General features: G+C 45.7%; 49 protein-coding genes and 1 pseudogene (2 of these 50 cut by a window edge). 34 read left to right on the top strand and 16 right to left on the bottom strand.

Features of this window, described 5'->3' with window-relative positions:
• Both ACX5J7_RS00620 and ACX5J7_RS00615 read right to left on the bottom strand, forming a co-directional pair.
• Nucleotides 1-711 carry the 5' portion of an MJ1255/VC2487 family glycosyltransferase gene (locus ACX5J7_RS00620; RefSeq protein ID WP_333971994.1) on the bottom strand. 357 nt of this gene lie to the left of the window's left edge, so 711 of the gene's 1,068 nt are visible here — the first part of the coding sequence; its start codon is at nt 709-711; its stop codon lies beyond the left edge, outside the window.
• A gap of 1 nt (nt 712) precedes the next feature.
• On the bottom strand, nt 713-1,225 hold the full coding sequence (locus ACX5J7_RS00615) for a phosphatase PAP2 family protein (protein ID WP_012516729.1): 513 nt from the start codon (nt 1,223-1,225) through the stop codon (nt 713-715).
• 353 nt (nt 1,226-1,578) lie between these two features.
• On the opposite strand from ACX5J7_RS00615, the gene rraA reads away from it, so the two are divergent.
• Nucleotides 1,579-2,064: a ribonuclease E activity regulator RraA gene (gene rraA / locus ACX5J7_RS00610; protein WP_012516730.1), complete on the top strand. Its 486-nt coding sequence runs from the start codon at nt 1,579-1,581 to the stop codon at nt 2,062-2,064.
• 132 nt (nt 2,065-2,196) lie between these two features.
• Here the strand turns inward: rraA and ACX5J7_RS00605 are convergent, their stop codons facing one another.
• The 3 genes from ACX5J7_RS00605 to mpl form a co-directional block, all read right to left on the bottom strand.
• A complete protein-coding gene (locus ACX5J7_RS00605) occupies nt 2,197-3,003 on the bottom strand; it encodes a S1/P1 nuclease (RefSeq protein ID WP_474375777.1) in 807 nt (268 codons plus the stop codon).
• 2 nt (nt 3,004-3,005) lie between these two features.
• On the bottom strand, nt 3,006-3,638 hold the full coding sequence (locus tag ACX5J7_RS00600; RefSeq protein WP_012516732.1) for a flavin prenyltransferase UbiX: 633 nt from the start codon (nt 3,636-3,638) through the stop codon (nt 3,006-3,008).
• Between the two features lie 73 nt (nt 3,639-3,711).
• Entirely contained in the window at nt 3,712-5,070 is a 1,359-nt protein-coding gene (gene mpl / locus ACX5J7_RS00595) for a UDP-N-acetylmuramate:L-alanyl-gamma-D-glutamyl-meso-diaminopimelate ligase (RefSeq protein WP_474375778.1), read from the bottom strand.
• A gap of 313 nt (nt 5,071-5,383) precedes the next feature.
• On the opposite strand from mpl, the gene ACX5J7_RS00590 reads away from it, so the two are divergent.
• The 3 genes from ACX5J7_RS00590 (at nt 5,384) to ACX5J7_RS00580 (ending at nt 7,675) form a co-directional block, all read left to right on the top strand.
• A complete protein-coding gene (locus ACX5J7_RS00590; protein WP_020742662.1) occupies nt 5,384-6,361 on the top strand; it encodes a class 1 fructose-bisphosphatase in 978 nt (325 codons plus the stop codon).
• 164 nt (nt 6,362-6,525) lie between these two features.
• Complete coding sequence (gene ppa, locus ACX5J7_RS00585; RefSeq protein ID WP_012516736.1) at nt 6,526-7,056, top strand: inorganic diphosphatase; 531 nt, start codon at nt 6,526-6,528, stop codon at nt 7,054-7,056.
• Between the two features lie 133 nt (nt 7,057-7,189).
• A complete protein-coding gene (locus ACX5J7_RS00580; protein ID WP_020745185.1) occupies nt 7,190-7,675 on the top strand; it encodes a DUF3299 domain-containing protein in 486 nt (161 codons plus the stop codon).
• A gap of 18 nt (nt 7,676-7,693) precedes the next feature.
• Here ACX5J7_RS00580 and ACX5J7_RS00575 read toward each other — a convergent pair whose 3' ends face one another.
• Both ACX5J7_RS00575 and ACX5J7_RS00570 read right to left on the bottom strand, forming a co-directional pair.
• A complete protein-coding gene (locus ACX5J7_RS00575) occupies nt 7,694-8,392 on the bottom strand; it encodes a 2OG-Fe(II) oxygenase (RefSeq protein WP_015065954.1) in 699 nt (232 codons plus the stop codon).
• A gap of 22 nt (nt 8,393-8,414) precedes the next feature.
• Nucleotides 8,415-8,834 (bottom strand): acyl-CoA thioesterase, encoded by a 420-nt coding sequence (locus ACX5J7_RS00570; RefSeq protein ID WP_020742664.1) that lies wholly within the window; start codon nt 8,832-8,834, stop codon nt 8,415-8,417.
• A gap of 184 nt (nt 8,835-9,018) precedes the next feature.
• On the opposite strand from ACX5J7_RS00570, the gene ACX5J7_RS00565 reads away from it, so the two are divergent.
• On the top strand, nt 9,019-10,521 hold the full coding sequence (locus ACX5J7_RS00565) for an Hsp70 family protein (RefSeq protein ID WP_474116177.1): 1,503 nt from the start codon (nt 9,019-9,021) through the stop codon (nt 10,519-10,521).
• Between the two features lie 64 nt (nt 10,522-10,585).
• On the opposite strand, the gene ACX5J7_RS00560 is transcribed toward ACX5J7_RS00565, so the two are convergent.
• Nucleotides 10,586-10,753, bottom strand: coding sequence for a hypothetical protein (locus ACX5J7_RS00560; protein WP_015065957.1), 168 nt, complete (start codon nt 10,751-10,753; stop codon nt 10,586-10,588).
• Between the two features lie 203 nt (nt 10,754-10,956).
• Nucleotides 10,957-13,788, bottom strand: coding sequence for an excinuclease ABC subunit UvrA (gene uvrA, locus ACX5J7_RS00555; protein ID WP_474116178.1), 2,832 nt, complete (start codon nt 13,786-13,788; stop codon nt 10,957-10,959).
• A gap of 596 nt (nt 13,789-14,384) precedes the next feature.
• Here uvrA and ACX5J7_RS00550 point away from each other — a divergent pair.
• Together ACX5J7_RS00550 and ACX5J7_RS00545 are read left to right on the top strand one after the other, a co-directional pair.
• Nucleotides 14,385-15,722 carry an MFS transporter gene (locus tag ACX5J7_RS00550; protein ID WP_348681057.1) on the top strand — a complete coding sequence of 446 codons (1,338 nt, stop codon included), beginning with the start codon at nt 14,385-14,387 and terminating at the stop codon, nt 15,720-15,722.
• A gap of 68 nt (nt 15,723-15,790) precedes the next feature.
• Nucleotides 15,791-16,375 carry an HAD family hydrolase gene (locus ACX5J7_RS00545; protein ID WP_012516744.1) on the top strand — a complete coding sequence of 195 codons (585 nt, stop codon included), beginning with the start codon at nt 15,791-15,793 and terminating at the stop codon, nt 16,373-16,375.
• Between the two features lie 74 nt (nt 16,376-16,449).
• Here the strand turns inward: ACX5J7_RS00545 and ACX5J7_RS00540 are convergent, their stop codons facing one another.
• On the bottom strand, nt 16,450-17,064 hold the full coding sequence (locus ACX5J7_RS00540; RefSeq protein WP_498705714.1) for a hypothetical protein: 615 nt from the start codon (nt 17,062-17,064) through the stop codon (nt 16,450-16,452).
• A gap of 211 nt (nt 17,065-17,275) precedes the next feature.
• Between ACX5J7_RS00540 and ACX5J7_RS00535 the strand changes: the two genes are divergently transcribed.
• Nucleotides 17,276-18,139 carry an alpha/beta hydrolase family protein gene (locus tag ACX5J7_RS00535; protein ID WP_020742669.1) on the top strand — a complete coding sequence of 288 codons (864 nt, stop codon included), beginning with the start codon at nt 17,276-17,278 and terminating at the stop codon, nt 18,137-18,139.
• 431 nt (nt 18,140-18,570) lie between these two features.
• Here ACX5J7_RS00535 and ACX5J7_RS00530 read toward each other — a convergent pair whose 3' ends face one another.
• Nucleotides 18,571-19,572 carry a LacI family DNA-binding transcriptional regulator gene (locus ACX5J7_RS00530; protein WP_278385435.1) on the bottom strand — a complete coding sequence of 334 codons (1,002 nt, stop codon included), beginning with the start codon at nt 19,570-19,572 and terminating at the stop codon, nt 18,571-18,573.
• A 326-nt stretch (nt 19,573-19,898) separates the two neighbouring features.
• Between ACX5J7_RS00530 and ACX5J7_RS00525 the strand changes: the two genes are divergently transcribed.
• The 6 genes and pseudogenes from ACX5J7_RS00525 to ACX5J7_RS00500 all read left to right on the top strand — a co-directional run bounded on the left by ACX5J7_RS00525 (nt 19,899) and on the right by ACX5J7_RS00500 (nt 27,218).
• The gene (locus tag ACX5J7_RS00525; RefSeq protein WP_474376726.1) at nt 19,899-20,921 is read left to right on the top strand and encodes an aldose epimerase family protein; all 1,023 of its coding nucleotides are present in this window, start codon (nt 19,899-19,901) and stop codon (nt 20,919-20,921) included.
• Between the two features lie 169 nt (nt 20,922-21,090).
• On the top strand, nt 21,091-22,146 hold the full coding sequence (locus ACX5J7_RS00520; protein ID WP_024015513.1) for a UDP-glucose--hexose-1-phosphate uridylyltransferase: 1,056 nt from the start codon (nt 21,091-21,093) through the stop codon (nt 22,144-22,146).
• On the top strand, nt 22,139-23,287 hold the full coding sequence (gene galK, locus ACX5J7_RS00515; protein ID WP_348681056.1) for a galactokinase: 1,149 nt from the start codon (nt 22,139-22,141) through the stop codon (nt 23,285-23,287). The genes ACX5J7_RS00520 and galK overlap by 8 nt, the downstream gene beginning before the upstream one ends.
• A gap of 340 nt (nt 23,288-23,627) precedes the next feature.
• Nucleotides 23,628-25,191: pseudogene (locus ACX5J7_RS00510) on the top strand (sodium/sugar symporter).
• A 264-nt stretch (nt 25,192-25,455) separates the two neighbouring features.
• Nucleotides 25,456-26,046: a single-stranded DNA-binding protein gene (locus tag ACX5J7_RS00505; protein ID WP_012516753.1), complete on the top strand. Its 591-nt coding sequence runs from the start codon at nt 25,456-25,458 to the stop codon at nt 26,044-26,046.
• Between the two features lie 218 nt (nt 26,047-26,264).
• Nucleotides 26,265-27,218: a hypothetical protein gene (locus ACX5J7_RS00500; RefSeq protein ID WP_474375970.1), complete on the top strand. Its 954-nt coding sequence runs from the start codon at nt 26,265-26,267 to the stop codon at nt 27,216-27,218.
• A gap of 216 nt (nt 27,219-27,434) precedes the next feature.
• Here the strand turns inward: ACX5J7_RS00500 and ACX5J7_RS00495 are convergent, their stop codons facing one another.
• The 5 genes from ACX5J7_RS00495 to glpK form a co-directional block, all read right to left on the bottom strand.
• On the bottom strand, nt 27,435-30,011 hold the full coding sequence (locus ACX5J7_RS00495) for a hypothetical protein (protein ID WP_474375969.1): 2,577 nt from the start codon (nt 30,009-30,011) through the stop codon (nt 27,435-27,437).
• Nucleotides 30,012-30,034: 23 nt separating this feature from the next.
• On the bottom strand, nt 30,035-31,045 hold the full coding sequence (galE, locus tag ACX5J7_RS00490) for a UDP-glucose 4-epimerase GalE (protein ID WP_474375968.1): 1,011 nt from the start codon (nt 31,043-31,045) through the stop codon (nt 30,035-30,037).
• Nucleotides 31,046-31,055: 10 nt separating this feature from the next.
• Nucleotides 31,056-33,347, bottom strand: coding sequence for a glycoside hydrolase family 2 TIM barrel-domain containing protein (locus tag ACX5J7_RS00485; RefSeq protein WP_348681053.1), 2,292 nt, complete (start codon nt 33,345-33,347; stop codon nt 31,056-31,058).
• A 168-nt stretch (nt 33,348-33,515) separates the two neighbouring features.
• Nucleotides 33,516-36,173 carry a TonB-dependent receptor gene (locus ACX5J7_RS00480; protein WP_012516758.1) on the bottom strand — a complete coding sequence of 886 codons (2,658 nt, stop codon included), beginning with the start codon at nt 36,171-36,173 and terminating at the stop codon, nt 33,516-33,518.
• Between the two features lie 445 nt (nt 36,174-36,618).
• Nucleotides 36,619-38,103, bottom strand: coding sequence for a glycerol kinase GlpK (gene glpK, locus ACX5J7_RS00475; RefSeq protein WP_474116456.1), 1,485 nt, complete (start codon nt 38,101-38,103; stop codon nt 36,619-36,621).
• Between the two features lie 161 nt (nt 38,104-38,264).
• On the opposite strand from glpK, the gene ACX5J7_RS00470 reads away from it, so the two are divergent.
• From ACX5J7_RS00470 to ACX5J7_RS00375, 20 genes are all read left to right on the top strand, one after another.
• The gene (locus ACX5J7_RS00470; protein WP_015065969.1) at nt 38,265-39,023 is read left to right on the top strand and encodes a DeoR/GlpR family transcriptional regulator; all 759 of its coding nucleotides are present in this window, start codon (nt 38,265-38,267) and stop codon (nt 39,021-39,023) included.
• 263 nt (nt 39,024-39,286) lie between these two features.
• Entirely contained in the window at nt 39,287-40,825 is a 1,539-nt protein-coding gene (gene glpD, locus ACX5J7_RS00465) for a glycerol-3-phosphate dehydrogenase (protein ID WP_498705711.1), read from the top strand.
• Between the two features lie 253 nt (nt 40,826-41,078).
• Nucleotides 41,079-41,582 (top strand): hypothetical protein, encoded by a 504-nt coding sequence (locus tag ACX5J7_RS00460; RefSeq protein ID WP_012516764.1) that lies wholly within the window; start codon nt 41,079-41,081, stop codon nt 41,580-41,582.
• A 166-nt stretch (nt 41,583-41,748) separates the two neighbouring features.
• The gene (locus ACX5J7_RS00455) at nt 41,749-42,663 is read left to right on the top strand and encodes a hypothetical protein (RefSeq protein ID WP_012516765.1); all 915 of its coding nucleotides are present in this window, start codon (nt 41,749-41,751) and stop codon (nt 42,661-42,663) included.
• On the top strand, nt 42,660-43,286 hold the full coding sequence (locus ACX5J7_RS00450; RefSeq protein ID WP_020742677.1) for a PilN domain-containing protein: 627 nt from the start codon (nt 42,660-42,662) through the stop codon (nt 43,284-43,286). The genes ACX5J7_RS00455 and ACX5J7_RS00450 overlap by 4 nt, the downstream gene beginning before the upstream one ends.
• Nucleotides 43,261-43,908, top strand: coding sequence for a type II secretion system protein M (locus ACX5J7_RS00445; RefSeq protein WP_015065974.1), 648 nt, complete (start codon nt 43,261-43,263; stop codon nt 43,906-43,908). Before ACX5J7_RS00450 ends, ACX5J7_RS00445 begins: the two co-directional genes overlap by 26 nt.
• Before the next feature lie 6 nt (nt 43,909-43,914).
• Entirely contained in the window at nt 43,915-44,244 is a 330-nt protein-coding gene (locus ACX5J7_RS00440; RefSeq protein WP_012516768.1) for an agglutinin biogenesis protein MshK, read from the top strand.
• Nucleotides 44,228-45,976: a pilus (MSHA type) biogenesis protein MshL gene (gene mshL, locus ACX5J7_RS00435; protein WP_020742678.1), complete on the top strand. Its 1,749-nt coding sequence runs from the start codon at nt 44,228-44,230 to the stop codon at nt 45,974-45,976. Before ACX5J7_RS00440 ends, mshL begins: the two co-directional genes overlap by 17 nt.
• 2 nt (nt 45,977-45,978) lie before the next feature.
• Entirely contained in the window at nt 45,979-46,881 is a 903-nt protein-coding gene (locus tag ACX5J7_RS00430; RefSeq protein ID WP_012516770.1) for an ExeA family protein, read from the top strand.
• Nucleotides 46,878-48,134, top strand: a complete 1,257-nt coding sequence (locus tag ACX5J7_RS00425; protein WP_498705706.1) for a tetratricopeptide repeat protein — start codon at nt 46,878-46,880, stop codon at nt 48,132-48,134. Before ACX5J7_RS00430 ends, ACX5J7_RS00425 begins: the two co-directional genes overlap by 4 nt.
• Nucleotides 48,134-49,846 carry a GspE/PulE family protein gene (locus tag ACX5J7_RS00420; RefSeq protein ID WP_015065978.1) on the top strand — a complete coding sequence of 571 codons (1,713 nt, stop codon included), beginning with the start codon at nt 48,134-48,136 and terminating at the stop codon, nt 49,844-49,846. Before ACX5J7_RS00425 ends, ACX5J7_RS00420 begins: the two co-directional genes overlap by 1 nt.
• On the top strand, nt 49,846-51,081 hold the full coding sequence (locus ACX5J7_RS00415; RefSeq protein WP_015065979.1) for a type II secretion system F family protein: 1,236 nt from the start codon (nt 49,846-49,848) through the stop codon (nt 51,079-51,081). Before ACX5J7_RS00420 ends, ACX5J7_RS00415 begins: the two co-directional genes overlap by 1 nt.
• 28 nt (nt 51,082-51,109) lie before the next feature.
• The gene (locus tag ACX5J7_RS00410; RefSeq protein WP_015065980.1) at nt 51,110-51,604 is read left to right on the top strand and encodes a hypothetical protein; all 495 of its coding nucleotides are present in this window, start codon (nt 51,110-51,112) and stop codon (nt 51,602-51,604) included.
• Between the two features lie 45 nt (nt 51,605-51,649).
• Complete coding sequence (locus tag ACX5J7_RS00405; protein ID WP_012516775.1) at nt 51,650-52,237, top strand: prepilin-type N-terminal cleavage/methylation domain-containing protein; 588 nt, start codon at nt 51,650-51,652, stop codon at nt 52,235-52,237.
• A 22-nt stretch (nt 52,238-52,259) separates the two neighbouring features.
• Nucleotides 52,260-52,772, top strand: a complete 513-nt coding sequence (locus ACX5J7_RS00400; protein ID WP_015065981.1) for a prepilin-type N-terminal cleavage/methylation domain-containing protein — start codon at nt 52,260-52,262, stop codon at nt 52,770-52,772.
• A 1-nt stretch (nt 52,773) separates the two neighbouring features.
• Nucleotides 52,774-53,235 (top strand): type II secretion system protein, encoded by a 462-nt coding sequence (locus ACX5J7_RS00395; RefSeq protein ID WP_498705701.1) that lies wholly within the window; start codon nt 52,774-52,776, stop codon nt 53,233-53,235.
• Nucleotides 53,225-53,731: a prepilin-type N-terminal cleavage/methylation domain-containing protein gene (locus ACX5J7_RS00390; protein WP_474115272.1), complete on the top strand. Its 507-nt coding sequence runs from the start codon at nt 53,225-53,227 to the stop codon at nt 53,729-53,731. Before ACX5J7_RS00395 ends, ACX5J7_RS00390 begins: the two co-directional genes overlap by 11 nt.
• Entirely contained in the window at nt 53,731-54,474 is a 744-nt protein-coding gene (locus ACX5J7_RS00385; protein WP_157315405.1) for a prepilin-type N-terminal cleavage/methylation domain-containing protein, read from the top strand. The genes ACX5J7_RS00390 and ACX5J7_RS00385 overlap by 1 nt, the downstream gene beginning before the upstream one ends.
• The gene (locus ACX5J7_RS00380) at nt 54,464-54,952 is read left to right on the top strand and encodes a pilus assembly PilX family protein (protein ID WP_333971018.1); all 489 of its coding nucleotides are present in this window, start codon (nt 54,464-54,466) and stop codon (nt 54,950-54,952) included. Before ACX5J7_RS00385 ends, ACX5J7_RS00380 begins: the two co-directional genes overlap by 11 nt.
• Nucleotides 54,952-57,671: the 5' portion of a DUF6701 domain-containing protein gene (locus ACX5J7_RS00375; protein WP_474115271.1), read on the top strand. 1,006 nt of this gene lie beyond the right edge of the window; 2,720 of the gene's 3,726 nt are visible here — the first part of the coding sequence; it begins with the start codon at nt 54,952-54,954; its stop codon lies beyond the right edge, outside the window. Before ACX5J7_RS00380 ends, ACX5J7_RS00375 begins: the two co-directional genes overlap by 1 nt.

The following is a 57,671-nucleotide window of genomic DNA, read 5'->3' as shown; positions in this document are numbered from 1 at the left end:
TTGCAAGGCCTTCTGAAAATGTTTCTTCGACGTGGGGTGCCAGTGAATGTGACCTGCCTCTTTAACGTCTTCGATATTAGGATGGAAGCACTCAAACACTTGGTCGCTCAATGGCTCAAGCATTTGCTGTATATCTTCTATTTCCTCGAACGGTAAGTAGACCAGTACATGTCCGTTGCCCGAGGTTAGTGCTGGTTTTTCTGCCACAAACGGCGGAATGATAGGTTGGTTGAAGTGATACCAATGAACACCTAATTGAAGCTCCGTAGGGGCGAATACCTTCATCAACAGGGCGTCAAAAATCGTATTGCCGCTTTTGGGAACATCGTAAGCAAACGCTGCTTGGTGACTGATGGATATTGAAGGTAACCCTTGGCGCTTAGCGGCCCATGCGGTGATAGGTTCAAAATCATTAACCAGTAAATCGTATCCGCTGGTATCAAAGGCTTTAGCGTCTTTTAGAAGCTGGCTAATATTCGCTTGTTTAACTGTGGCCCATTTGTCAACGCGACCGCCTTTGGTGATAAAGCTCAGCCCGGTGAAGGTTTGATAGTCACCAAATACATCCATGTCGAAATACTTTTCTGGCGCACGGCCAGTAAAAACAAAATCTACGCTGACATCGTCGCGTTCGGCGAGGGCGGCAGCCATAATTCGCGCACGCGCAATGTGTCCATTTCCGGTGCCTTGCACACCATACAATAATTTCATACTACCCCAGAATGTAAATACTCAATGTCGCTATCGTGCAGCCAAGTAAGGTGCCGGCTATGACATCAGATGGATAGTGCACACCTAACAACACTCGTGATAAACCAATCAGCGCCGCCCAACTATATGCAAGCACAGCGAAAGGAGGGTAATAGTGCGCAATAATTGAAGCCATTAGCGTCGCTGCTGCAGTATGACCGGAAGGCAATGAAAACTTATCCGACGGTGTGACATGTGCCGTTAAATTCATTAGAAAATCGCAAGGGCGCGGGCGCTTGAACATTTTCTTAAGCAGCACATAAATAGGTAATTCAAGCGCATAAGCCATCAGCGCTGTATAAAGGAAGAGCTCTCCGTGCTCAGGCTCGAAAGCCCATAGCAGCATACCGATAACAAAATACAGATATCCATCGCCCGTTTTCGACAGCCAAATAATACTGCTGCAGTCTCTTTTCTGCGTCAGTCTATAAAGGCGATAAAATAAGTTAGTATCGTACTTGGTCAAGGATTTCATCAACATCGCCTTGTCCCCTATCGGTTAATTACTGTACAGGCTAAAGTTTATCTGTGACCAGTGGGTGACGCGAAAAAAAGAAACTTTTTTGACAGCACGCTTCTTCTCACTCTCCATTACAGCGCTTTTTAAAACTACAGATTGGTGTGGTTAAAAGCTAAGCAAAATACGTGCTCATGTGATGGCTTACAGGTCTACTTCATGAACTTTATTGATGAATGGTAAAAATTCGACGAAAGGCGTTAAATCAAACGTTTGCATCACCACATTTAATGCTATGCTAGGTCAAGAGGTGCAATTAGCGCTTTGTTTTCAACTAATTTTAGTCTTCTCAATTTTAGTAAGGCAGAACAATGGAATACAACACATCTGAATTATGCGATTTGTTTGCTGATAGCGTGGACGTGGTAGACCCGATTTTCGCGAGCTTTGGCGGCAGGTATTCCTTCGGTGGCGAAATAACCACGGTTAAGTGTTTTGAAGATAGGGGGCTTATTGATCGCGTGCTTGCTCAGCCTGGTGCTGGAAAAGTATTGCTTATCGATGGTGGTGGCTCAAGTCGTAGGGCTTTGTTTGATGCATCATCTGCTCAGGTTGCTATCGACAATGATTGGGAAGGCGTAGTTATTTACGGCAGCGTACGTGAAGTGGATAGCCTGGCAGAACTTGATATAGGCGTATTAGCGGTAGCTGCTATTCCTGTGAATGCCGAATGCGAAAGTGTTGGCGAAGTAGACCTGCCGGTGAATTTTGGTGGCGTGACATTTTTGCCTGAAGACCATCTTTATGCCGATAGCACAGGCGTTATTCTTTCTCCTGAGCCGCTAGATTTAGATTAACGCTCGCACGCGAGAAGACGCTAGCTGCTTTGAAAAACAAAGAAATAGAAACGGAGGCATCATGCCTCCGTTTCTATTTCCGCCTACCACTATTTAAGCGTGGCCTGCGCCGGTATACCTGATGTGAAACTACTAATTTGATTCGTCAAACACTTGGTTCAGATACATAGCAATGCGAATGCCCGCCATTTGTAAACGCTTTTTAGCGGTAGGCAAATGGTTGTACAAATAATCGTAGCTCATGTTATTCGCATCTTCTGGATAAATGGTATCGCGAATAGCGGTGCTTTCTTCAATCCACACCATAGGGTCGGTGGTTGCCCAACTGCGAATTTCTTTTGTGCCTATCGTTTTTGTTAGCCATTGTGTCCATTCTGAGTAAGACAAGTCGCGCTGGTCTAGCATTTGCGAATCCCAAACGCGGTGAAGATTAGAGTCTTGCCAGAAGAAACGCACTTTTACGTCGTTGCCACCACGGTCAGTGCCGTTGCCTGCGTGAAGAGGTTGATGAAGATCGCCAATAATGTGTACGATAAACTGAAGTGCTAAGCGCTTTTCTTCAACACTGGCTGCGTCGCTTTTTAGGGTTTCGGTAAATTGCTTTAAAGCGGTAACCGCATCACCTTGTTTAGGTGCACTTACTTCATTATACGTTGTGCCCTCAGGCACAGTCACATAATGCCAAGGGCTTGCCGTTTTCTGCCAGAACTCACTGGGATCTGAGCGCATTTCATCGGCGTGAGTCGACGCTTCTGCGAGTGAGCCGTAGGGCAATAGCTCCATCAACGCTGCTTGTGAAAGCGGGCTAAGATATTGCTGAGCTATTGCTCCTGTGACGCGGTGCCCCGTTTGGCCCCAGCCAAAGGCGGGTGAAGCAACGCAAAGTGTTAAAAGGGTGCTCAGCGCAACAGCGCACGTCCTGTTTGCAAACGCGAACATGGTTATACCTCTGAATGTTTAGACGATTGGTAGCCCCACCTGGCGACAAGAGATTGTTCTATGCCAAGATGGTCAAGTATACGCGCCACGACAAAGTCCACTAAGTCTTCGATAGTTTTCGGATTGTGATAGAAGCCTGGCGCGGCGGGCATAATAGTAGCACCCATTTGCGAAAGCTTGAGCATATTTTCTAAATGGATAGAAGAAAGCGGCATCTCACGTGGCACCAATATAAGTTGCCCTCGCTCTTTAAGCACTACGTCAGCCGCTCGCTCAATCAAGTTGTCGCTTGCGCCAATACTAATGGCCGATAAGGTGCCGGTTGAGCAGGGGCATACCACCATTTTCGACGGTGCGGCTGAACCTGAAGCCACAGGAGAAAACCATTCCTCTTTACCAAATACTTTGATTTGATCGGGCTTAGCATCGCAGTGTTTGCTAAAAAAAGCGGCAGCATCTTCAGGACGCGCTGGAATTTTTACGTCCTCTTCGGTAGCAAAAACAACCTTCGCGGCTGAAGAGATAAGAACAAATACTTGATAGTCAGCATTAACCAGTGACTTCAATAGCGTAAGTGCGTACGGCGCGCCAGACGCGCCCGTAATAGCAAGCGTAACTTGCTTGTCGTGTTTCATTACATTGCCTCTGTAGGCACTACGTCTGAGTATTAGCTTTTTTAGCTGTAGCTAATTTTAAGACTCGTGCTTTCTATAATTTAAATTTCGACGCTAAGGCATCTAAAATTCGGCCGTGGATCCCTTCGAAACTGCCGTTACTCATCACAAGTATGTGATCGCCTGGTTGTGCTACGTTGCAAACGCCCTGAACGATCTTCTCTACACCTTTGAAGCACTGAGTTGGCGCGTTACTGTGAGCAACCGAGTCAACTAGCGACCAGTCCATTCCCTCTGGTTCGTAAAGGTAAACCTCATCTGCTTTTTGCCACGAATTTGCTAATGTATCTTTGTGAATGCCCATTTTCATGGTGTTTGAGCGAGGCTCTAGCACCGCCAAAATTCGCGCATTACCCACTTTTTTGCGAAGACCATCTAACGTGGTGGCTATCGCTGTAGGGTGGTGAGCAAAGTCATCATAAAGCGTAATACCATTTACCTCGCCTTTTACTTCCATTCTGCGTTTAACATTTTTAAACAGAGATAGCGCGTCAATGGCATCCGTTAGGGTGACACCTGCGTGGTGCGCTGCGGCAATCGCCATCAGCCCGTTGTCTATGTTGTGTTGACCAACGAGTGACCAGTTAACAGTACCCACTATAACGTCGTTATGTAGAACGTTGAATTCACTGCCGTCTTTATTCAGCAGTTCTGCGTTCCACTCTTTACCCAAAGATTGGCGCGAGGACCAGCAGCCTCGTTTAAGCATATCTTCAATAGAAGGCGTGTTATTAGGGGTAAGTATTAGGCCGTTTTCAGGTACCATTCTCACTAAATGATGGAACTGGGTTTGAATGGCCGCAAGGTCAGCAAAGATATCGGCATGGTCGAATTCAAGGTTATTGATCACCAAAGTCTTAGGGCGATAGTGCACAAACTTAGAGCGCTTGTCGAAAAACGCACTGTCGTATTCATCGGCCTCGATAACGAAAAAGGGGCTGTCACCCACGCGTGCCGACACACCAAAATTCTCCGGAACGCCGCCAATCAAATAGCCTGGGTTAAGGCCCGCGTGTTCTAAAATCCACGCAACCATGCTGCTTGTTGTGGTTTTCCCGTGAGTACCTGATAGACCAATCACCCAGCGATCTTTAAGCAGGTTATCCAGCAGCCATTGGGGGCCGCTAGTGTAGGGCAGGTTGCGATTGAGTACATACTCAACGGCGGGGTTGCCACGGGACATGGCGTTACCAATCACCACCATATCAGGCGCTGGGTCAAACTGGCTTTTACAGTAGCCTTCGGTAAGCTCGATGCCTAATGCTTCTAACTGTGTGCTCATGGGTGGATAAACGTTTTTATCTGACCCTGTAACTTTGTGGCCTAGCGACTTAGCAATGGCGGCGATGCCACCCATAAAACTTCCACAAATGCCTAAAATGTGTACATGCATAGCGCATTCTCTATGAATTATCATGTTGTTGGCGATACTGTATCAGAACCTCATGGCGTATAGATAATTCAATTTTCTTCACCGAGTTAATGCGTTAACCCTTTATACAACACAGCGCTAAAAAAATTTCACAACTTTCAAACTGGTATGGTGTGTGTATGACATTTTACTGGTGTGTTCCACTTAACCAAGAACACGGTTACAATCTAACCACAGGTGACTTCCACCTGTGTGCTTTCAGTTAAAAGCCAGTAAGGAAAGCTGAGCAACTGTAAGTACAACACCCTACACACGAAAAAAAGGCTTACACTTAATGAAACGTTTAAATTCCCAATTGCAACAAGACGGTGCACCGCTTGAGTTAATTTTACTCATTCGTACACTGCTAGCGGGCTGTAAAGAAATTTCTTTCCGCGTGAGTCAAGGCGCACTTGCTGGCGTGCTCGGTTCAACCCTTTCAGAAAACGTACAGGGCGAAACACAGAAAAAGCTCGACGTTATCTCTAACCACATACTAAAAGACACGCTTAGGGAATCTGGCTACGTTAAAGCCATTTCGTCTGAAGAAGAAGATGATGTTGTGCCTTGTGATCCTGAAGGTAAGTATTTAGTTAGCTTCGACCCGCTTGATGGCTCGTCAAATACCGAAATTAATAGCCTTATCGGTACCATATTTTCTATTACCCATGCGCCGCAGTGGATGAAACCAGACGACCCGTCGGCATTTCTACAGCCTGGTACGCAAATGGTTGCGGCAGGTTACGTGCTTTATGGCCCATCAACCATGCTTGCATTGACCACAGGTCGCGGCACGCATATTTATACCCTTGATAAAACCCACGGTGGTTTCCTGCTTACTCACCCAAATATTCAGGTGCCAGAACAAACCTCTGAGTTCTCGATTAACGCCTCAAACCAGCGTCATTGGGAGCCAGCAATGCAGGCGTATATTGCTGACCTTTTAGCGGGTAAAGACGGCCCTCGTGGTAAAAACTTCAACATGCGCTGGGTTGCGGCCATGGTAGGCGATATTCACCGCTTGCTATGTCGTGGCGGCATCTTTATGTATCCGTTTGATCACAGAGACCCGTCAAAACCAGGTAAGTTACGTTTGCTGTATGAAGCCAACCCAATGGCGTTTTTGATGGAACAAGCCGGGGGTAAAGCGGAAACCGGCACCGGGCGAATTCTAGAAGTAATGCCTGAAGAAATTCACCAGCGTGTACCTTGCATCATCGGCTCTAAAGAAGAAGTTGATATGTGCTTAAGCTACAACGACAACGCGAAGTAATGGAAAAAATGGCCCTGATGGGCCATTTGGTTTTTAAAAAGCAGCAAAATTTAACTAAAAATAAAGAGATTAGTACGACATGGGTCGTAAAGCGTTTTTATTTTGCCGCTGTCACCGTATACTTACGACCAAAATTTTTAATCTATCATTGAAAGGAACTAAGAATGAGCTTGAGTGCAATTTCTGCTGGTAAAAACGTACCAGACGAAGTAAATGTGATCATCGAAATTCCAGCGCACGCTGACCCGGTGAAGTACGAAGTAGATAAAGACTCAGGTGCACTATTTGTTGACCGCTTTATGGCAACTTGCATGCACTATCCAACAAACTACGGTTATGTAAACAACACATTGTCTGAAGACGGTGACCCAGTTGACGTTCTAGTGATGACACCATTCCCACTACTTGCGGGTTCTGTTATCAAATGTCGTCCAGTTGGCGTACTAAACATGACTGACGAGTCTGGTAAAGATGCAAAAGTACTAGCGGTTCCTGTAGACAAGCTTTCTACTATTTACCGTGACGTTAAAGAAATTGCAGACGTACCTCCGCTTCTTCTTAAGCAAATTGAGCATTTCTTCGAGCATTATAAAGATCTTGAAGAAGGCAAATGGGTGAAGATTGACGGTTGGGCCGACGCTGCAGCTGCAAAAGAAGAAATTACCGCAAGCATCGCGCGTTTCGAAGCAGAATAATTCACGCTGCTTTAAATTGATGATACAAAGGGCTGGTGTAATACCAGCCCTTTTTGTATGTGGTCTAAAAATGAAGATTGATAAAACTAGGCATCACAACAGAAAGCTAAACCGATACCTGAAAGAGACCAGTATGTACCACCTGAAACAAACCGTGACCTCATTATTTGCCGTACTTATGATGGTTGTAACATTCAGCACTTTGGCAGAAGAAGCACCTATTGAAGTGTACTGGGAAGACCTAGTGCCAGAGGGATTTAATGAACTTGCGCCGCCTTCTGTTCAGCACAATGGTGAAATGAGCCAGCTTCAGCCTGACGCGCCGGTTGTCGACACCTTTGACGGTAAACGGGTGAAAATTCCGGGCTTTGTTGTGCCGCTAGAAGGTACCGCTGAACTAACCACCGAGTTTTTACTTGTTCCGTATTTTGGCGCCTGTATTCACGTACCACCACCACCTTCTAATCAAATAGTGTTCGTAAAATTTGACGAAGGTGTGCGCATAGATAACATCTACGACGCGATATGGGTAACCGGCGAACTGTCGACTGACGGTTGGAAAGGCGATATTGCGTCTGTTGGTTACCGATTAAAAGGCGAGGCAGTAGAAGGGTTTTAAAAAGGCTAGCGATAAAGGCTAGCCCTGCGTATAAATCTGCTCAGCGCGGTTAAACAGAAGCCACGACGTTAGAATGTACTTGTCGTTACTTTTTGGAATTTGGCCGCGGTGTGTGTGAGTAAAATAGGCAGGCGCAATCACCATTCTGCCTGCTTTAGGTTTAACCGCACGGTTTTGATAATAAAATTCCGTCTCACCGCCTTCTTCCACATCGTTTAAGTAGTACATAAACAGCAACACGCGGTGCAGCGCATCGTTATGTTGAAGCTGCGGGTACACTTCTGAATGCCAATACGGATAGCCGCCATTGCCGGCGGTGTAGCGCTGCGCATTCACATCGCCAACCCGAAACAGGTAATTCACCAAATTGGCCAAATTGGGTTTACCCACTTCATCAAAGTTTTCACCTGTTACTTTTACCGGTTCGCCGGTTTTAGGGTGGCGTACGGTTAAGCCAATAGGCCCAACAAGCGCAAAATAGTACTTTTCAATGTAGGAGACCAACTGCTGCCCGGTATGCTGCATCACTTGCTGGAATAAATCTTTAAACTCGGGGTTGCGGCTTATCGACACATCCATGCTGCGCTTTTTATCTAAATCGACGCCACCACCGGTACGCCCTTGGCTCAAATTAGGGCTACTTTCAAAGCGCTCCATCAACTGTGTACACAGCTGCGGCGGCAATACGTCATCAATAACTTCAATTAAATCGCTCATAGATACCTCGTATTGCGCCTGATTACTGACCTGATAATTCCTTAAAATGTGACTGTAGTTCTGACTTCACATCATCTGGGATAGGCGCAGAGCGCTGTGTTTTGTAGTCAAAATGTACCATGGTTGTTACGCCTGTTGAGCAAAGCTTGTCGTCTTGCCATAACTCTTGAAACACGTCGAACGCACTGTTGCCTAGCCGGCTAATGTAGGTTTTAACCGTCACAGGTTTGCCGTAAAAAATTTGAGCTAAAAAATCGACCTTGTAACTGGCTAATATTAACGGCCAGTTTTGTAAGTCTAGCTCAGGCGTAAACATTCTGAAAATAGGCTCACGGGCTGCTTCGAACCACGCGACTAATGCAGTGTTACTAACATGCTGTAGGGCATCGGTTTCACAAAAACGTACATCAAACGACGTAACTAATGGTGCTGTATTGCTCATAAATATTCGTAGGCATTGTTATTAGTTTGGTTTCCACTCTAGCATTATGGGCTGTGCTTTTCAGCTATCACCTGTAACCGATTGTGTTTGGCAATAAATCGTTGTGTTTTGATTACCTTACAGGGGTGTGCCGCTTCTTTCTTTTGCATTACAATCCGCTTCTAACTTTTTGAGCGAACATACTATGACTGCGATTGGGATTGACTACGGTACATCAAATTCTGAGGTTGTGTATTTTGATGGAGCGGCCCATCAGCACATCAAACTTGACCCGTTAGATAAGAAGGGAAATAAAATCCGTTCTTCGGTGTTCATTTATTTTGAGGATGAACTGCCGCCGCCACCTGATGCCATGGTAGAAGCGAAAGTCGCACAATTGCAGCGCGTGATAAGCGACCAAATAGACAAAGCGAAAGACGGGTACTATTCGGCAAAAGACCCTAAAGAGCAGGGTATGTACAGTAACCGTATCGACTCGCTGCGTGGTGATTTGCATAACAAGCCAGCCCTACAGCGCAAGGCTATTCAGCAATTAATGCACGCAATGTCGTTAGATGAAATTCCACTATTGCGATTAGTAGAGCACGGCAAGTTCGCTTTTGGTGAAGAAGGATTTAGGCGCTTTCTCAAAATGCCGGACAAAGGCCGACTAATTTATTCACCTAAGAACTTTCTAGGCGCCTCGCTAGACGGCGACCAAAGACAAGCGTTCATCGGTATTATTGCCAAGCAGCTTGCGTACTTTAAACAGTGCGCAGAGCAGCAGCTAGGCAAGGTCGTTAATAATGCGGTTATTGGGCGCCCGGTTAAGTTTCACGGTACGCGTGGAGAAGAGGGGAACGCCCAGGCCATTCAAATCATGACCGAAGCGGCGACGAAAGCCGGGTTTACAGGGGTTAATTTCCTAGATGAACCTATAGCAGCGGCGTATAAAATCGAGCAAACCCTACCAAAAGATACCACCACGCTGATTGTAGATATTGGTGGGGGTACCACGGATATTTGCTGTATTAAGCTTTCTCCCGAGCGTTCCAACCAGCTTGATCGCAAAGACGATGTTCTGTCGGTAACAGGCAGACGTTTAGGCGGCATGGATTGCGATAAAAGCTTGGTACTTAAAGGTATTGCGCCTGAAATGGGTATGGGCCTTAAAATGATGAACGGGCTTCCTGTTCCACCTACCTATTTCTCTGATATGTGCGCCGTTGATAACATTCCAGCGCTCACCCGCTTTTTCTCTGACGATTACGGGCTAGATATCTCTCAAACCATGTCTGTAATTAAAGAGCCTGCTCAGCTAGAACGCCTGCTTATCGTGCAAGAAAACAAGCTGTCTGCCCGCGTGGTCAACTCGGCTCGATTAGCCAAGGAACTACTCTCAACCAAGCAGAACATAACATTGCCACTGCACTATATTGAAGATGACTTCGACGTAGAGATTTCACAAGATTCACTACAAAAAGCACTAAAGCCTTGGCTTGATAAAGTGAAAGCGCTAGTCGTGGAGTGCTTGGAAAACAGCAGCGAAAAACCAGAAGTGGTGATGATCACAGGCGGCATGAGTTTATCGCCAATCGTAGTGGATGCACTGTATGAAAAACTGCTTACAGGCTTATCTCGGTTAGAGAACGACGCATTTAACTCGGTGTGCGAAGGGTTAGCGATTCAAGCTGCTAAGCACGCTTAATATCGTTTGCTAATAAACACTAAGCCTTAGCGTAGTATCGCCTACTACGCTAAGGCTTTTTTGATCAGTGCTTAAGAATATTATGCTCTTTAAGATAAATCGCAATCGCTTCAGGCGACTCGAAGGCATTTAACAGCATTTCTTGTGCGCGCGCTTTTACGTCATTGTCTTCAGACGACGAAAGTAGGTGATACCAAGTTTTCACTAAGGCTAGTGGCGGCGTTTGAGTCATTGGGTTTCGCTCCAGCAATTCTTACTGCAAAATTCACATAAATCATCGTAACGTATGATTTGCCAAAACAAGCTCTGACCAGCATGAAAAAACGTGTAAATAAACGTCAACGCGCACTTTTTACAAGCAGCTGTGTAAATTACACAACTGCTAGCAAAAAGAAACAGTGCGTTTAACGCCTAGGAATTTACATCCAAACCGGCTCAAGTTTGTGTGAGCATGGGCTTAAGGAATCGTCCAGTATGTGAAACTTCTTGTTCTGCCACATGCTCAGGTGTTCCTTCTGCAATAATCTGGCCACCTCCGGATCCACCCTCCGGTCCAAGGTCGACAATCCAGTCTGCGGTTTTAATCACATCTAGGTTATGCTCAATAACCACAACGGTATTACCGTGATCGCGAAGTCTGTGAAGTACGGCCAATAACTGTTTAATATCGTGGAAGTGCAAACCCGTGGTTGGCTCATCCAAGATGTAAAGTGTCTGCCCAGTGTCTCTTTTTGACAACTCTTTCGCCAATTTCACTCGCTGCGCTTCACCACCAGATAACGTGGTAGCCGCTTGACCAAGTCGAATATAAGACAAACCCACATCCATAAGCGTTTGCAATTTGCGCGAAATAGATGGAATTGCATCGAAGAACTCGCGCGCATCTTCCACGGTCATTTCCAGCACTTCATGAATATTCTTGTCTTTGTACTTTATCTCTAGGGTTTCGCGGTTATAGCGCTTTCCTTGGCACACATCGCAAGGCACGTACACGTCTGGTAAAAAGTGCATTTCCACTTTAATCACACCATCACCCTGACACGCTTCACAGCGCCCGCCTTTAACGTTGAAGCTAAAGCGGCCCGGCTTGTAACCGCGGGAGCGAGACTCCTGCGTGCCAGCAAACATTTCACGAATAGGCGTGAAAATACCCGCATAGGTGGCTGGATTTGAACGTGGCGTTCTGCCGATAGGGCTCTGGTCGATGTCTACGACTTTGTCGAGCAGCTCTAGGCCCGTCATCGATTTATGCGGCGCAGGCTCCGACGTGGTTGCTTTGTTTAATTCACGCTGGGCAATCTTGTAAAAGGTGTCGTTTATTAGCGTCGATTTACCCGAGCCTGAAACGCCTGTTACACACGTCATTACGCCCGTGGGAATGCGTAAATCTACCGATTGCAAGTTATTACCTGTTGCGCCTGTAAGTTCCAACCATTTGTCGTCTTTTACAGGTGTACGCGAAGCCGGAATATCAATTTTCTCTCTACCCGACAGATACTTTCCGGTAAGTGAGTCTTCACTGTTTTTGATGTCTTCCAGTGACCCTTCGGCAATAATTTCACCACCGTGTACACCGGCACCTGGGCCAATATCTACAATATAGTCGGCTTCACGGATAGCGTCTTCGTCGTGCTCAACAACGAGTACGGTGTTACCGAGGTCGCGTAAGTGAGTAAGCGTATTGAGCAGGCGCTCATTGTCTCGCTGGTGCAGACCAATTGAAGGCTCATCCAGCACATACATAACGCCCACTAGACCAGCGCCAATCTGGCTTGCCAATCGAATACGCTGGGCTTCACCACCTGATAGGGTATCGGCGCTTCGCGACATAGACAGATAGTTAAGGCCTACGTTTACCAAAAAGCGCAAACGGTCCATGATTTCTTTTAAAATCTTTTCGGCTATTTGCGCGCGCTGACCTTCTAACTGTAACGTTTCGAAAAAGCCATACGCATCGGCAATAGACATATTTGCAATAGCAGGCAAGTTAGTGTCTTGAATAAACACATTTCGGGCTTCCACGCGAAGCCGTGTGCCGTTGCAGCTACTGCAATGCTGCTGACTTAAGTATTTGGCTAACTCTTCGCGTACCGAGTTTGACTCAGTTTCGCGATAGCGGCGCTCCATATTGGGAATGATGCCCTCAAATGGATGTTTGCGCTCCATTACATCGCCCCGCTCGCTTATGTATTTAAACGATAACGACTTACCTTTCGAACCATAAAGCACGATATCTTGGTGCTTTTTATCTAGCTCTTCAAACGGAGCGGTAAGGCTAAAATCGTAGTGATCAGCGACCGCCTGAAGCATTTGGAAGTAATAATAACTGCGCTTATCCCAGCCGCGTATTGCCCCGCCAGAGAGGCTTAATTCGGTATTGCCAACCACGCGTGCAGGGTCGAAAAATTGTCTCGTACCTAAACCGTCACATGTTGGACACGCGCCCGCTGGGTTGTTAAACGAGAACAGTCGAGGCTCAAGCTCGCTAATGCTGTAGCCGCAGTGCGGACATGCAAAGTTAGCTGAAAAGACAATTTCTTCAGCGTCTTTGTCGTCCATATCTGCTACGACAGCGTTTCCTCCAGCAAGACTAAGTGCCGTTTCAAATGACTCAGATAACCGAAGCGCCATGTCGTCGCGCACCTTGAAACGATCTACCACCACTTCGATGGTGTGCTTCTTGTGCAGGTCTAGCGGCGGCGGATCCGATAGGTCACATACCTCTCCATCAATGCGCGCACGAATAAAGCCCTGTGCTGAGAGGTTTTGCAAAGCTTTTACGTGTTCACCTTTACGCTCTTTAACGATAGGCGCTAATAGCATTAGCTTACTGCCTTCTGGCATCGCCAACACTTTATCCACCATTTGACTGACGGTCTGGGCGTCTAGCGGTACATCGTGATCAGGGCAGCGAGGCGTACCTACACGGGCAAACATCAGTCGCAAGTAATCGTAAACTTCGGTGATGGTACCTACGGTAGAGCGAGGGTTGTGTGACGTTGATTTTTGCTCAATGGATATTGCAGGCGATAAACCCTCAATATGATCAACATCGGGTTTTTCCATCATGGAAAGGAACTGACGGGCATAGGCAGACAAAGACTCAACGTAACGTCGTTGGCCTTCTGCGTATAGCGTGTCAAATGCTAGAGACGATTTACCCGAGCCAGAAAGGCCGGTTATCACCACCAGTTTGTCTCGTGGCAGTGTTAAATCGATGTTTTTCAAGTTGTGGGTGCGAGCACCGCGAATTTCGATTTTATCCATTGAAGCCTAAATGAGAGAAAAAGAATCAGTATGCCATAGGTGTCAACTAAAGTGATATGACATTCAAGTTATACTGTGAGTAGAGGGAGCAGATCACCTTACCGGTGTTTACTCGCCTTGTAGTTGTTCAATGTGGTGGTTTATTCCTCACTTTTAAACCCCACACTATGCAAATGATTAACGCCAGCGTTGATTGCATTAATCGAATTTAAGGTAAGTGGGCGTAAGTGATACCAGTCCGCATAGATAATTACACACTCAGCGAGACTTAAAATGTTCGTAATCGCGGCGTGTTACCGCAGGTATAGTGGTTCTACATCAAGGTGACACAACAAAGAGTACGGACATTTTAAACTCGCCCTTCGGGAAGGTCTGGCAAGCTTCCTAGCTTCATTCTGGGAATTTAAAAGGGAACAGCCATTCCTGCATTCCCACGCTTCGCTAGGAAACTTGCCAGCACCTTCTGAGTGGGCAATTATCTATGCGGACTGGTATTATGCTACACTTCGCGACTTTATTCTTCTTGCAGCAGAAACCGGTGTTCTCTGCGCGCTTTTTTGTTTTTTTGATTTTACTTATTGAGGGACACAGACGCTTTGAACGCTTTGGAATTACGCGCCGCGCTTGCACTTGCCTCCGTTTACGTTTTACGCATGATGGGGTTGTTCATGGTTATGCCAGTTTTGGCGGTTGCTGCTATGGACTACCCTGACTATTCTCCGCTATTGGTGGGGCTTGCCGTGGGGGGATATGGTCTAACGCAGGCCGCGCTTCAAATTCCCATGGGCATGATGTCTGATAAATGGGGGCGCAAACCTGTCATTTTGTTAGGGCTTGCCGTATTTGCATTGGGAAGCTTTGTGGCCGCGAATGCCGACAGTATGGTCATGATGATTGTAGGGCGTATTCTTCAAGGTGCGGGAGCCATTGCAGGTGCAATAATGGCACTTGCTACCGACGTAAGCCGCGAAAGTCAGCGGGCTAAAGTATTAGCTATCATAGGAATCGCCATTGGCTTTTCGTTCTATTTGGCCGTTATTTTAGGGCCACTTATTGCCAACAGCTATGGCCTTGCAGGCGTTTTCGGCATTACTGGCATCTTGGCCATTCTATGCATGCCGCTGGTTAAATGGGTTGTCCCAAACGGTGTACAGCTGAGCAGTGGCGATACACTTCCTCAAAAAGATCAGCTAAAACGTTTAGTATTTTCATCTCAGTTATGGCGTTTAAATATCAGCGTGATGATTTTACACATGATGATAACGCTGCTTTTCGTGCAGCTTCCGGTCACGCTGCTAAATTTCGATATGGCGTTGGACAGCCATTGGATCGTTTATTTACCTGTACTAGGCGCATCCATTGTTGGCCTTATTATAATGATGGGGATGGCAAGGGGGCGAACGCCTAAATCGCTGCTTGTCACAGGTGTAGTGTTAATGGGTGGCGCATTTTTAGCGCTTAGCTTGGAAGACCACAGCTGGTGGTGGGTGACGGCAGCGGTCGTGCTGTTCTTTACTGGCTTTAATTACTTAGAAGCGAATTTTCCTGCGTTGGTGTCGAGCATTGCGCCGGCTGGGCAAAAAGGAACGGCCATGGGGCTTTACGCCAGTTTCCAGTTTTTTGGTGCATTTTTGGGAGGCGTAATATCTGGTTTGGTTACTGATATTTGGTCTCAAGACATCGCCTACGGTATTGGCGCTGCCAGCACATTGCTTTGGCTCTTCATCATTTTTGGGGTGAAAGAAGCGAGCCGTGTTAAGCGTGTGATGATGAACGGTGAGTTTGATAATTCAAATATCTCCAGCATCGAAGCAGAACTAATGCGAGTACCAGGTGTACTAGAAGTGACATTAAACAGTCAAAATAACGCGGTATACCTTAAGGTTGACCGCGACTTTGACGCGGTCAAAGCGCGAGATGTGTTGTCAGCGTAAAAAGGGCAGTGCATTAAAAACCAAAACAGGTTAGCACCACAAGATTTGTTAAAAAGGAAGGGAGCACCATGATTGACCTAAGTAGTTACAAAGCCATCATTTTTGACATGGACGGCACCTTGGTCGATTCAATGGGCGCACATATTGATGCGTGGCAGCTTACGTGTGACGCGTTCGACTACCCCTTCGACCGAGACTATCAATATAGTTTAGGTGGCGTTCCTACCTTTGAAACCGTACACCTCATGAATGCCAAGTATGGCAAAAGCCATGATCCTGCAAAGGTTGCTCTATATAAAAAACAGGCCTTTGAAGGGCTAGACCATGTTCCCAGACTTATTCAAGATACCCTGGACGTGTTTAATCACTATAAGGGAAGCGTACCCATTGCTGTGGGGACAGGCTCAGATAGGCAGCACGCGCAAATGGTGTTAAATGAGCATGGCTTACTCGCCCAGTTATCGGCGTTGGTAACCGCAGATGATGTAAGCAAAGGCAAACCACATCCTGAAACCTTTTTACGTGCTGCGGAATTAATGGGCGTTGCACCACAGCATTGTGTGGTGTTTGAAGATACCGACATGGGCCGAAAAGCGGCCGTTGACGGTGGCATGGCGTGCTTTATGGTCGATAATACGCGGCTTATCTACTGAATCTTAGCCCGATTGAAAGTTCGAGCTTAGCGCTTACGCTCACTCAATCGCGTTCACTCTATAATTTCTTAAGCTTATACCGCCTCCAGTTCGCTTAGCGCATTTTTGCAATTGTGTAACAGTGACGACTTTATACGTTTGGTGGCATCATCAATGGCGGTTTTCATGGCATCGATAGCAATCTGATTGCTCTCTTTTTCACTGACACTGGCGTTTACATTCACGCTTTGCCCTTTGAAGGTGGTGGCCGGTGAATACTCATCTGCATAGTCAGGCTTGTACTTAACCTTAAGCACCACAGTGGCAACCATATTACTTCCTAAGCTTTTTATAAACGCGCGGTTTAGTACTACTTTAACGCTATTGGCTGCTTCAATATCTGGGCTAACATTCATCGCTTCTAAGCTTTGCTGTAACAGTGAATAGAGCGTGTCTTCTATTCCATTACTGCTTCCAACGAGCAAGTCTTTACTCGACCGTATGTCGATTAATTCTGCCAAGTTAATTGGACAAGCTTTCGCTTTAGACATGGTTAGCTGATAGTCTTTTCTCTGCGACGCAGGAATTAATGATGAATCAAGCTCGGGTGGCGTAGACTCGCAGGCAATAAGCAAGGGTAGGGCACAGCAGGCAACAATAAGTCGAGTTGGTGATGTAGCGTAAGACATGGAAAATGTTCTACTTTTCATTAAATTATTTTTGTTTTATGCAGATAAATTATGCAAGTAATATTGTCTTTAGTATAAGAAAGTTTGTATCGCTAAGAAACAGAACAACTGTTGCAAACTGTTACAGCTTGTTTAGCATAGGTGAGGGACTGTTGATCAGCGACACAACCATTACACCTATATAACCTGAAAATAAATTTCGCTATAACCAATCAACACGGACAGTTCTTTAATGATGAGCTTAAAAAACGCGGTAATCAGTGTAGTTGCAAGTGTTTCACTTATTGGGTGTGCAATTAACGTGTCCCCTTCGGCCTTCTTTCATCAAGACTCTCAACAACAGCCCATTGATACCACTAAGCTACATGCTGCCATTCAAAACGATAAAACTGCTGCGGGTATTACCCGTATTGAAGTAAAAAACAAAGAGGGCCTTACCCTTCGAGGTGTTGCGGTTTCTTATCCCAACCCTATCGTTAATATTGTGTTTTTTGCCGACAATCGCATGCCGATAAGTGAAAATAATAGCGTTATACATAGGCTAGGGAAGCTACCCGCAAATATTTTGTGGTTAGACTATCAGGGGGTGGGCGCTAGCGATAAAGCAGAAGACTTAAGCATTAACGCTATTAAACAAGATGCGTTAACCCAGTTTGACTATGTAAAAAGTGCATTCGACGCGTCTATTCCTACAATTGTTCACGGTCGAGGCATTGGCAGTTATTTCGCAAGCTATGTGGCCGCTAATCGGCGTATCGACGCACTAGTATTAGATGGCGCGTTTAATAATATTTCAGACTTAATTGCCAACATGATACCAGGGTTTTCTAACTCGTTTACTAATATGAAGCTTCACGACGAAGTGCATAGCATGCAAATTGCGCCAATTCTGCGCCATTATGATGGCCCGCTTTGGTTGCTAGTAGGTGAATACGATAAGATAACGCCTTATCCCATCAGCCAGCAGTTGCTAAAAGATGCATCAAGCAGCGAAAAATATATTTCAGTTATTCCTAGCGCTACCCACAATGCAACGTTAAAAAGCGACTATTCCATTGAACAGTACCGCCAGTTTTTAGCTAGATTTACACAATAAAGAGTTCCTTACTCGTTGTGGATAACTCGTGGAAAACCTTGTTGGTAAGTCTGTTAATAGCCATATAGAACAACTGATCACGATCTTAAAGGCACTTTCTGGTCGGATCACGAAAAATCAGTTAAATCAAGCGCTGTAGAGCCATTGATGCTGATCTTAATATTATTTGATCGTAAAGCCATACAGGATCAGGCAATTTTCCCCATTGGGGATAAAAGTCTGGAGCAAAACGATCAAGCAGTGATTTTTGTCAATACTTTACTGTCATAAAATTTTCAGAATACGCTTGAGCAGTATTACAACGAATTGCGATTAATCAGCCACCAAACCACGTAGAATTAGCTAAAAAAATACCCGCCGTCGGCGGGTATTAATAATTGCTATATAGCCATCGATAGGATGTGGTTTAAAAAACTGTACCAGAACGTGTATTAAATTCGAATGATGGAGTCGCGTTTGACTACCGTTGGGGTATATTTAAATGTTAGGCCGTCTTCTGGCTTACTGCCCGATGCATATTTCAATGCGAGTTCAGCCGCTTTGGCTGCCATCATTTCCACAGGGTATCGAAGCGTGGTTAATTTAGGTCGGCAGTATTTAGCGAGCAATACGTCATCGTAACCCATTACCGACACTTGGTCGGGCACACAAATGCCATGATCTTGCAGCATTGTCATCGCCCCTGAAGCCATTGCATCGTTGTATGCTAACACGGCAGTAAATTGGGCGCCTGTGGCAAGCAAATTCTGCATCGCTAATTCACCGCCCTCCTGATCGGGGGTGGCATACTCAATCATACTCTCAGGCAAACTTAACTTTGCGTTGTCGACAGCGTTTCTAATACCTTCTAAACGGTGGTTAGGGTCGTCGATACGATATTGGCTACTAATTACTGCTAAATGCTTATGACCCTGACTAATGGCATATTCGGCCATAAGGCGGCCGCCTGTCACGTTATCTAGCCACACGCACCTATTTGCAATTTCAGGAATGTATCTATTTATCAGCACAAAGCCAGGGACTTGTTTAGCAAAGCCGATAAGCGTTTCATCATCTAGCGCTTTACTGTGAACAACCATGGCTTCTACGCGGTGTTCTAACAAGGTTTCAATAGCGCGAAGTTCGGTTTCTTTTTCTATGGAGCCCGCGCTCAACAATATTTGAACGTTGTTCTTTCGCGTTATCGACTCAACGCCGTGGGCGAGCATGGCAAAAAACGGATCGTGAAGTTCAGCGATGACCACACCTAGCGACGCACTGCGTTTTGTTACAAGCGCACGCGCATTAGCGTTGGGACGATATCCCATTTCTTGCATGATTTTTTTAACGCGCTTGCGTGTGTCATTGCCCACTTTCGGGCCATTATTAATAACCCTTGATACGGTAGCCAATGAGACACCAGCGGCTTGGGCTATATCTTTTATTGTTGCCATTTTCTTTTCAAACTTCGTTTTTATTGCATGGGGGCGATTAGGCCTAATAGACATAGCGTACAATATATTTACAAAAAAAGATAAACATCTCACTTAAGCAAATTTATAAATAATCGACGTTATTTGCGTTTGAAAGGGGCGAATTTATTTAATTTAAAGTGGTCCCACCTTTTATATTTATTCAGCTATACGCTATAAAATAGAACGGAAAACGTATAACCTCTCTGCGCTTTATTATTCAAATTCCACCGTTTGTATTTAAATAGGTGAGCCTAAGGCCTGTTCTCTAGCGCCTTAGTTGTGCAGATTAAGGTAAAAATATTGTTATGAAAATAAACGTATCTGTATTCGGTGAAGTAAACGGTAACACGGTCAAGGCTTTCACATTAAATAACGCCAATGGCATGTCTGTTACCTTGCTAAATTACGGCGGTATTATAAAAGACATCACTGTGCCAAATGCCGAGGGAAAACCAATACACTGTGTTCAGACCTTTGATACTTTGCAAGAGTACATCGACGACCCTAGCTATCGCGGTGCGATTGTAGGGCGTTATGCAAATAGAATAGGTCATGGCACCTTTTTCTTAAACGGTACGCAGTACACGCTGGATAAAAATGGTGGAGAGCACAACCTACATGGTGGCTTTGCTGGTTTTCACAAAAAAATATGGCAGGCAAGTACGGACGAGTTAGACAACAGTGCTAGCGTAACCTTTAAATTGCATAGTCCTGACGGGGAAGGCGGTTTTCCGGGTAATGTGAAAGTTGAAGCCTGTTATACATTAAACAATGACAATGAACTTTCACTCGAACTTTTTGCTACGACAGACAAAGAAACCCCGTTGAGCTTTACCCAACACGCGTACTTCACCTTAAGTGACGACGATAAAGTGGGGAGTACCCTGCTACACATTGATGCTGAACAAGTGACTGATGCCGACAGCTCGCTATTACCGACCGGTAAATTAGTGGACATTGGCGGTACGCCATTCGATTTCTTATCACTAACCCCCATTGAAAAAAGAGCGAGTCAACAAGCATCGCATGCGTTGTTTGATAGGGTTGGTGGGTACGATCACAACTACGTACTTCGTGCGGCAAAGGGTAGTGAACCCCAAGCCACTGTAATGGCGCCTGATACAGGTATTTCGATGGAGTTATTCACTACACTACCAGGCTTGCAGTTTTATACAGGTAGCCTTGAGAGTGATGAACAACTCGGCGCCCTGTGTTTAGAGCCACAACATTTTCCCGATGCGCCGAATAAGCCGGCTTTCCCTAACTGCTTCGTTAAGCCTGAGGAAACCTTTAAAGCCGCTATCCGCTATAAGTTTAGAGCCGGCTAATTCCGCTACACTAGTAAAAGAAAATTAATTGTTATTAATTTAACAATTATTTTTCTTTGTTACTTAATTGATAAACCGGAACGCATGCTATATTATTGTTAGGGTAAACGTTTAACCCTATTTTAAGTTGCGCACTAGAGCGTAGCTGGCCTATTCAGAGAGAGTGATTATGGGAACGCCTTTTGACCCTACAAACGATCCACATCGCCGTTACAATCCATTGTTGGGGGAGTGGGTGTTAGTGTCGCCTCACCGAGCTAAGCGTCCTTGGCAAGGGGCCTCAGAAGAGCCTAACAACGAGCAAAAGCCGTCTTATGATCCTACGTGTTATTTGTGTCCAACCAATACGCGAGTAAACGGGGAAGTGAACCCTGATTACAAAGGCACGTTTGTTTTTCAAAATGACTTTGCCGCACTTAAGCAAGACACAGAACAAGCTAGCGAGAAAAAGGGCCTATTTCAGTTTGAAACCGAACAGGGGTGTAGCCGTGTTATTTGTTTTTCACCTGACCACAGCAAAACACTGCCTGAGCTTACTGATGAAGAGCGAGTAGACGTAGTTAACACGTGGAAAGCGCAAACTGCTGAACTAGGTGAGACCTATCGCTGGGTTCAGGTTTTTGAGAACAAAGGCTCCATGATGGGCTGCTCGAACCCGCACCCTCATGGACAAGTGTGGGCACAGCAACACATACCCACTGACCCTGCCAAGAAAGTATCGCACTTAAAGCAATACTTCACTGAAAACGGCACGCCTATGCTTTTAGACTACGCAGAACAGGAAGTGACGAAGCAAGCGCGTGTGGTTTGTCAGAATGACGATTGGGTCGTTGTTGTTCCGTATTGGGCTGCGTGGCCCTTTGAAACGTTACTATTACCTCGTTTCAACGTGCAATCCCTGCATAAACTATCTGATTATCAGTCGCTATCACTTGCCAAAATTATTGGTGAGATAACCGCAAAATACGATAATTTATTTGAGACGTCTTTCCCTTATTCAATGGGGTGGCACAGTGCGCCGTTCGATAATGAAGAACACCAAGAATGGACGCTTCACGCGCATTTCTTCCCGCCACTTCTTCGTTCAGCGAGCGTGCGCAAGTTTATGGTTGGCTATGAAATGATGGCAGAGGCTCAGCGCGATTTAACGCCTGAACAAGCAGCAGACAGATTAAAAGCACTGCCTACAGTGCACTATAAAAAACGTGAGAAGACGAATGGATAACCAAGTACTTTCTTCAAAATTTGAAGCGCAGTATGGCGAAGCGCCAGCGTTAATCGCACATGCGCCGGGTCGAGTGAACATTATTGGTGAGCATACCGATTATAACGAAGGGTTCGTATTTCCAGCCGCTATTAATTTCGGTACTTGGGTTGCTGCATCTAAACGAAACGACAACGATATCTTGGTGACAGCCTTAGATTACGAAGGGCAGCAAAATCAATTTCCGTTGTCAGACATTCAGTACGATGAAGACCAAGGCTGGGCGAATTATGTTCGCGGGGTAGTGAAAGTGCTAAAAGAAGCGCTGCCAGATTTTAGCGGTGCTAACTTGCTGGTGACTGGCAATGTGCCACAGGGAGCAGGGTTAAGTTCTTCTGCGTCGTTTGAAGTGGCTATTCTAAAAGCCCTGAGCGCACTTTACGATCTGCCTCTTGATGGTGTGCAGGCCGCGCTGCTTGGTCAAAAAGCAGAGAATACTTTTGTGGGCTGTTCATGCGGTATTATGGACCAGCTAATTTCGGCAATGGGTAACGAAGGTAATGCCATGTTACTTGATTGTCAGTCGCTGGCCATTGAGCATTCGCCGCTGCCTGACTCACATCAAATCGTTATTATTAATTCAAACGTAAAACGTGGCTTGGTTGATAGTGAATACAACCTGCGTCGCGAGCAGTGCGAGCAAGGTGCATCTCTTCTTGGTGTGTCTTCATTGCGTGAAGCAACCATTGAAATGCTGGAAGAAGCCAAGCCGCATATGCCCGACGTGGTTTATCGCCGCGCAAGGCACATCATTACTGAAAATGCACGGACGCTTGCAGCTAGCCAAGCTTTAAAAAATGGTGATATCGAAACGGTGAGCGAAGCTATGGCCCAATCCCACATTTCTATGTGCGACGACTTTGAAATTACTGTTCGCCCAATTGATTATTTAGTTGAGATTATTGGTGAAGTATTAGGCAAATCTGGTGGTGTTCGAATGACTGGAGGCGGCTTTGGCGGGTGCGTAGTGGCACTTGCGCCATCCGACAAAGTTGAAGCTGTGAAGCAGATAGTTGCCGATAAGTACTTTGCTGAAACAGGGTATAACGCTGATATTTACGTGTGTACCGCTGCTCAAGGTGCCTTTGCTGAAACGAGTTAGGCACACTGCAAAAATACGGTATGAAGAACTAGCTACCTAGGTTTCTTATCCTAATCTTCTTATATCTCGCTCGAAATGTAACCGCGAAGGACAAATTTATGAAAAATATTAAATCTAGTTAAAAAAAGTAAACAAAGTGTGATACTAATATGAGCTTAGACAAGTGTGGTTTTGGGCAACGTTGAGTTGCATAAGAATGAACACTTGTTTGATTAAACGCGTTTTTAAAAACGTGACATCGGTGTGGCAAAAACCAATAGAATAATAAAAACAATTTTTCACCTGTGTACCCTGCATAAAAATAATCGCCGCACCCAAAATAAAAACTTTGGGAAAAACTATGAAATTAGCATCAATAGATATCACATTATTTGTGGTATATGTCGTCGCGCTCGTTGGAATTGCGTGGTGGGTTTCTCGTGAAAAGCAGGGCCACCAAAAAGATACAAACGATTACTTTCTTGCAGGCTCAAGCTTACCTTGGTGGGCAATTGGCGCATCACTTATAGCGGCCAATATATCAGCCGAGCAAATCATTGGTATGTCCGGCTCGGGATATCAATTAGGCCTCGCCATAGCTTCTTACGAGTGGATGGCCGCCATCACGTTGCTTATTGTAGGTAAGTTCTTTTTACCGGATTTTTTTAAAGCACAAGATTTACACCATGCCTCAATTTTTAGAGCAGCGCTACGACCATCGCGTGCGAAAAGTCATGGCTATCTTTTGGCTAGGCGTGTATGTCTTCGTAAACCTCACCGCTGTGCTTTGGCTTGGTGCCCTTGCCATTAACACCATCGCAGGTGTGGATATGATTTACGGCATGATGTTCCTTGGCCTTTTCTCGCTAACCTATTCCCTTTACGGCGGTCTTAAAGCTGTAGCCTTGACCGACATTATTCAAGTGGTTTTATTGGTGCTGGGCGGTTTGTTCCTTTCATATACTGCGCTGAACTTAATCAGTGACGGCAATGGCGCTATTCAAGGTTTCGTCGATTTAACTAACAAGTTGCCAGAAAAGTTCGACATGATCCTGTCGAAAGACAATCCGCACTATATGGATTTACCGGGTATTTCAGTGCTGGTAGGCGGTATGTGGATAATGAACCTGTCGTACTGGGGCTTTAACCAATACATTATTCAAAGAACGTTAGCCGCAAAAAGCGTACAGGAAGCACAAAAAGGGATTGCCTTTGCGGCTTTCTTAAAGCTACTTATGCCGCTAATCGTCGTGCTACCTGGAATAGCTGCAGTACTTATCGTGCCTGACTTAGCTAAGCCAGATCAAGCTTACCCAAGCTTAATGACGCTTATGCCTGTAGGTCTTAAGGGGATAATTTTTGCGGCGTTAGTTGCGGCTATCGTCTCTTCACTTGCGTCAATGACAAACAGTGTCTCTACTATTTTCACTATGGACTTATATAAAGATAAGCGTCCTAACGAGTCTCAGCAGCACTACGTGAAAGTAGGGCGTATAGTGAGCTTTGTAGCACTGATAATCGCCATGATTGTTGCCAAGCCGCTATTGGGCAATTTCGACCAAGCGTTCCAATACATTCAGGAGTTTACTGGTTTCTTTACACCAGGAATTTGCGCGCTGTTCGTGCTGGGTATGTTTTGGAAGAAAACGACGGCGAACGGTGGTTTGCTTGCCGCCCTCGGCTCGTTTGTACTGAGTATTGTATTTAGACAAGTTTGGCCAGAACTACCGTTCATCGACCGCGTGGGTATCGTATTCCTACTTTGCGTTGCGCTTGCTGTAGTTGTTTCGCTTCTAGAGAAAAAAGGGGTCAGTGAAAACGCCGTTGATATAAACGATGTTGAATTTAAAACCACGAAAGGGTTCAACGTTGCATCAATAGCCGTAGTGCTTGTTACAGCAGCGTTTTACATTACCTGGTGGTAAAATTGATAGGGCGTATTTACTTCATACGCCCGTATCATACTTTATGAAAAACAACGCGAAAGTTCAGAAGACGCTGACAATAAATTTTGCTAAGTTCTAGAATGTGTTGCAGTTGGTAGCGTATAAGTGGGGCGAAAAACTTCAAATTTCCCCAATAAAATACGATATACTAACCGGCTAATATTCGATGAACTTTCGCGCTTGCTGATGTCTTAGTTAAAAGAGTTATGCAGCAAGCCACTAAAAACGTTACAGGAGACATCAATGGCAACGAAAGGCGTTAATAAGGTTATTCTTGTTGGAAACCTTGGCAATGATCCTGAAGTTAGATACATGCCTAACGGAAACGCCGTTGCGAACTTAAGCCTAGCAACTAGCGAAAGCTGGAAAGACCAACAGGGTCAGGTTCAAGAGCGCACTGAGTGGCACCGCCTTACAATGTACCGTCGCTTAGCAGAAATTGCCGGAGAGTACCTGAAAAAGGGCTCGCAAATTTACGTAGAAGGTAAATTGCAAACGCGTAAGTGGCAAGATCAACAAGGTCAGGATAAGTACACCACTGAAATTATCGTAGATCAAATGCAAATGCTTGGCGGTCGCGGCGGTGATGGTGGCGGCGGAAACGGCGGTTACCAGCGTCCTCAAAACAACCAAGGCGGTTATAATCAAGCGCCAGCGCAAGGTGGTTACAACCAGGCTCCACAACAAGGTGGAGGCCAGCAAGGCGGCTATAACCAGAGCCAGGGCCAAGGCGGTGGTTATAATCAAGCGCCGCAGGGTGGTAACCCGTCACAGCCTAAGACTCCGCCTATGGCTGAACCAGACTTCGATTTTGACGACGATATTCCGTTTTAGCGTTTACCTGAGACATATCACGTGTTAAAAATATTATAAGAGCCGCTTTATAGCGGCTTTTTGTTTTGAGCTAAGTCCGCTTAATTATGAGATTGATGCCCGCCATAGCTTCTCTCAATTATCATTAAAATGATTTCAGTATTCACCTATGCGGTTTACCAAATAAGCGTGAACAGCGAGCGTTTAAGATTCTCATGTAAGAAAAATCGGGTTTTACAGTGTCAGTAGTAGTAACAGTGGTGGCTTTTCTTTTGTTGTCCCTAAAGAGCGGCATGTTATTTGCCCAAACAGGTGGAAAATGTGAAGGTGAAAAATGCACTTTTCAAAAGCCTACAGTGACCTGGGTACGCCCACCAGAGCTTGGACTTGAAGGCAATGGTGTCAGCATTACAGCGGGCCCGCTTTACGACGTAATGGCCTATCTTTCTACATACTTAAATGGTTATGAACATAAGTTTGAAGTTTACCCAGTGAAGCGTGCATGGTCGCTAGTCCGGAATACGCATTCTTCTGAAAAAGTTTATTGCTTTTATGGGGCTGCCTATCAGAAGGAACGAGTAGAATGGGGATATTTCACCCAACCTACCTCTATTAACTTACCGCTACTGATCGCTGCTAAAAAAGCATTACATTCCTCCTCGAATAAGAAGTTAGTCGCCGGGCATGCTAACCCAATGTTGGGTTATTTTGAGTCCGTTTCATTGCGAACACTTCTTCGACAAAACTTGAGAACGGTGCTTTACGACGAAGTGAACAACGTTTATGCCGATACGTTCGAGCAATGGGCTACACCGAATAATGTGGTGCGTTTAAATGGTTTAGGGAAAGATTTAGGCATGCATACAATTGAGCTACTGGAAAGTGGCAGAATTGACTTTGGATATGTAGGTCACCGCGAGTTTTCAGTATTACCAAAAGAAGAGCTCGACGTGCTTCATGTTTATCAACTCAGCGAACTATCGCAAGAGTTAAGAGGAACAAAACGCGTACTTTGTTCTAAAAGTGAGCTAGGGCATATAGTCACTAATGCTTTAGATAATGCATTTACGGACATCATGTCTAACCCTAAGCAAAATCAAATTTTTAGAGACATCAATTTTGCAGCAGATGGATATCCTTTATTTTTTAAACCACTTTTCGATGAAAGGTGGAGTAAAGTTATGGTCAATTAATCATGCGATAGTACGGCTTCATTTGGAGCTCTACGAAAATCTATAGTTCAGCGTCACTTGCTAATCAGGTGAGTTAAAAAGTTATCTTACGTGACACCAACCCAATCCTTTTTACCAGTCGTCGCGCCTGAATAATTGGTGATCCCGAACTCCATTTCCAAACTCATCACTTTAGCGTGAGGTTGGAAATGGAGGAGATGCTTACGGTAACTTAGCTTATTCCATCTTCACCAGTGCAACTTTACCCACTTCAATGCCACGCCAACCGTTTTTAGGTGCGCGTTTGAGTGGTGGTAATATAAATTGAAGCCCTGTGATCTGGTGAATATCCAAAGGAGGTTGCTCGTCAAATGGCCCCATGGTAACTGGCATAAACATAGGGTACGCACGAGTTAATAAGGTCGCCGTGGGTTTTAGGGCCGAAACAGGAAGAATCAAGGTTTTCCATTCGTCACTTACAGTAAAATCAGTGCCGTAGGCCAGCCCATCGTTAGCAATAACGCCAAATTGCAACCGGTCGCTATTGCCTAATGAACGAACGCGTAGTGCAATAGCGTTATATTTTTTCAAGGTACGGTCTATCAAAGTGGCATTTTTAGGGAGATCCGTACGCAGTAATGGCCCACCAGATTGAAGGTTATCGTCAAAGACTTTGAGCGTAACTGTTTCGCCCTCGGTGGTCGCCGAAGAGGCCGGCCAGCTCACCGTGTTTTGCGGTGGTACAAACGTCCCTCTCGCTTCGCTTGGATTAAAGAGAAGTACTGGACTGCCTGCAGGTTGCAATATCGTGTGATAGTAAGCATTATTTGAGAAATCCCAATCCTGCGGTTTTCCACGTTGCTTACCAGGGTAAGTTACTGTGGTATTTCCGTCAGTAATGGTAAAGGCGTATTCCAATTTACCTGAGAGTTTCCACGTATTGTCATTCGGTAGTGTAACTTGATAAACCCCTTTATCTCCTTGTTGCATAGGCAAAGTAACGAAGTCACTGTGGCCCTCATAACGTACATTTAAGGTAACGAGGGGATTAGGCGTTACACTTTGCACCGTCGCACTAAAGGTCAGGGTATCACCAAGAGTCCGCTGACGTTGGGGTTGGTGAGTCACTATGGTTTCACCTGGTTTGATTGGCGGTAAGTAATAGGCCGAGTCTATGTCACCTGGTGGCTTTGCCTCTGATGGTGATAGCCAATATACCCCAGGCGTGACAACGAAATTACCTCCTGAAGCCTGAGACTGGTAGTTGTTGCCGTCGTTAACACCAGTCACCCCAAAGCGCTCGCCCAGACCGGGAAGGAAAAGAGTCATGCTATTGGCTTTAACTGACAACCGACTGACTTCTCGGTTAAGACTAGAGTTCTGATGTGGGTCTTGTAGATTGATCACATCGGGGAATACCTCTAATCGCCACTGCGAGTCTCCCAGTTTATCCAAGAAGTATGCACCGGAGCCCGTGTATTTAACCAGCTCAGATGATCCAACCCCTGCAATGTGAGTTAGGCTATCAACATCTTTAGGGCTGCGAGTGGTGCTGTTTGTGTAATAGAACTGTTTAGTATCATCAAACACGGCCAAGTCAGCGAGGTAGTCCAGTGTTGTATGATGAAATTGGTTACTCTGCGGGTAATCTGGAGCTTCATAGTCCTGAGGTAAATTACGAAACTCTTCACCGGCAATCATCAAACTTATTGCTTTCGCTGGCGTATACAATAAATTTAAGTAGTGAGTATTGTAGTCTGAGTTACTGTCTGCAATTACCGCAGGGTCGTAAGCAAACTGAGTGGCCCATTGAAACCCCGCGTCGCGAAAGCTGCGTGCCATCGCGGGGTACGTTACGCTATTTGTGATATCCGCCGCGTCAAATTCGTAAATCATGCGCGCTTTATCACTGCACCCGCTGATATCACTAAATGGGTTGGTATACGTTGAAACCGCAGGCAGTACATTGGTATTCAACGCACTGTATTTTAATAAACCAGTGGGATACCACTGATACGCGATACCATCTATTGACGTGTTACATACCGCTTTGGCAAAGTCTCTCTGGTCACCTTGTTCACTAATGTTATAGAACAAAGGCTTGGTAACACCTGCGTCTTTAACCGTTTTAATTAAGGTTTCGATATACGTCGCACTCTTTTGTGGAGCTAAGCGATGTTTGGGCTCATTAAAAAGCTCAAAGGCGATAATTTCAGGGTCGCTGCCAAGGGGTTGCCCAGTGTAGCGGTTTTTATGCGCCATAAACTGAGTCAGATAGCGCTGCTGGGCGGCAATAAGCGCAGGCTTTTCATTCATATCGTTTTTGCTGTAGCCCACTGCAAATCCAGGCTCAGCGGGATCTTGTTCGGGATAGCCCGTTCCCCACCATGCAATGGGAGTGATGATAGCGCGAATGCCATGCTCTTGAAGGCGCATCATCAAATAATCGAATAACTCAAGATATTCATTGTCGATGAGATTGCCTTCTTTGTCGCTGATGGCTTTGTCCCATACGTGAATGCGATAAGCATTTAGCTTAAGCCGGGTCATATGGTCCACGTCTATATCGATCGCGGCTTTGTGATCAATTCCACGCCGAGCGATAGCGCGATATCCATAGGCAAACGGCGCACTGTAGTTGGCACCAAACAAGTGGACTGGGTCGCCGTTGTCCCATAACAACCGGCCGTTTTCTACTGTCACGGGAGTAGGGGGTAACGTGGTATCGGTCAAACTTACTGCACTACTTAAGCCCGCTCTAGTTAAGCCCATAGTAGCCAAAACGATTGAGGTTACGAATATTTTTGAGAACATCTTAATTTTCCTACAAGTTAGGCTTAGCGATAGCCGTTAGGGTTAGACGACTGCCATCGCCAACTGTCTTTCACCATGTCTTCTAAGGTGCGGGTGGCTTGCCATCCCAGCACCTCTTTAGCGTGACTTGAGTTGGCGTAACACTGTGCCACATCGCCGGGGCGACGGGGAGCAATTTGATAAGGGATAGGTCGGTCACTTGCTTTCGCGTAGGCGTCTACCATCTCTAGCACTGAAACACCGCTACCCGTTCCTAGATTTAAGCAGTGACTGCCCGGTTTTCCATGCAATTGCTCCAAAGCGCGAACATGCCCTTCCGCTAAGTCACATACGTGTATATAGTCGCGCACTCCAGTGCCATCATTGGTGGGGTAGTCATCGCCAAATACGGCCAGATGAGAGCGCTTGCCCACGGCCACTTGTGCAATAAAAGGCATTAAATTATTTGGGATTCCACTTGGGTCTTCTCCAATCCGTCCGCAAGGATGAGCGCCCACTGGGTTAAAGTAGCGCAAAATAATACCGTTAAATTGAGCCGTGGCAGTCGCAAAATCTTGTATGATTTGCTCTACCATGAGTTTACTTCTGCCGTAGGGATTGGTCGCGCCGACGGGAAAGTCTTCCACAATAGGTACAGTTTGCGGGTCGCCGTAAACTGTCGCTGAAGAGCTAAACACTAACGTATGTACGCCAGCCTGATGCATAGTTTCTATTAAAGTCTGGCTGGCAGTAACGTTGTTTCGGTAATAAAGCATAGGTTTCTCAACAGATTCCCCCACTGCTTTTGAGCCGGCGAAGTGAATGACGCCATCAAAGGTGTGCTCTGAGAAAACACGTCTGAGCAGCTCTTCATCCCCCACGTCACCCTCATAATGAGGGATCTCTGTATTACAAATACCTTCTACCCGCTTAAGTGCTTCGGCGTGGCTGTTAGAGAAGTCGTCAATTACCACAACAGAATGGCTTGCTTCAACTAACGAGATACAGGTATGTGAGCCGATATAGCCAGCACCACCGGTGACTAATATATGCATGGGTCTTTCCTTACTTTTCAAGTGATAATGTTGCAGGTTTTAGACCTTTGGCAGTAACCGTGATTTTGGCGTTTTTAAGTGTTTCACCAATTTCAATTAATAAAGCGCCTTCTCCCTGAGAGGTGGTAATGGGGCTTTGATTTAATAATTTAATATCGCCTTCAACTTCAGCATTCAGCTCGATGTTATTTGTGCGAACAGGATTGCCCTTAGCATCTACCATTTGTGCGTATACAAATACTTTGTCTTTCACGTAGGGAGTAGGAGCAATACCTGAGGTGTCGAGTCGTAGCGTTAGCGCAGTGGCGTTCTCTGGCGTTGTGACACTATGACGAGCGACAATATTCTCACTAATTAGCGCTTCAGCACGCAATGTACCAGGCTCGAAGTTATCTATTGAGAAGGTAAAGGGAGGATGCGCTAAGTGCGTACTCAAAGCATCAGTGTCGGGGCTTTGCGTCGCAATTAAGCGATCGTTGAGGTAAAGCGCGACGCGCTCGGCATTTGAGAAAACGCGCACATTAGTGCTTGACGTTTCATCCCAATTACTTGCGATATACACCATGGGACCGCTTTCAAATTGCGGGGCGTGTTCGTCTGCATTCCGTTGACTTTGGAAAAAGTAATAGCTGAATTTAGGCTGACGATAAATACTGGCGATACCCGAAGCTTCAATGTCATCGGCATAGCCGCGGTTATAATCAAACATTACCCAGTAACCGTCTGCAAAGGCGGGTACGGTAAAGTTGTCATTGTGGGCTTCTTGAAGGTTCTTTGCCTGTTGCAGCAGGCGCTTTTCACCGCTATTTAGTAATTGACGGCTAGTACGCTCATCTTCCTGCAAATCTTGCCAGCTATCCTGATTTAAACCCGCGTTTTGCGCGTAATATTCCCAGTCCCCGTACTCAGATACAATGTAAGGGACTGTGGGTGTTTCGTAATGCTGAAGTCGGTGTTGACGGGCTTGTACAAAAATATCGTAGCCTAGTTCCCATCCTGCGGAATAGGCGCCAGGGTATTCGGCATGTACTGTATCAGATAGTGCTGCGATAAATTCGCCCGGCATGTCTGATTCGTTTAATGAGCACTCCCATGCAATGACGCTAGCGTGATTACGGTCTCGGCGTAGTAAATCAGCACACGCTTTTAAGGTATGAGCTTCGAACTCTTTAGTGGGGTTGTAATATTGCCAACCCAATATTGCATCCAGTAATACTAAGCCCAGTTCGTCAGCCGCCTTCATAAATGCTGTTGAGTGAGGGTAGTGGGACAATCGAACGTAGTCGAAACCCGCCGATTTGATTTTTACGGCATCGCGGTAATCAGCCTGAGCAGAGGTTGCGTAGCCGACAAACGGATATTCCTGGTGGCGGTTGACACCGCGAAGAAAGGTTTTTTCACCGTTTATCAGTAGCTCATTTTTATCATTGAAGACAAAAGAGCGAATACCGATGTTTCGCGATTGATGTTCTATAGTTGTATCGCCATGCGACAATACAGTGTCCAGTGTGTATAAGTTGGGGTGCTGAGGAGACCATAAGGCAGGTTCAGCTACTGTAATTAACTGATTAAAATGACGCTTTTCACCTGCCGGCAGGGTGTATTGTTGGCTTACCTCATGAACTTCACTTCCATCAAATGACAAAGTTTGGGTAAGGGTAAACGTTTTTTCTTCGCCGCTGGTGTTAGCTACATGCGTTTTAATGTTTACTTCAGATTTCACTTTATCTACAAAAGGGAAGGTTACAAAAACACCGCCACCGGCTACTTCGTTAGCGTGCATCTCATCAGTAATCATCAAGGTGTTTTTTACCAGAAGATTAACATCGCGATATAAGCCACCGTAGGTATTAAAATCAAGCAATGTAAGTGGCTTCGGGCCAGTCACGTCATTGTCACGGTTGTCTAAGCGCACGCGGAGGGTATTCCTTCCTGACACCAGGTAAGGGCTTAAATCGAAAGTGAACGGCAAATATCCACCTAAGTGAGTACCCACTTTCTCATCATTAAGCCAAACCTCTGTAGCATTCATCGCTCCCTCAAAACGAATAAACACCGCTTGCTCAAGCCACTCTGCCGGCACTGAAAACGATTTTTGATACCACGCAATACCTTGCCATTGGTCATTTACCACTTCAGGCTCTAACTGGGGAGTATGTGGAAGAGCAATATTTTCCCATGCTTGGGCTATTTGCTCAGGCGTAAGCGCCTCGTCCGCCTTCTTAAACTGCCAGTCTTGATTGAAAGGAACTACTTCACTTAGAAAAGGCGATGAAGAATGCGGTGGATTAGAAGAAGACATGAAGGGCTGGCACGCGCCTAACCACAACAGACAAAAGAGTAAAAAGCTAAATCGGGAAATAGAAGTCATTGCTCTAGCCTGGATGAAATCAAAAATAGACAAGCCTAGTTGGCTTAAACGCAAAAAGGCACTGCCCTTATTTGAAAGAGCAGTGCCGATACAACACATTTACATCGCGTATTGGAAGCCTAACAAGTAACGGCGTCCCCATTCAGCGTATTGACGTGGTCGGGTAGGGTCGTTGTCAAAGTATGACGTAGACGCTTCATTCGTTAGGTTCTGCCCTTGTAACATTACTTTGAAGTTTTCGGTCACTTCGTAGGCAATGCTGGCATCAACCGTGGCTTCGTCATCTATAGTGAAAACGGCACCTGGGTCCCAGCTACCTACGCTAGTGTATGCACTGCGGTAGTTATATGACACCTTCGCATCAATACCTGCTTTGTAATACCAAAGGGTTAAACTACCTACATTTTTAGATAAGCCCCCCATAGTCAATGGGTTGTTTTCAGGCTCAAACTCAGTCACATTCGTATCTGTATAGCTGTAGTTGGTATAAATCCCCAAGCCATCAAAAGGTTCTGGCAACATGTTAAACGCTTGCTGATACATCACTTCAACGCCGCGAATCTGGCCACCATCACCGTTCACTGGGCCGGTAAATTGGTAACTCTCACCATTGATATTAAGAGTATCTGTAGCAGCACCTACATGACTCTTTAGGTCTTTGAAGAAGAGTGACACGGTAAGAGCAGCATCTTCAGCAAAGAAATATTCATAGCCCAGGTCAACTTGATCCGCGATGAACGGATTTAGCTGAGGGTTACCGCCAGAAGCAGAGTTAACTGTAGAAGATGTATTAATTTGTAAGCCTGTACGCATTTCAATGAGTGGCGGACGAGATATAGCACGTGAAAGTCCAAAGCGAATTTGCGAATCGTCCGTAATGTCAAAACGTAAGTTTAGCGCAGGCAGCACCTCACTGTAGTCATGGTCAATCGATACCGCAGTTAGCTCTCCCCCGTCAGCTTGCTGGAAACCTGTTGAAGTAGATTCGGTATTGATGTAGCGCACACCTACATTACCTGTGTACGAGATACCGCCAATTTCACCTAACAGATTAAACTGAACGTACAATGCAGTATTAGTTTCTTGAACATTCCAGCTATTAAGTATATCGGCATTAGTCTGGGTATGCTGGTTGCGGTTATCTATCCCGCCAAACGCTTCCTGCGCTACTTCTGACCAATTTTTTATGCTGTAAAGCGCAGGGACGCCATAGCCTTCACCAAGCTCGTAAGTAAAGGCGTCTACATTGGCACTGCTATTGGCTACACTTTGTTGCCAGCTAACCACATCATTGTCTTTTTCTCTATCTGTCCAACGCCCGCCGAAGCTCATTGCATCAATAATTCCCCACTCGATAGGTCGAGAGAAATCAAGCTTGGCAGTGATCATTTCATCTTCTAACAGGCGGTCGTTGTCCACCTGCATATAATCAAGACCGTAATCCGTAACATCGCTCATGTCATAACCAGTGCCAATGGATAAGCGCTCAGCGGTAGTGTCCCAGCTATAGTCCATGCCGTTTGCATCAGCATCTGCATCCCAATACCAAGACTGAATGTTCACCCAGCGAGAAGTTATTGAAGCTTCTGAATAGCCAATGTCCGCATTTACCTTCCAAACGTCACCTAACCATTCAGCATTTAAGCCTGTACTGACAAGTTCGTTTTCTTGGAACCAAGTAGAATTATTTGCAGTGTGGCTACCGCCCCACAACATTCCACCTGCAACAATTTGTTCTGAACCATCGGGTTTAGTAATGATTTGCGGTGGGTTACTGGCATTTGCAACGTTCCAGTTATTTAAGCCACCCCAGTTACCCCAGCCGTCGAACCAGATTTGGTCTTCTCGTTCTTCAATATCAAATTTGGAATAAAAGAGGTCATACTTTAGCTCTAAACTTTCATTTGGTAGCCATTGAAGTACCGTCATTGCACCAATTCTCTGGTTGTCACCGCCTTTCGTAGCCGTCTGTGCTCCCCAAGGGGCCGCTTCAGGGATGCCATTACCATTAACATCACCCTGATCAGCCGGAACATTGTTGTATTCCCACGAGGTAACATCTTTTTGTAGCGAGGGTTGGTCTTGAACGGCAACGCCAAACGCAATACCAAATGTATCTGAAATAGGGTCGATATAACTGAAATTAGCGCGATAACCTTGGGAGTCGGCTGTGGGAATATCGTCAGCTAAAGGGTAACTCATCAAGTGCCCGCTGATGTTGACGGCCCTTTCATCTTTGGTCAAGGGTTCAACGAACTGCATGTTAACTAGGCCAGAGATACCCCCTTCAATATTACTTGCTAAAGGGCTTTTAAATACTTCAACTGAGCTAATAAGCTCCGCAGGGAATTGTTCATAACGAACACTACGACTTGGTTCACCGCTAACAATTTCTCGGCCATTCATGGTTGCAAGGTTAAGGCGCGGCCCCATACCTCGAATAGAAATCTGACTCGCGTTTCCGCGATCACGGTCTGCTGCAATACCCGGTAAGCGCGCGAGGGCATCAGTGATTGTCACATCGGGAAGTTGTCCCAGGTCATCCGTGGAGATAATTTCTACCGTCGAATCAGCTAACTTCTTATGCTGTAGTGAACGGGTTAATGTGCTACCGAAACCACGGACAGTGATAACTTCGGTTTCGCTGATATCAACTTGTTTATCAACATCGGCCGCTTCTTGTGCTGAAGCAATGCTGATATTTAAGCATTGCGCTACCGCAAGTGCGGTCAAACCTAACTTGAATTGTGTCTTCATTCTATTACCCCCAAGGTAAATTTTTTAATAGTGTCTTGAGTCGTGTCGAGTGTGTTTTTAGCGTCTTGGTAGGCGTTTGTAGGGATGGCTACCATAAACAGTAACAACTTTATAACATATTTGGGTAAACGTTTACCATAAAAATATTCAGAGAAATTGAATGTTTTATAGACGGTAATAAATAGTAGGCTGAAAACAAAGAATGCTGTCGAGGTGAGTTTGAGCGCTGCACGCTAGATTTTTAGGGCTCTACAATAACTTTTTGAATGCAGAGATTTTACTTAAATACAGAGCTTTCAAGTTGTTTGTAGAACGGTGCGGTATGGGAGGAAGGAAAACGTTAATGCCCTAATAATAAATATTAGGGTTTATCGTTTTCCTTTGTGCCAAACAGGAGAGTCCTATTTGGTTTTCAGGGACGCTCTAATGCGATGCTCGCTACAAATTAGCTACAGCGGATGCGGGCAACAGCCGATTTCCAGCCGTCATAGGCTTGATCACGTTCTTGCTTGGTCAATCTTGGAGTGAAAACGCTATCACTCTTCCAACAATGGGTTAAATCGTCGATTGAATTGAAGACACCAGCCTGTAATCCTGCTAAGAAGGCAGCACCAAGAGCGGTGGTTTCCGTAATCTCAGGGCGCTCTACTTCAGCGCCCAATATGTCTGAAAGAAAGCCCATAACCCAATCATTACGCGACATACCGCCATCTACACGAATAGTTGTGGGGCGAGCGCCATCGCTTTCCATTGCTTTTTGCAGGTCCTTAGTCTGATAGCATACAGACTGAAGTCCCGCTGCAACGATTTCGCTAATGCCTGTGTCGCGGGTTAAACCTAAAATTGCGCCACGCGCGTCTGGATCCCAATAAGGCGCGCCTAGGCCAGTAAATGCGGGTACTAGAAACACGCCATTGTCTTCTCTGGCACGCTGCGCAAGTGCTTCTGATTCAGCGGCATCGTCGATAAGTTTTAAGCCATCGCGAAGCCATTGCACCGTGGCGCCAGCCATAAATATACTGCCTTCTAATGCATAGGTGGTTTTGCCATTAAGTCGGTAACCTACCGTGGTAAGTAAGCGGTTTTTTGATTGCAGGGGCGCATCGCCGGTATTTAAAATCATAAAGCAACCCGTTCCATAGGTACTTTTTGCCATACCTTTTTCAAAACAGGCTTGGCCTACCAATGCGGCTTGCTGGTCGCCTGCAACGCCCTGGATGGGGATGGCCCTACCAATAATCTCTTCTTTAATAACGCCGAAGTCAGCTGCACAATCCATAACTTCAGGTAACATTGAGGCAGGGATATTGAATTTACTTAATAGCTTTTCATCCCAACACTGGTTGTGAATATCAAATAACATGGTGCGCGACGCATTAGTCGCGTCGGTTTTATGCGATTCACCGCCGGTAAGACGCCAAATAAGATATGTATCCACTGTGCCAAAGAGCAGCTCGCCATTCTCTGCTTTCTCGCGGGCGCCTTCCACGTTATCTAATATCCATGCGATTTTCGTGGCCGAGAAGTAAGGGTCGAGTAAAAGCCCTGTTGCTTCGGTTATATAAGAAACAAACGCCTCGTCTTCGCTAAAATCACGGCAGTATTGTGCAGTGCGTCTGTCTTGCCACACGATTGCATTGTATACGGGTTTACCTGAGTGTTTATCCCATACCAAGGTTGTTTCGCGCTGGTTGGTAATACCAATGGCGGCGATGTCAGATGGAGCGACACTACATTTGTTAAAAACTTCTTTCAGAGTAGATACAACGCTTTCCCAAATCTCTTCGGGATCGTGCTCCACCCAGCCGTCCTTTGGATATTTTTGAGAGAACTCTTGTTGCGCAATGGCATCAATGCTGCCTTTCGGAGAAAAAATAATACTGCGAGAGCTTGTTGTGCCTTGGTCAATGGCAAGAATATGTTGTCCCATAAGGTCACTCCTGAAGATAGTTTTCGTAGAGTTTGCATTATTTACACGGGTTTAACAATGCTATATTTTCGAAAACGAACATTTCATATTCGTTTAACCGTGGGAACTTTGTCTTTAAGCACGTATAATTAATTATAATTTTTAATTCCTCAGGACTCGTAATGAACCAAACACAAAGACACGAAAAAATTGTTGGCCTTATTAAGCAGCATGGTTTCATGTCTATTGATGATTTGGTTAGTGCTTGCGACGTTACGCCGCAAACTATTCGACGAGATTTAAATCAACTTGCTGAAAATGGCGTAGTGAGCCGTTACCACGGCGGGGCGGGGTTAAATAGAAGTTGGGAAAATACCCCTTATCAAGAGCGAAAGACCCAAAACAGTGAAGTGAAGGAGAAAATCGCCGAAGCTGTGGCGGCAATGATACCCGATGGTGCTTCATTGTTTATCAACATCGGTACAACCACAGAGATGATTGCTACAAAGCTGCTCAACCATAAAAATCTCCACGTTGTAACGAACAATATTCACGTTGCTACTATTCTTTCCGCCAAAGAGGATTTCTCTGTCATTATTGCTGCAGGTGAAGTGCGGTACCGAGATGGCGGAATTATTGGTGAGGCTACGTGCGATTTTATCAGTCAGTTTCGTATGGACTATGGCATTATCGGTATTTCGGGAATAAGTGCAGATGGCGCATTACTCGATTTCGACTTCAGAGAAGTAAAAGTTTCACAGGCCATATTGGAACACACCCAACACGTTATTCTTGCAGCTGACTATAGTAAATTCGAGCGTCGGGCTATGGTAGAGCAGGGGCATATATCTCAAGTAGACTGCCTTGTTTGCGACAAAACTCCTCCACCGGCTATCAGTGACATTATTGAAGAAAACAATATAGCCTTTGTTAAAGCTTGATTACCTACACCTAATACTGCGCTGCTCAGCCTAATAATTTCACTGCTTTATTTTTTCATTCGTTTAAACGGGTTCGTTCTCCTTTATAGCCTGTCATTTAACAAGGCTCCCTCTTCTATTTTACCCTCGTTTTTTCTTGTTCAATCTCGTTTCCTTAACTTTCTTTAATTTCCTTAAATGTTCGTTTCTGTTCGTTTTGTGTTGACATGTTTTCTTTTTGGTTGTCAAATAGCCAACTATATAACGACCATTTGGGGTAACGTATGATTCACAACAAACAATCTGAAAAAACGCTAGACGTTTTAGTCGTAGGCGGCGGTGTAAATGGCGTGGGTGTAGCGCTTGATGCAGCGGGCCGAGGGCTGTCGGTTGCTTTGTGTGAAAAAGGCGACTTAGCTGGTGCGACATCATCTTCAAGCAGTAAGCTCATCCACGGTGGTCTTAGGTACCTAGAGCATTACGAGTTTCGTTTGGTTAAAGAGGCATTAGCTGAACGGGAAGTACTGTTGAAGAAAGCGCCGCATATCATGTGGCCTTTGCGTTTTCGTCTTCCTCATCAAAAGCATCTACGTCCAGCCTGGATGATTCGAATTGGCCTATTCATGTACGATTCATTGGCAAAGCGCAACATGTTGCCTCGCTCGCGCAAGCTTTCAACCACCAGTGAAAGCCCTTTAGTTAGCGATATTTCAACGTGTTTCGAATATTCTGACGGTTGGGTAGATGATGCGCGCCTAGTGGTACTTAACGCGTTAGCTGCCCAGGATCAAGGCGCTCAAATTTATACTCGAACCGAGTGTGTTAAAGCAGAAAAACAAGATAATTTGTGGTGCGTAGAACTTAAAACCGCTGAAGGGAAAACGTTTACAGTCAAAGCGAAGTCGATTGTGAATGCGGCAGGCCCTTGGGCTGTTTCTTTCCTTGATCGCCTGGTAAATGTTAACAACCCTAACGCCATGCGAATGGTGAAAGGTAGTCACTTCATTGTACCTAAGCTATACGACACAGATGAGGCCTATATTCTTCAAAACAAAGACGGCCGAATAGTGTTTGTGATCCCTTATGAAGGGGATTTCTCTTTGGTTGGCACGACAGATGAGGACTTTAAAGGTAATCCGTCTGATGCTGCGATTTCAGATGAAGAGACGGAGTACCTTGTCGATGTGGTTAACCACTACTTTAAAACAAAGATTACCCGAAATGATATCGTGCATTCATACAGTGGCGTGCGCCCTCTTTTAGAGGAAAAAAATGCGTCTGCGCAAGAGCTCACCCGCGACTACAAAGTTGAATTAAAAGGTGAAGCTGGAAAGCCTGTCTTACTTAATATTTTTGGCGGAAAGATAACGACATACCGAAAGCTTGCTGAGCACGCGGTTGATAAACTCGTAACCTGTTTTCCAAAAGCGAAAAAAGCGTGGACGAAAGAAGTGCCGTTGCCGGGAGGCGCGTTTGAAGATCAAGCCTCGCTGGTTTCAAAACTAATTAGTGAGTTCCCGTGGCTAGAACAATCTATTGCACAGCGATACGCCCGCCAGTACGGTTTGTTGTGCTATAAGTTTCTAAAAGGCGTAACGTCTGTAAAAGAAATGGGTGAGGATTTTGGTTTCGGCATGTATCGCGCTGAGGTCGACTACCTTATCGATTGTGAATGGGCTTACACAATAGAAGACGTGCTATGGCGAAGAACCAAGCATGGGTTGCGTTTAAATAAAACGCAGCAAGAGGTCTTGGCGCAGTATATTTCCAGTAAAGTTGCCGGTACGACCGACACGGTTGGTGTAACAGCTGCGAGCGCGTAACCTTTTAAAATAACCAAAGCCGTGAAGCTCACTTTTGTGGCTACACGGCCTGATGCTTTTTTAGACAATAGGTCATCTTCTGGGGTGTGACTGTCTTGCAGAAAGTAGAGGCCACTAATGCGAATGCATAGACAGACGACTTTCATTTAAGGATTGTTTATACCGTACTTTATATTTCCTTCAGAATGCCGATAGAATAGCGAGGCAGTGTGTATAGCGCTATCTAATATAAGTAAAGGCAGAGGGAACACCGGTGAAAAAAAACAAAGAAAAAATATCTTCCACCGCAAATCTTATTAAAGCCGCAGTGGCCATCTTATTTGCAATATCTTTAGGTGTTGCTGTTAACGTTTTGCACACGGGGGAAGAAGATACCACAACGACAGCCTTTGCCACTCAGTTAGATACCTTCAAGCGTCACGTTGTTTCTTCCCACTGGCAGTGGCGAGTACGTCAACCTACCACCATGATTATGCTTATCCATTACGATGAGAAGGGCAATGAGGTCAACCGAAAACCCGTTCGAATGAATCACGAGGGTTGGCCTACTGCAGACTTATCCGACCCTGGTTGCGAAAAAATATGGAAATCCCTAGTAGCAAGCCCGCTGCGCGTCGACGGTTTTAAAGTTCATGCAAGGTATTATGCTGAACTCGATGAGGGGGAAGACAATTACTGGTGCCGCTATAGCCTAAGTCGAGGCGCTCATTTTGATTACTACCCTGCAACGGGTTCAGTAACGAATCTAAATGAATAATTACATACCGTAAACTGAGTCTATTAATATAAATTTATACTTATGTAGGTGTTTGTTCTACTTAGATAATTAGTCTACTTTTGTGTTAGTGCCATGTAACTGATTGGCGCGTTAAGGTATTGTCGATTATAAGATACTACTGGATATTAACGAACTAAGTAGACATATGCTAACGGGCTTATTCTCTTCGCAAACAAACAAAACAACGCTCACAGTAGGGGTATCGGTGAGTGCCGCTGAGCTGCATGTTGTTGCCATCGATTATGATAATAGCACTGTGTCGCTTAGTTCAGTTTCGTCTGTACCCTTTGACCCACGTCAATCGCTTGATAAACAGGTCAATGATGCATTAACGGCATTTGAAAAAGCGCCCTGTCGCGTATCTGTCGTACTTTCCCAAGATATGTATCACATGGTGCAGGTAGAAAAACCAGATGTACCAGAAGAAGATATTACCACCGCGTTACCGTGGACTTTGGGTGATCTTGTCCCTTATGACGCGAGCAACATTGTTTTAGACTATATTGATTACCCTGTTCAAACCCGTACTGGTGCAAAAAAGATAGATGTATTCGCTGCGGAAAAATCTTCGCTTTCAGCAGTAGTCGAGAGTATGTCTAAGAAGAAAGGGCAAACCTTAACCCATATTCACACCAAAGAAGTGTTAGCGACTGAAATGGTGCCCGACGACGACTATGCACGCTTACTCATAATACAAGAATCTAACAGCGAACCGTTTTTGATGATCGTCCGCTCTCGTGCAATATGGTTATCGCGACGTCTACGAGGGTTTGTAAATAAGGCAAACGGTAACGCAGACCTGTCACAGCTAAGCGATACACTTGGCTTAGAAATTCAGCGTTCAATGGACTTTTATGAGTCTCAGTTGAAGCAGCCGCCTTTGAAAGAAATCCTATTTAAAACACAGTTTGATTGTATGCCAGTGATAGAGCGCTTAAAACCGTTTCAACCGGCAGCGATGAATGTATTTTCGCCTGAACTTGATTTGTCTGATGTGGTTGACCCTTCGTGTCACTTTGCGCTGGCTAGTGCCCTTGTTGCAGCGAGGGAAGCGCATTGAAAAGAACGATAAACCTTTACCACCCATCACTGCAGCCTCAAAAAGAGCGACTCCCCCTCGCAAAAGTACTTTGGGTTAATGGCGTTGCCTTTGCCTTAATGCTTACAGCTGTGGTTTTGCTCAACGTAATTTTAAGTGGCAAGCAGGAAACGCTAAAGCATCAGACGGCGGCGGTGAGTCGAATAAATGACGAAATAAAAGCGTTAACCGCTGCACTTGAGAAGAAACGAGATACCAAAAACTTACAGCAGCAGTTAGCGCGGGTAAATACGAAAATAGAAAACAGAAAGCAGTTACTGGCGTACCTTGAAAGTGGAGAGCTTTCCTTCGATGCAACAAAATACGGTGAAGTGATGGATGATTTAGCGAACTATCACAACCAAAACCTATGGTTAACCCGCATTGATATAGATACGCAGAAAATTCGCCTATCTGGGCAAACAATAGCGCCTTCATCAATACCCCAGTGGCTTAAAAAGTTACAGCAGTCTCCTTTTTTTCAAGGTAAAGCCTTTTCATCGGTGAAATTTGATGAAGTGGAAGACACCGACAACGTAAAACAATTTTTAATTTCTACCGACTTTGAAGGAGAGGATGATGAGCCAGTACCAACAACTCTCTGAAAAGTTTTCGGCCCTTGAGGGGAGAGAAAAGCAGCTTATTTTATGGGTGAGTTTTGGCCTCATCGTATATCTGTTCTTCTGGTTTGGTATTTCGCCCGCGCTTGACGATTTATCAACAGCCGACAAAGCAGTGAAAAGAAAAAGCAGTGAGTACAACGCCTTGGTTATTCAACGAGATGCCGTTCAACAGGCGCTTTCTATCGATTACACGCAGCGCACCCAGCAAGAGCTGGATAGCGCAAGAAAAGCCTTACTTGCGATAGATGAAGAGCTACTTTCATTGAACGAAGGGTTCGTGGCAGCAGACAGAATGCCGGAATTACTGATGACGCTATTAAACGAAGAAAACAACGTGCGTTTGGTTAATTTCAACGTTGAGCCTACTCAAATCGTTCGCTTTGGCGAGGGAGAGTCGCAAAGCACGCCGTTTTATCGTCATAACATGCGCTTAATTATTGAAGGTAGTTATTTTGACCTACGCGGCTATTTAGCGCGTCTTCAAGCGTCGCCAGAAAAGGTGATAGTAACTGACTTTGCTTACCACGTTGCACAATACCCAAACGCTACATTGGCGCTTGGTCTGGCAACGGTTAGCAATAACGAAACCTTTATTTCGCTGTAAGGAGTTATGGTGAAGCTATTTAAAATTGTAGTTACAGCGTTAGCGATAGTCAGTGTGACCCTGCCAACCGCATCAGGGGCGGTAGACCCAACCAAACCGGCGGTTTCAAAGGCTTCTATGCCTGGCGATAAAAATACCATTGCGGGCGAGTTAACGCTTCAATCTATTTTTAAACGCAGTACAGGCTATAGCGCCATTATTTCGGGAAAGTCCTACCGAGTTGGCGACACGCTTGACGAGTACACCATTTCGAAAATTAATCCTAAAAATGTGGTTATCACTGACGGACGTCAGCAACAGACACTAAGAATGTATGCATATGAAATTAAAAAGTAGTCTCACTTTACACGCATTTGTTTTGACAGCGGCGCTTGTAGTAAGTGGTTGTCAAACTTACGGTGTTGGCGAGGAAGTGAAACCTCATATACGTGACGAGTTAAACCGCTCGCAAAATAAGCCCACCGGTGTGCCAACGCCTCCACCTCAGCTTAATCAGGAATTGTTGTCGGAAGTTGCTCGTTATCAAGCGCTTCCAGCACCAACATCGCAAAAAACCTTTGCAGTGTCAGCGAATAACGTAGACGTGCGCCCCTTCTTTGATGCGTTAGTGGAAGATACACCCTACAGCGTAGCGGTTCACCCTGCGGTATCTGGTCAAATTAGCCTAACGCTAAAAGAGGTTGCCCTTGATGATGTATTAACCATTATTTCGAGAATGTATCCGCTAGATGTCTTCTTAGAAGGCAAGGTTATTCAAGTTATGCCGTCTCAATTAAAAACAGAGTCTATTCCGGTTAACTTTTTAATGATCAAACGGTTTGGTGTATCAAACGTTAGCGTTATCGCTGGTGGCGTAAGCGAACAAGACCAAAATAACGGCGGCAATAATGGCGGTGTCAACGGTAACAATAATATAAGCGGTAACTCATTAGGTGGACAAGGCGGTATTGGCGGTCAAGGTGGGCTTGGTGGCAACAATATTCAGCAGCTTAATGGCTCTAACATACAAACCACCAGTGAAAACGACTTTTGGAGCGATTTAAAAGAAGCGCTTAAAGTACTGGTTTCACCCACCGAAGGTCGCCAAGTTGTGGTTTCTCCGCAGGCGGGGCTTGTTACCATACGCGCCTTGCCAAGTGAAATTGCGGTAGTGAAAGACTTTTTAAATCAAAGCCAAGAAAGCTTACAGCGCCAAGTGGTGTTAGAAGCGCGCATTATCGAAGTTACACTTAATGATGGTTATCAACAAGGCGTGCGCTGGGACCGAATTGCTAGCGGCCTAACTGGCAGCGTAAACTTTGGTTTTAGCGGTGGCGCACTGGCGTCTAATTTCGCCGCGAACACCGCTGCAGGCATTGACCCTGCAATCAATGCAGTTAATGCCATTGGTAACACCATTTCTACTGATATTGGCGGGGTCTCTACGTTGCGTATTTCCCGTGGTGACTTCGACGGTGTTATAAACATGCTGCAAACCCAGGGTGATGTGCAGATGTTGAGCAACCCTAGGGTCACGGTAACAAACAACCAAAAAGCAGTGATTAAAGTAGGGCAAGATGAGTATTTTGTTACTGACGTTTCTACCAGCGAAGATCAGAGCACAACGAGCACTGAGAACGAAAACGATATTGAGCTTACCCCTTTCTTTTCAGGTATCGCACTTGATGTAACACCGCAAATAGATAGAAGCGGCTCGGTCATCCTGCACGTTCATCCGTCAGTGACGGAAACGGCAGAGCAAACTAAAGTGATTCAAGTGGGCGACCAGCAAATTTTACTGCCCCTTGCACAAAGTAATATTCGCGAGTCAGATACAGTAATTCGTGCCCGCGATGGAGAGATAGTGGTTATCGGTGGGTTAATGGAAACCGTTACCAGCGAGCAAGAATCTAAAACGCCTTTATTAGGCGACATTCCTTTTATTGGTAATGCCTTTAAGAACAAAGCGAAAACTCAAAGTAAGCGCGAATTGGTTATATTAATTCGCCCTTCTGTAGTACAGCCCGACACCTGGGAAAAGCAGCGCCTTCGCACCCAGTCGTTACTTGATCAATGGTATAGAAACTAACCATGTACCAGGGCTTTTTTCACTTTACCGAGATGCCGTTTTCGCTTACCCCGAATACGGACTTCTTCTGTGCGCTAGCGCCGCACAATGAAGCATTGAAAGTCATTTTGTCGGCGTTGAGTATGTCTGAAGGCTTTATCAAAGTAACCGGTGAAGTTGGTACGGGTAAAACCCTACTGTGCCGTAAGTTAATCAACCACCTTTCTGACAAATTTGTGGCTTGCTATTTACCCAACCCTTACCTATCACCAGATGAGCTTCGCTTAGCGTTTGCAAAAGAGCTCGGTATTGATGTCGATACTACAGGCGATATTCGGGGCTTGCACAGCGCCATAGAGGCCAAGCTTTTAACCCTTAAAAAAGAGGGCCGACAGGCGGTGCTGATCATTGATGAAGCACAGTCGCTAAGTTGGGACGCCCTAGAAATGCTTCGGCTGTTTAGTAATCTCGAAACGGAAAAAAGCAAGCTGCTTCAAATTGTTTTATTTGGTCAACCTGAACTTGACGATAACTTAAATAACCCAAAAGTGAGGCAAATTCGCCAGCGTATTAGTTTTTCATATAGGTTACGCACCATGACTTCTGCTGAGGTTGATTATTACATTGGCCATAGGTTGACCACGGCAGGGGGGAGCGAACACTTAATCTCCAAAGGCTTGCGTGCCTTTGTTGCTTTGGCTACTAAAGGTACGCCAAGATTGGTTAATATTGTGTCTCACAAAATCCTTCTTCGCGCTTATGGTCAGGGTAAAGCTTCAGCGAACTGGGCGCATACGGTTAGCGCCGTATTAGATACCGACGATTGCAAGCGCCGTCTTGTACCGAGGCAAAGCATTATTATTTTGTCGCTTGGCGTAGTCGCCGCGCTGGGTATGCTTCACGTATACGGGGCGGCTAGCCTATGAGTATCTTAAATGACACGTTAAAGTCATTGGACAAGCGCAATCAAAGCGAAGACTTTGGTTTACCTCCTACGGTTCACCTCGCACAACGACCTCTTTGGCCGAAAATTTTCATCGGCATCGCAATTATTGCCTTATTAGGCTGGTTTGTATTAAGCGCTGTGCTTAGTAACCGTGATGACGGTACTACTGTCAGCAGTACAGAGGCAGATAAATCAGCCGCTCAAGCGCCGGATTCAACGCTAACAAAAACCGAGCGTGTGCCGGGGCTCACCCAAACCGGTAAATCGGCAGGATCCGACGAACAAGCGGAAGGCCAAACCGGCACTACAGGCCTTGAAGCCAATGATGAATTTGAGGGGATGCGGTCAAGCCCCTTATCAGAAAACGATATGGCCCTTCAAAACTCGCCTACCGATGTGGCGGCGCTCGTCACTAATAGCGTTGATGAGACGCGAGAAGACGATGAAGCGCAGTACCGAGTGGGCGCTTCAGATAGTAGGAAAGATACAGCAATCGAAACAATACCAGTTAAAGCAACGCCAGCCGAATCTGCACCAGACGAGGCAGCACCGGCCGAGACAGGCGCGGCAGAAACAATGTTAACTGAAACAAAGTCAGCTGAAATAATATCGCGACCGCCTGTGGTAGAAGTGGCGCCTAAAACCCCTCAGCAGCAAAGTGCAGTGCACTTAGAGGCTGGCTTAAAGGCTTATAACTTTGGCATGTATGGTGAAGCGCAGAAAAGCTTCACCCTGGCACTTTCTACCCACCCTGAAAATGACGAAGCCCGTAAACAGCTGGCGGCACTTTACTTTGGGCAGAACAATAGCCTACAAGCGCTGCAAGTTCTGTCTGAGGGAGTGATGCTTTCGCCTCAGAGCTTAATGTGGCGGGAATTGATGGCGAAAATTTTGATGCAAGAAAGCCGTTTTGAAGAAGTGCTAAACCTTATGCCAGACAGCTTAGACGCCAAAGCGTTAGCTGAAGGACGCGCCGATTACTTAATTATAAAGGGCACGTCAGCCCAGACCATTAACAAACCAGCACAAGCGGTGTCGGCATTCAGTGCCATGACATCGCTACAGCCCAATAACGCGAAATGGTGGCTGGCGTTAGGGGTTAATTACGATGCGTTAGCAGACGAGCGGCTAGCAATATCGTCTTATTCCAGAGCGCTTGCCATAGGCGGTCTTTCTTCTGCGTCAGCGAAATATGCTAGCTCGCGTCTCACCGAATTACAGGAGCAACCTTAATGCAACCTCGATTAAAGATGCGCCTTGGCGATTTATTAGTCCATGAAAATATTGTTACCAGCGAACAGCTTGATAGCGCATTATCGGCTCAGCGTTCATCAGGCCGGAAACTCGGTGATACCCTTATCGACTTGGGGTTCATTAGCGAACCTCAACTGCTTCGTTTTCTTGCACAACAGCTCAACATTCCATTTTTAGATATTACACAACGCCGTATCGACCCTGAACAAGCGCAGCTTATTCCTGAAGCCTATGCAAGGCGCTACCGCGCGCTGGTGCTCGAGGCTGATGATGAGGAAGTATTGCTAGGAATGAGCGACCCTACCGATTTAGGAGGCCTTGACCAGCTGGGACCTTTAGTTGCACCTCGCCATATTGAGCTGGCAATTGTGCAGGAAAATCAAATGCTCGAGGCTTTTGATTCAGTATACCGCCGTACCCAGGATATAGCGTCATTTGCAGAAAAGTTAGGTGAAGAGTACGCCGATGAAGCCGACTTTGAACTCTCTGCCTTAGACGATACCACTTCAGATGCCACCGTAGTAAAGCTACTTCATTCTATTTTTGAGGATGCGGTTCAGGTGCGAGCATCAGATATTCATATAGAGCCAGATGAAAAAATTCTTCGTATTCGCCAACGTGTTGATGGGGTGTTACAGGAAAATACATTAAACCAAGTAAAGATTGCTTCGGCACTAGTACTTAGATTAAAGCTGATGTCGGGCTTAGATATCTCTGAAAAGCGCATACCGCAAGACGGCCGCTTCAATATCAAGGTAAAAGGCCACGTCCTCGATGTGCGTGTATCCACCATGCCGGTGGCAAATGGTGAAGCTGTAGTGATGCGTTTGCTAGACCAGTCTGCGGGCCTGTTAACGTTAGACCAAACGGGAATGCCCGATGTTATGGCGGAAAAGTTTCGCGCCGCTATCAACCGCCCTCACGGCATGATATTGGTAACCGGGCCAACAGGGTCAGGTAAAACGACAACCTTGTACGGCGCACTAAGCGAGCTTAACAAACCTGATTTGAAAATTATTACCGCTGAAGACCCCATTGAATACCGCTTACCTCGCATTAATCAAGTTCAGGTGAACAGCAAAATCGGCTTAGACTTCGCGGCTATTTTGCGTACCACACTTCGTCAAGACCCCGACATTATCATGGTGGGGGAAATGCGTGACCAAGAAACCGTTGAAATTGGATTAAGAGGCGCGTTAACGGGCCACTTAGTATTGAGTACGCTTCACACCAATGACTCTGTAACCAGTGCTATTCGTCTTATTGATATGGGAGCGGCGCCCTATCTTGTGGCTACGTCGTTACGTGGTGTGTTAGCACAGCGACTTGTGCGTAGAGTGTGTGAGAACTGCAAGCAAGAAAAATTGCCTTCTGCGCAAGAACAAGCCTGGGTTGGCTTTTTAAAACCTGAACTTACAAACGCTAGTTTTTACAAGGGGCGAGGCTGTAACAGCTGTAATCATACCGGTTACAAAGGACGTATTGGTGTCTTTGAGTTCTTAGAAATGAATGAAGATATGATGGAAGCGCTGCGCGACGACAATACGCAGGGTTTTGTTGATGCAACAAAGGCAAACAAAGACTTTGTTCCGCTGTCTCATATGGCGCTAGATTATGCGGCAGAAGGCAAAACTTCTTTAGACGAAGTTTTCAAAGTGGCTGAGTTTGTACCAGAGGTGGTGAACCACTAATGCCTCAGTTTAGTTACGCGGGTAAGTCGGCACAGGGCGGGCCTTTAAAAGGCATAATTGAAGCTGCGTCAGCGCAAGCCGCGGCGCAAGCCTTACTGTCGCAAAACATCGTACCCATCTCGATTGAAGAAACAAAAAAAGTATCGGGTACGAACAACAGTAGTGGATTTGATATTGGGAGCTTGTTGGAGCAAAAGGTAGGGTTAGATGAAATGATCATCTTTTCTCGCCAAATGTATTCGTTGCTGAAAGCGGGTATTCCTATCATTCGGGCTATAAAAGGGCTAAGTGAAAATGCCTCTCACAAACGCTTCCAAGAAATTCTTAAAGATATTGCCGACCAGCTAGAGCAAGGACGAAGCTTATCTTCGGCTATGGTTAAGTACGAAAAAGTGTTTACACGCTTAACCATCTCAGTGGTGGTTGTGGGCGAGAACACGGGTAAATTAGACGATGTATTTTTGCAGCTGGCACTGTATTTCGAACGCGAGCAAGAAACCCGAAAGCGCATAAAGTCTGCTTTGCGTTATCCCACCTTCGTGTTAATCGCACTTGCCATCGCTATGTTTATTTTAAACCTGTTTGTGGTGCCTGTATTTACGCAAATGTTTGAGCGCTTTGACACCGAGCTTCCCATAATGACCCGCGTATTAATCGGAACCTCAAACTTTTTCGTTAACTATTGGTGGCTAATTTTAATCGTATTAATCGCAACAATTATCTCTGCTAAACAATACGTTAACTCGACTAATGGACGACTCAAATGGGACAAATTTAAACTAAAGTTGCCTGTTGTAGGCAGCATTATTGAGCGATCATTATTAGCTAGATATAGCCGAAGTTTTTCAATGATCTTGCGTGCAGGTGTGCCTTTAACCGCTGGGCTGTCATTAACCGCCGATGCCGTTGATAACGCTCACATGCAGATGCGGATTAAAGCAATGCGTCAAGGCATAGAAAAAGGCGATAGTTTGTTACGCGTTTCGAAAAATAGCGAACTGTTTTCTACACTTGTATTACAGATGATTGCAGTGGGCGAGGAAACGGGGCGTTTAGAGCAGCTTTTAGAAGAAAGCGCCGATTATTATGAACGCGAGGTCGACTTCGACCTGAAAAGTTTAACGGCCAAGATAGAGCCCATATTGATAGGGTTTGTTGCGGTAATGGTGTTGATACTGGCGCTTGGCATATTTACACCTATGTGGAACATGATGTCGGCGGTAAAAGGCGGCTAAGTGTGCGCGATTATTACTGGGGAATAAAGTGGCTGGCGCCAAAACAGGGTTATTGAACTTTATTGTGATTGGCATGCTGCTGACTGTTGTTTCTGCATCGGTTGTATATCACGCGACCCCCGTTATTGAAGAAGCTGAAAAAGTTAACAAAGAAAACGCCGTTGCCCAGTTTCAACGCGTGATTATGTTGGCAAGGGCGCAGTGGATAAAGACCAAACAACAAACGGTGTTGATCTACGAAACTGAGTTTGATGCTAGCGGCAATATAAGACAGCACAAAGACGTTGCGGCCGAGTTGTTCGTTAACCGAAAAGGATGGCCTGAAGGCCTTAAAGAAGGTCAGGGAAAGGCCTGTGAATATTTATACACGTTGGCAACGTTAAGAGAGGCCGATGTGTCATCCGAAATATCGGTTAGCGATAGATACGCGAATGGATATTTGCAATGTGTATTTCGCATTCAAGACAAAATTTGGTTTGAGTATAACGCTGGTAGCGGCGTTGTGAGGGAAGTAAACAGGTAACTAAGCGTTGGAACAATACGCTTATTTTGTAACTTAGGAGATGGTATGAACACCAAACAGCAAGGCTTTACGCTTATTGAGCTTATCATTGTTGTCATTATTTTAGGCTTGCTTGCGGCAACTGCTTTACCGCGCTTTATCGACGTTACTGATGAAGCCCGTGAAGCCAGTGTAGAAGGTGTTGCGGGTGGCTTCGCTGCTGCCGTTGGCCTTGTAAGAGCACAATGGGAAGTAGAAGGTCGACCAAGCGGCAATAACGGGAATGGTAACGGTACGGTTGTCACCTATGACCAAACTCAAGTTGGAGTTGATGGCACCATTGGATACCCAACAGGTAGCCCAACAGGCAACACGCTTATTTCGACAGTGAATGCGACTGAATGTAAAAACGTGTTTGACCTTATTCTTCAGTCATCACCAACCAATACTACGTCAACTAATGACGCGGTGGTCGCAGATTTCAGATATGCAGTGCGCGAAGACGATTCGGGAACAAATGCGCTTTGCGTTTACTATCTTGTCGAGTCTATGGGCTTACCCAATACTTCTGCCCCCGCAGACGGTACGCCCGACGGCACCAGCTTCGATGGTTTCACTTACAACCCTGCCACTGGCCAGGTTACTGTTTTTTAATTAATACTCAGGAAGTCTAATTATGCAAAAAGTTTCAACACAAAAGGGTTTTACCCTAATCGAGTTAATCATCGTTATTGTCCTGCTGGGTATCCTTGCGGTAACCGCGGCACCTAAGTTTTTAAACCTTCAAGATGATGCACGTGATTCTGTATTACAGGGTATCGCTGGGTCTTTGGAGTCTGCTTCATCTGTCATCTATGGGAAAGCGCTTATTGAAGATCAAGCGGGGGCGACTGGTTTTGTCGATCTGAATGGAAACGGCGCAAACGATGCTTCAACAGATGTGACAACTGTTAATGGGTATCCAGATGGTGATAATGCTGCGAATTTCACAAAGCTACTAGACTTACCCGATGAATACTTAGTCTCAACTAATGGCACCGACACTGCATTTATTTACTACACAGGGTATGGTGACTATTCGGTTGTTGCAAACGCTCCTGATACAGCGGGCGATAAATGTTCGGTACAATATGTCAATGCAGGCGCGGGCGAGCGCCCTACAATTACTGTAAACACGTGTGTAGAGTAATGTGAAGAAAAGCGGTTTTACATTAGTAGAACTCATCATAACCATCTTGGTTATTGGGGTGCTGGCGGTAACCGCCGCACCTCGCTTTCTTGGTAGTGACACCGAAGAGGCCATTGCCCTTCGCGACCGAACCCTTCAACTTGTACGCAATATGCAGCTTCGCGCCATGCAAAACGTACAAGACAGCAGCTGCGTGAAAATAACAAGTACAGTTATTGCTCCCCCCGCTGGGCACGACTGTGCAAATGCCCTATCTACCGCCTTCGATAGTGATCAAGTTGTCAACGCATCCAGCACCGATTTTACGTTTCAAACGGCGGATGAAAACGGCGATAGCTTTTCTCAAATCCAGTTTGACGGCTTTGGCCGCCCACGAAATATTGCCTGCGCCACCACCTGCAAAATTCAAATAAGCACCTTTGCGATGTGCCTTCAAAATGAAGGGGCAATTTATGCGTGCTAAGTTACCTAAGTCACAAACCGGTTTTACCTTGCTAGAACTGGTGATTGGTATTGTTGTATTTACCATTAGCCTAACTATTGTGCTGTCGCTTATTGTTCCGCAGGCAGAACAAACCGCAGAGCCATTTCGCCAAGTAAAAGCAGCTAAGTTAGGTCAGTCTTTAATGAACGATATTTTAAGCCGCTCTTATGATGAAAACAGCGACCGAAGCCCGCCTTTTGAAACCTGTAATGCCAAAGGAAATTGCTCAACAACACTTGGCCCAGAAGAGGCGAGTGAAGACGAGTTTGATGATGTAGACGACTACAATGGTTACGCCGTCAGCAATGTGGGCGGTAACTACAACAATTTTGGTTTTACGGTAACAGTCGACTACGACAGTGACTTAGACGACAGTACGCCAACCGATGGACAATTATTCAAGCGCATTGATATCGCGGTGACTGCACCCGACGGCCAAGTTTATGATTTCAGCGCTTATCGAGGGAGCTATTAATGTCTCCACGAAAAGCTCTGCGTCAAGGCGGTTTTACGCTAATAGAACTTATTTTAGTGATCACAATTTTAGGCGTGATCAGCGTATCTGTAGCACAAGTGATCTCTTTAAGTGCGCAAATCTATATAACGGGCGCAGAGCGTACTCGCCTTGTTTCAGATGCGCGGTTTATTATACTGCGCCTAGAAAAAGAGTTGCGTAATGTGGTGCCAAACTCAGTGTCATTTGACGCCAGTTTAGAGTGTCTTTCCTATTACCCCATCAAAGAAAGCGGCACCTATGTGGGCGATGCGTTTAATAACCCTATGCATGTTGTGGTATTTAACAGTCAATTGAGCGAAGACGACACCTTGGTTATATACCCGACCAACCCACAAAGTGTAAACGACAATGGGCGTAATATCGACGCTATTGCAGATGCCGCTTCAGACCCTACTAGCGACAACCAGTATGACCTAACGCTAAGTGCGGCCAATACCCAATCATCCCCGGGTAAACGCTTTTTCGTCCCTGAAGCGCAAGTGACGGTATGTAGAACATCATCGGCACAAGGTGAGCGATTAATAAGAACGCAAGATGGCGTATCAGGAATTATCGGAGCAAACGTGATTTCATGGAGCGCGAACGTTATTACAGCGGGCTTACGTCAAAACGGCTTAATTGAGCTTCAAATGACGCTACAAAGCAGCGATGAAGAGCAAATATCGGTTGTACACGAGGTTCACTTTCCCAATGTGCCATAGCAAGGAACACAGTGTAATAAAGCCAAGTAGCGGGCCTCGCTTAGTAGGGATGCCAAGCTCACTTGCCCGCCAGCGCGGGGCTACAACCATAGTGGCTATCATTATCAGTATTGTACTTTTAGGTCTTGGCATTGCGCTGTCTAACCAAATTTCATCCAATATTCGGCAACAGTCCATCGAGTACTATGGGGCTCGCGCTTACTTAGCGGCGCAAAGCGGGATGGAAGTGGCAATTTCTAGGCTAATTAATGGTAATAATCCAGCGTGTTCGGCCATTACTCAGCCAGTAACTATCAGTGCAGCAAACGTGCAGAATTGTGCGATTACGCTATCTTGTGAGGTGGAAACCGAAGTGCAAGAGCCTGAAGTCGCCGCCGGTGAAATTAGAGTTTATGCATTGGCATCACAAGCGCAGTGCAGTATAGGGCAGCTTGAAACATCGAAGCGCGTTCTTGTTGAAGTGAGGCAGGAAGAATAATGACATACCGTAAATCTCTTGTTCGAGCCCTATTTATTGGAGTGCTCTCTGTATTAGCGCTGCCCGCGCTAGCCGTTCCCCAAATTGAAGGCCGATTTATTGAGCTTCAAAATACCTACAATAAAGCCGAGTGGACAACCATAAGCTTTTCGCAAGTATACGATGAGCCGCCCGCGGTATTTATGCTTTCAACAAATCAAGGTTCGAACCCTGCCATCGTTAAAATTCGCAACGTTACCAGAACCGGTTTTGAAGCCCTGCCGCTTGAGCCCTCTGGTGAAGACGGCCCTCATATCACCATGGGGGGGCATTATTTAGCAATTGCCTATGGCATTCACGAGTTTCCTGATGGCGATATTGTTGAAGTAGGCAAAATGGAATTAGATGCCGATACTATCCAAGCTTCAACCAACTCCCCGTGGTATGCACCATCCGGGCCCTTACTGCCAGGAACGGAAGATACTCGATATGCAGAAGTGCCGCTGCAAACAGATTTTGGTGAGCAACCGGTTTTCTTTCACTCTATTCAAACCGTTAATAATCAAGTTGATGTGAATGGAAAGAAGCCGCCCAATGAACATTTACTGCCATTTCTAACCATTGCAGCTAAATATGAAGCGCCGTCATATTATATCGCCTTTGAAGCATCGGAAACAGATTATGAGCCCGTAACGCGCACCGAAACGGTTGCCTATATGGCCACCACTGAAGGGTTTGACCGCAGGTTCTTCGATGACAACGGTGTAGAGGTGGTTTGGGAGGCCGACTTTGCAGATGTGCGTATTCAGGGCTGGAGCGACGGCTGTTTCCAAAACAACTTTAAAAACAAATATGATCAAACGCCATTAGTTGCTGCAAGTAAAATTAGCCGCAATGGGGCAGATGGCGGTTGGCTACGCAGTTGTAAAGTGAATAAAAATAGATTGGGCCTTCGTGTAGATGAAGACAGAAGCCTAGATTCTGAACGAAATCACACGGAAGAAGACGCCAGTATTCTGGCGATGACGTCAGAGTTTGTATTTAGTGGTGAAGTGCCAAGCTGCGATGTGGCGTTCCCGGGAGCAGTGGCTGCATTTGGCGGTGCGCCTATAAACCTTCCGGCCAATAGCCGCATTATTGATGAAAACAGCGGCGTGCTTAGTGCAACACAATTAATACCTGGAGGTACACCGGGCACAGCGGATTACCCTAAATGTGGAGAGCCAGGTGTCGACTGTACCGTAAATAACACAGACTCACTCACCGAGTCACAATCTAGAGCCATACCGACCATCACGATTGACGATAGCGGCCCAGAAATAGCTGCGGGTAATTTGGCCGGCGATTACTACTTTAATCGGCAGAATGTGCTGATGGCCGCGGGAAATTATAACGTTGTCGCACCCACACGAATTTACGTTTCCGACCCGGGCACTAATCCAGCAGGCCAGCCAACACGTTTCGTTATGGCTAATGCTAATGTCACCGTTGCCGATGGTGCTTATTTAGCGATTTATGTGGACGGTGACGTGGTTATTGATGGCTCAAACCCCAGAGCGTTAGTGATTGCTAAAGGAACGGTGACATTTGCTAATGTTGGTGATGAAACCCTCATTGGTCGTTTCAATGCGGGAGGGGGCATTGAATCTGTTTCTTCAGCAACGGCAAGTGTCCCTGCACCTTTAAGGGTAACTGCAAACAGTGTACCGAATAATATACCGGGTATATGCGGACGCGAGGTTATTGAAGTACTAAATCACTATCGCTACGAACTAGCGGATAACAAAGGCAGTAGTTGTGCGGCGAAAGAGATCACGCTTAAAGCCTGTGCAGATGTAAATTGCGACCTCATTTACTCTCAGCCGTCTACGGTTAGTCTATCTCCTCAAAATAGCAATAATTTTGAGTGGAGCGGAAGCGATGTCGTCTCGTTTACAGGGCAAATTTCGTTAGCATTAGACAGCTTGAAAGGGAACGATACAAAACTCGCAACGTTAGGTGAAACGCCATCGTCCCAACTACGCTGTTTCATTGGCGGAAAAGATGTCGGTATCGAAGGCTGCAAAATTAATTTTGAAGACGACGGTTTAGTATTTAAAAACCTCACAGACAACAACACCACTATTGTAACCCAGCTATCGGGCAAACCATCAGATCAAGGCTTTAATAGTAAGACCTATGCTGTCGAGGCCTGCGGTAATTCAGAATTTTTAAAAAACAAAATCGTCGATGTCGACCTGAACTATAGCTGTTCAAGCTCTAGCAACTGCTCGAACAAGCTAGCGTTGTCTAATAATAACAATACGTACGAGCTTGGACTAACGCCAGAAACCGTTGCGCTTCAGTTCGATGGGAACTCTCGCGCTGAGTTTTCAGTGCAGTATCCAGACGCGGGTGAACTATCGTTATCAGGTACCATCACTGACAGAACCGGGATTTCTGGGTCGTCTAATATTTTCAAAGTGCGCCCCTTTGGTTTTGCGATGGACATTCTTGATGACAGCGGAACAAGCACAAACCTCAACGGGTATGCTAACAGTGCCAATGGCACCTTGCTTACACGTACCGGCGAAGACTTTGTGGTTGGGCTGCGCACAGTACAGTGGGTTGACGGTGAAGACAGCAACAACGATGGTGTTCCCGACAACTTTGACGACTTAGCAAATAACAATACCGCAGAGCATTTCACAGGCACGGTAACCTTAGCGCCGCAGCAACGCCTGCCTGCGGGCGGCACAAC

This window comes from Alteromonas infernus, from assembly GCF_902705815.1.
The sequence above is the reverse complement of the archived record's forward strand: the minus strand, read 5'-3'. Positions and strand labels throughout refer to the sequence as shown.

What these genes read in the sequence shown, in the direction of transcription:
- ACX5J7_RS00615 (WP_012516729.1), bottom strand. Translation starts at nt 1,225, where the DNA reads ATGAAATCCTTGACCAAGTACGATACTAACTTATTTTATCGCCTTTAT.
- rraA (WP_012516730.1), top strand. Translation starts at nt 1,579, where the DNA reads ATGGAATACAACACATCTGAATTATGCGATTTGTTTGCTGATAGCGTG.
- ACX5J7_RS00605 (WP_474375777.1), bottom strand. Translation starts at nt 3,003, where the DNA reads ATGTTCGCGTTTGCAAACAGGACGTGCGCTGTTGCGCTGAGCACCCTT.
- ACX5J7_RS00600 (WP_012516732.1), bottom strand. Translation starts at nt 3,638, where the DNA reads ATGAAACACGACAAGCAAGTTACGCTTGCTATTACGGGCGCGTCTGGC.
- mpl (WP_474375778.1), bottom strand. Translation starts at nt 5,070, where the DNA reads ATGCATGTACACATTTTAGGCATTTGTGGAAGTTTTATGGGTGGCATC.
- ACX5J7_RS00590 (WP_020742662.1), top strand. Translation starts at nt 5,384, where the DNA reads ATGAAACGTTTAAATTCCCAATTGCAACAAGACGGTGCACCGCTTGAG.
- ppa (WP_012516736.1), top strand. Translation starts at nt 6,526, where the DNA reads ATGAGCTTGAGTGCAATTTCTGCTGGTAAAAACGTACCAGACGAAGTA.
- ACX5J7_RS00580 (WP_020745185.1), top strand. Translation starts at nt 7,190, where the DNA reads ATGTACCACCTGAAACAAACCGTGACCTCATTATTTGCCGTACTTATG.
- ACX5J7_RS00575 (WP_015065954.1), bottom strand. Translation starts at nt 8,392, where the DNA reads ATGAGCGATTTAATTGAAGTTATTGATGACGTATTGCCGCCGCAGCTG.
- ACX5J7_RS00570 (WP_020742664.1), bottom strand. Translation starts at nt 8,834, where the DNA reads ATGAGCAATACAGCACCATTAGTTACGTCGTTTGATGTACGTTTTTGT.
- ACX5J7_RS00565 (WP_474116177.1), top strand. Translation starts at nt 9,019, where the DNA reads ATGACTGCGATTGGGATTGACTACGGTACATCAAATTCTGAGGTTGTG.
- ACX5J7_RS00560 (WP_015065957.1), bottom strand. Translation starts at nt 10,753, where the DNA reads ATGACTCAAACGCCGCCACTAGCCTTAGTGAAAACTTGGTATCACCTA.
- uvrA (WP_474116178.1), bottom strand. Translation starts at nt 13,788, where the DNA reads ATGGATAAAATCGAAATTCGCGGTGCTCGCACCCACAACTTGAAAAAC.
- ACX5J7_RS00545 (WP_012516744.1), top strand. Translation starts at nt 15,791, where the DNA reads ATGATTGACCTAAGTAGTTACAAAGCCATCATTTTTGACATGGACGGC.
- ACX5J7_RS00540 (WP_498705714.1), bottom strand. Translation starts at nt 17,064, where the DNA reads ATGAAAAGTAGAACATTTTCCATGTCTTACGCTACATCACCAACTCGA.
- ACX5J7_RS00535 (WP_020742669.1), top strand. Translation starts at nt 17,276, where the DNA reads ATGATGAGCTTAAAAAACGCGGTAATCAGTGTAGTTGCAAGTGTTTCA.
- ACX5J7_RS00530 (WP_278385435.1), bottom strand. Translation starts at nt 19,572, where the DNA reads ATGGCAACAATAAAAGATATAGCCCAAGCCGCTGGTGTCTCATTGGCT.
- ACX5J7_RS00525 (WP_474376726.1), top strand. Translation starts at nt 19,899, where the DNA reads ATGAAAATAAACGTATCTGTATTCGGTGAAGTAAACGGTAACACGGTC.
- ACX5J7_RS00520 (WP_024015513.1), top strand. Translation starts at nt 21,091, where the DNA reads ATGGGAACGCCTTTTGACCCTACAAACGATCCACATCGCCGTTACAAT.
- galK (WP_348681056.1), top strand. Translation starts at nt 22,139, where the DNA reads ATGGATAACCAAGTACTTTCTTCAAAATTTGAAGCGCAGTATGGCGAA.
- ACX5J7_RS00505 (WP_012516753.1), top strand. Translation starts at nt 25,456, where the DNA reads ATGGCAACGAAAGGCGTTAATAAGGTTATTCTTGTTGGAAACCTTGGC.
- ACX5J7_RS00495 (WP_474375969.1), bottom strand. Translation starts at nt 30,011, where the DNA reads ATGTTCTCAAAAATATTCGTAACCTCAATCGTTTTGGCTACTATGGGC.
- galE (WP_474375968.1), bottom strand. Translation starts at nt 31,045, where the DNA reads ATGCATATATTAGTCACCGGTGGTGCTGGCTATATCGGCTCACATACC.
- ACX5J7_RS00485 (WP_348681053.1), bottom strand. Translation starts at nt 33,347, where the DNA reads ATGTCTTCTTCTAATCCACCGCATTCTTCATCGCCTTTTCTAAGTGAA.
- ACX5J7_RS00480 (WP_012516758.1), bottom strand. Translation starts at nt 36,173, where the DNA reads ATGAAGACACAATTCAAGTTAGGTTTGACCGCACTTGCGGTAGCGCAA.
- glpK (WP_474116456.1), bottom strand. Translation starts at nt 38,103, where the DNA reads ATGGGACAACATATTCTTGCCATTGACCAAGGCACAACAAGCTCTCGC.
- ACX5J7_RS00470 (WP_015065969.1), top strand. Translation starts at nt 38,265, where the DNA reads ATGAACCAAACACAAAGACACGAAAAAATTGTTGGCCTTATTAAGCAG.
- glpD (WP_498705711.1), top strand. Translation starts at nt 39,287, where the DNA reads ATGATTCACAACAAACAATCTGAAAAAACGCTAGACGTTTTAGTCGTA.
- ACX5J7_RS00455 (WP_012516765.1), top strand. Translation starts at nt 41,749, where the DNA reads ATGCTAACGGGCTTATTCTCTTCGCAAACAAACAAAACAACGCTCACA.
- ACX5J7_RS00445 (WP_015065974.1), top strand. Translation starts at nt 43,261, where the DNA reads ATGAGCCAGTACCAACAACTCTCTGAAAAGTTTTCGGCCCTTGAGGGG.
- ACX5J7_RS00440 (WP_012516768.1), top strand. Translation starts at nt 43,915, where the DNA reads ATGGTGAAGCTATTTAAAATTGTAGTTACAGCGTTAGCGATAGTCAGT.
- mshL (WP_020742678.1), top strand. Translation starts at nt 44,228, where the DNA reads ATGAAATTAAAAAGTAGTCTCACTTTACACGCATTTGTTTTGACAGCG.
- ACX5J7_RS00430 (WP_012516770.1), top strand. Translation starts at nt 45,979, where the DNA reads ATGTACCAGGGCTTTTTTCACTTTACCGAGATGCCGTTTTCGCTTACC.
- ACX5J7_RS00425 (WP_498705706.1), top strand. Translation starts at nt 46,878, where the DNA reads ATGAGTATCTTAAATGACACGTTAAAGTCATTGGACAAGCGCAATCAA.
- ACX5J7_RS00420 (WP_015065978.1), top strand. Translation starts at nt 48,134, where the DNA reads ATGCAACCTCGATTAAAGATGCGCCTTGGCGATTTATTAGTCCATGAA.
- ACX5J7_RS00415 (WP_015065979.1), top strand. Translation starts at nt 49,846, where the DNA reads ATGCCTCAGTTTAGTTACGCGGGTAAGTCGGCACAGGGCGGGCCTTTA.
- ACX5J7_RS00405 (WP_012516775.1), top strand. Translation starts at nt 51,650, where the DNA reads ATGAACACCAAACAGCAAGGCTTTACGCTTATTGAGCTTATCATTGTT.
- ACX5J7_RS00400 (WP_015065981.1), top strand. Translation starts at nt 52,260, where the DNA reads ATGCAAAAAGTTTCAACACAAAAGGGTTTTACCCTAATCGAGTTAATC.
- ACX5J7_RS00390 (WP_474115272.1), top strand. Translation starts at nt 53,225, where the DNA reads ATGCGTGCTAAGTTACCTAAGTCACAAACCGGTTTTACCTTGCTAGAA.
- ACX5J7_RS00385 (WP_157315405.1), top strand. Translation starts at nt 53,731, where the DNA reads ATGTCTCCACGAAAAGCTCTGCGTCAAGGCGGTTTTACGCTAATAGAA.
- ACX5J7_RS00380 (WP_333971018.1), top strand. Translation starts at nt 54,464, where the DNA reads ATGTGCCATAGCAAGGAACACAGTGTAATAAAGCCAAGTAGCGGGCCT.